At 54.1% G+C, this 40,842-nt stretch carries 38 protein-coding genes; 12 read left to right on the forward strand and 26 right to left on the reverse strand.

Features of this window, described 5'->3' with window-relative positions:
* Positions 1 to 58: 58 nt before the first annotated feature.
* From DYY88_RS23595 to chrA, 4 genes are all read right to left on the reverse strand, one after another.
* Positions 59 to 1,054, reverse strand: a complete 996-nt coding sequence (locus DYY88_RS23595; protein ID WP_052288397.1) for a GUN4 domain-containing protein — start codon at positions 1,052 to 1,054, stop codon at positions 59 to 61.
* The gene (locus DYY88_RS23600; RefSeq protein ID WP_052288396.1) at positions 1,051 to 2,004 is read right to left on the reverse strand and encodes a toll/interleukin-1 receptor domain-containing protein; all 954 of its coding nucleotides are present in this window, start codon (positions 2,002 to 2,004) and stop codon (positions 1,051 to 1,053) included. Before DYY88_RS23600 ends, DYY88_RS23595 begins: the two co-directional genes overlap by 4 nt.
* Positions 2,005 to 2,135: 131 nt before the next feature.
* On the reverse strand, positions 2,136 to 3,077 hold the full coding sequence (fcl, locus tag DYY88_RS23605; protein ID WP_039726751.1) for a GDP-L-fucose synthase: 942 nt from the start codon (positions 3,075 to 3,077) through the stop codon (positions 2,136 to 2,138).
* A gap of 288 nt (positions 3,078 to 3,365) precedes the next feature.
* Entirely contained in the window at positions 3,366 to 4,604 is a 1,239-nt protein-coding gene (gene chrA, locus DYY88_RS23610; RefSeq protein WP_084607055.1) for a chromate efflux transporter, read from the reverse strand.
* Positions 4,605 to 5,004: 400 nt separating this feature from the next.
* Here chrA and DYY88_RS23615 point away from each other — a divergent pair, with 400 nt between their 5' ends.
* A complete protein-coding gene (locus DYY88_RS23615; RefSeq protein ID WP_044151196.1) occupies positions 5,005 to 5,985 on the forward strand; it encodes a LysR family transcriptional regulator in 981 nt (326 codons plus the stop codon).
* 205 nt (positions 5,986 to 6,190) lie between these two features.
* Here the strand turns inward: DYY88_RS23615 and DYY88_RS23620 are convergent, their stop codons facing one another.
* From DYY88_RS23620 to DYY88_RS23650, 7 genes are all read right to left on the reverse strand, one after another.
* A complete protein-coding gene (locus tag DYY88_RS23620; protein ID WP_039726750.1) occupies positions 6,191 to 7,618 on the reverse strand; it encodes a Ni/Fe hydrogenase subunit alpha in 1,428 nt (475 codons plus the stop codon).
* A 186-nt stretch (positions 7,619 to 7,804) separates the two neighbouring features.
* Positions 7,805 to 8,038: a Calvin cycle protein CP12 gene (locus tag DYY88_RS23625; protein WP_039726749.1), complete on the reverse strand. Its 234-nt coding sequence runs from the start codon at positions 8,036 to 8,038 to the stop codon at positions 7,805 to 7,807.
* Positions 8,039 to 8,058: 20 nt separating this feature from the next.
* On the reverse strand, positions 8,059 to 8,613 hold the full coding sequence (locus DYY88_RS23630) for an NADH-quinone oxidoreductase subunit B family protein (RefSeq protein ID WP_039726748.1): 555 nt from the start codon (positions 8,611 to 8,613) through the stop codon (positions 8,059 to 8,061).
* Positions 8,601 to 9,317, reverse strand: a complete 717-nt coding sequence (gene hoxU, locus DYY88_RS23635) for a bidirectional hydrogenase complex protein HoxU (RefSeq protein WP_039726747.1) — start codon at positions 9,315 to 9,317, stop codon at positions 8,601 to 8,603. The genes DYY88_RS23630 and hoxU overlap by 13 nt, the downstream gene beginning before the upstream one ends.
* A gap of 23 nt (positions 9,318 to 9,340) precedes the next feature.
* Positions 9,341 to 10,978 carry a NuoF family protein gene (locus tag DYY88_RS23640; RefSeq protein WP_039726745.1) on the reverse strand — a complete coding sequence of 546 codons (1,638 nt, stop codon included), beginning with the start codon at positions 10,976 to 10,978 and terminating at the stop codon, positions 9,341 to 9,343.
* A 297-nt stretch (positions 10,979 to 11,275) separates the two neighbouring features.
* On the reverse strand, positions 11,276 to 11,821 hold the full coding sequence (gene hoxE, locus DYY88_RS23645) for a bidirectional hydrogenase complex protein HoxE (protein WP_039726744.1): 546 nt from the start codon (positions 11,819 to 11,821) through the stop codon (positions 11,276 to 11,278).
* A 295-nt stretch (positions 11,822 to 12,116) separates the two neighbouring features.
* A complete protein-coding gene (locus tag DYY88_RS23650; protein WP_039726743.1) occupies positions 12,117 to 12,935 on the reverse strand; it encodes an acyl-CoA desaturase in 819 nt (272 codons plus the stop codon).
* Between the two features lie 76 nt (positions 12,936 to 13,011).
* Here DYY88_RS23650 and DYY88_RS23655 point away from each other — a divergent pair, with 76 nt between their 5' ends.
* The gene (locus DYY88_RS23655) at positions 13,012 to 14,250 is read left to right on the forward strand and encodes a methionine gamma-lyase family protein (RefSeq protein WP_039726742.1); all 1,239 of its coding nucleotides are present in this window, start codon (positions 13,012 to 13,014) and stop codon (positions 14,248 to 14,250) included.
* 41 nt (positions 14,251 to 14,291) lie between these two features.
* Positions 14,292 to 15,140 carry a DUF5655 domain-containing protein gene (locus DYY88_RS23660; protein ID WP_207223379.1) on the forward strand — a complete coding sequence of 283 codons (849 nt, stop codon included), beginning with the start codon at positions 14,292 to 14,294 and terminating at the stop codon, positions 15,138 to 15,140.
* Positions 15,141 to 15,477: 337 nt separating this feature from the next.
* Here the strand turns inward: DYY88_RS23660 and DYY88_RS23665 are convergent, their stop codons facing one another.
* Together DYY88_RS23665 and DYY88_RS23670 are read right to left on the reverse strand one after the other, a co-directional pair.
* Positions 15,478 to 15,822 carry a type II toxin-antitoxin system PemK/MazF family toxin gene (locus DYY88_RS23665; protein WP_039726740.1) on the reverse strand — a complete coding sequence of 115 codons (345 nt, stop codon included), beginning with the start codon at positions 15,820 to 15,822 and terminating at the stop codon, positions 15,478 to 15,480.
* Positions 15,813 to 16,052, reverse strand: a complete 240-nt coding sequence (locus DYY88_RS23670; RefSeq protein WP_044151193.1) for a hypothetical protein — start codon at positions 16,050 to 16,052, stop codon at positions 15,813 to 15,815. Before DYY88_RS23670 ends, DYY88_RS23665 begins: the two co-directional genes overlap by 10 nt.
* A 50-nt stretch (positions 16,053 to 16,102) precedes the next feature.
* Here DYY88_RS23670 and DYY88_RS23675 point away from each other — a divergent pair, with 50 nt between their 5' ends.
* The 3 genes from DYY88_RS23675 to DYY88_RS23685 all read left to right on the forward strand — a co-directional run bounded on the left by DYY88_RS23675 (position 16,103) and on the right by DYY88_RS23685 (position 17,598).
* On the forward strand, positions 16,103 to 16,387 hold the full coding sequence (locus tag DYY88_RS23675) for a hypothetical protein (RefSeq protein WP_130199586.1): 285 nt from the start codon (positions 16,103 to 16,105) through the stop codon (positions 16,385 to 16,387).
* Between the two features lie 37 nt (positions 16,388 to 16,424).
* A complete protein-coding gene (trxA, locus tag DYY88_RS23680; RefSeq protein WP_039726738.1) occupies positions 16,425 to 16,748 on the forward strand; it encodes a thioredoxin in 324 nt (107 codons plus the stop codon).
* 394 nt (positions 16,749 to 17,142) lie between these two features.
* Positions 17,143 to 17,598 carry an acyl-CoA thioesterase gene (locus DYY88_RS23685; RefSeq protein WP_039726737.1) on the forward strand — a complete coding sequence of 152 codons (456 nt, stop codon included), beginning with the start codon at positions 17,143 to 17,145 and terminating at the stop codon, positions 17,596 to 17,598.
* Here DYY88_RS23685 and DYY88_RS23690 read toward each other — a convergent pair.
* A complete protein-coding gene (locus tag DYY88_RS23690) occupies positions 17,590 to 18,477 on the reverse strand; it encodes a LysR family transcriptional regulator (RefSeq protein WP_039726736.1) in 888 nt (295 codons plus the stop codon). The genes DYY88_RS23685 and DYY88_RS23690 overlap by 9 nt on opposite strands.
* A 117-nt stretch (positions 18,478 to 18,594) precedes the next feature.
* On the opposite strand from DYY88_RS23690, the gene DYY88_RS23695 reads away from it, so the two are divergent.
* Positions 18,595 to 19,083 (forward strand): hypothetical protein, encoded by a 489-nt coding sequence (locus tag DYY88_RS23695; RefSeq protein ID WP_039726735.1) that lies wholly within the window; start codon positions 18,595 to 18,597, stop codon positions 19,081 to 19,083.
* 95 nt (positions 19,084 to 19,178) lie between these two features.
* On the opposite strand, the gene DYY88_RS23700 is transcribed toward DYY88_RS23695, so the two are convergent.
* The 6 genes from DYY88_RS23700 to DYY88_RS23725 all read right to left on the reverse strand — a co-directional run bounded on the left by DYY88_RS23700 (position 19,179) and on the right by DYY88_RS23725 (position 28,103).
* Positions 19,179 to 20,525, reverse strand: coding sequence for a serine hydrolase (locus tag DYY88_RS23700; protein ID WP_039726734.1), 1,347 nt, complete (start codon positions 20,523 to 20,525; stop codon positions 19,179 to 19,181).
* 190 nt (positions 20,526 to 20,715) lie between these two features.
* Complete coding sequence (locus tag DYY88_RS23705; RefSeq protein WP_039726733.1) at positions 20,716 to 21,402, reverse strand: class I SAM-dependent methyltransferase; 687 nt, start codon at positions 21,400 to 21,402, stop codon at positions 20,716 to 20,718.
* 343 nt (positions 21,403 to 21,745) lie between these two features.
* Entirely contained in the window at positions 21,746 to 23,692 is a 1,947-nt protein-coding gene (sir, locus tag DYY88_RS23710) for a sulfite reductase, ferredoxin dependent (protein ID WP_039726731.1), read from the reverse strand.
* A 412-nt stretch (positions 23,693 to 24,104) separates the two neighbouring features.
* Complete coding sequence (locus DYY88_RS23715) at positions 24,105 to 26,267, reverse strand: polyribonucleotide nucleotidyltransferase (protein ID WP_039726730.1); 2,163 nt, start codon at positions 26,265 to 26,267, stop codon at positions 24,105 to 24,107.
* A gap of 406 nt (positions 26,268 to 26,673) precedes the next feature.
* Positions 26,674 to 27,417, reverse strand: coding sequence for a phosphoadenylyl-sulfate reductase (locus DYY88_RS23720; RefSeq protein ID WP_039726729.1), 744 nt, complete (start codon positions 27,415 to 27,417; stop codon positions 26,674 to 26,676).
* Between the two features lie 143 nt (positions 27,418 to 27,560).
* On the reverse strand, positions 27,561 to 28,103 hold the full coding sequence (locus DYY88_RS23725) for an NADPH-dependent FMN reductase (RefSeq protein WP_039726728.1): 543 nt from the start codon (positions 28,101 to 28,103) through the stop codon (positions 27,561 to 27,563).
* A gap of 406 nt (positions 28,104 to 28,509) precedes the next feature.
* Here DYY88_RS23725 and DYY88_RS23730 point away from each other — a divergent pair, with 406 nt between their 5' ends.
* Positions 28,510 to 30,096 carry an MFS transporter gene (locus DYY88_RS23730; RefSeq protein WP_039726727.1) on the forward strand — a complete coding sequence of 529 codons (1,587 nt, stop codon included), beginning with the start codon at positions 28,510 to 28,512 and terminating at the stop codon, positions 30,094 to 30,096.
* A gap of 231 nt (positions 30,097 to 30,327) precedes the next feature.
* Here DYY88_RS23730 and DYY88_RS23735 read toward each other — a convergent pair whose 3' ends face one another.
* The gene (locus tag DYY88_RS23735) at positions 30,328 to 31,350 is read right to left on the reverse strand and encodes a formamidase (protein ID WP_039726726.1); all 1,023 of its coding nucleotides are present in this window, start codon (positions 31,348 to 31,350) and stop codon (positions 30,328 to 30,330) included.
* A gap of 392 nt (positions 31,351 to 31,742) precedes the next feature.
* On the opposite strand from DYY88_RS23735, the gene DYY88_RS23740 reads away from it, so the two are divergent.
* A complete protein-coding gene (locus DYY88_RS23740) occupies positions 31,743 to 33,512 on the forward strand; it encodes a peptide ABC transporter substrate-binding protein (protein ID WP_039726725.1) in 1,770 nt (589 codons plus the stop codon).
* A 203-nt stretch (positions 33,513 to 33,715) separates the two neighbouring features.
* Here the strand turns inward: DYY88_RS23740 and DYY88_RS23745 are convergent, their stop codons facing one another.
* Positions 33,716 to 34,783 (reverse strand): tetratricopeptide repeat protein, encoded by a 1,068-nt coding sequence (locus DYY88_RS23745; RefSeq protein WP_039726724.1) that lies wholly within the window; start codon positions 34,781 to 34,783, stop codon positions 33,716 to 33,718.
* 135 nt (positions 34,784 to 34,918) lie between these two features.
* On the opposite strand from DYY88_RS23745, the gene DYY88_RS23750 reads away from it, so the two are divergent.
* The gene (locus tag DYY88_RS23750; protein ID WP_039726723.1) at positions 34,919 to 35,170 is read left to right on the forward strand and encodes a hypothetical protein; all 252 of its coding nucleotides are present in this window, start codon (positions 34,919 to 34,921) and stop codon (positions 35,168 to 35,170) included.
* Positions 35,171 to 35,346: 176 nt separating this feature from the next.
* On the opposite strand, the gene DYY88_RS23755 is transcribed toward DYY88_RS23750, so the two are convergent.
* The 4 genes from DYY88_RS23755 to DYY88_RS23770 all read right to left on the reverse strand — a co-directional run bounded on the left by DYY88_RS23755 (position 35,347) and on the right by DYY88_RS23770 (position 39,028).
* The gene (locus DYY88_RS23755) at positions 35,347 to 37,521 is read right to left on the reverse strand and encodes a caspase family protein (RefSeq protein ID WP_039726722.1); all 2,175 of its coding nucleotides are present in this window, start codon (positions 37,519 to 37,521) and stop codon (positions 35,347 to 35,349) included.
* A 134-nt stretch (positions 37,522 to 37,655) separates the two neighbouring features.
* The gene (locus DYY88_RS23760; protein WP_039726721.1) at positions 37,656 to 38,030 is read right to left on the reverse strand and encodes a hypothetical protein; all 375 of its coding nucleotides are present in this window, start codon (positions 38,028 to 38,030) and stop codon (positions 37,656 to 37,658) included.
* A 29-nt stretch (positions 38,031 to 38,059) separates the two neighbouring features.
* The gene (locus DYY88_RS24985; protein ID WP_367889324.1) at positions 38,060 to 38,305 is read right to left on the reverse strand and encodes a DUF2834 domain-containing protein; all 246 of its coding nucleotides are present in this window, start codon (positions 38,303 to 38,305) and stop codon (positions 38,060 to 38,062) included.
* Between the two features lie 333 nt (positions 38,306 to 38,638).
* A complete protein-coding gene (locus DYY88_RS23770; protein WP_039726720.1) occupies positions 38,639 to 39,028 on the reverse strand; it encodes a hypothetical protein in 390 nt (129 codons plus the stop codon).
* A 114-nt stretch (positions 39,029 to 39,142) separates the two neighbouring features.
* Here DYY88_RS23770 and queA point away from each other — a divergent pair, with 114 nt between their 5' ends.
* Positions 39,143 to 40,219: a tRNA preQ1(34) S-adenosylmethionine ribosyltransferase-isomerase QueA gene (queA, locus tag DYY88_RS23775; protein WP_039729837.1), complete on the forward strand. Its 1,077-nt coding sequence runs from the start codon at positions 39,143 to 39,145 to the stop codon at positions 40,217 to 40,219.
* Between the two features lie 321 nt (positions 40,220 to 40,540).
* On the forward strand, positions 40,541 to 40,744 hold the full coding sequence (locus DYY88_RS23780; protein ID WP_039726719.1) for an eL43 family ribosomal protein: 204 nt from the start codon (positions 40,541 to 40,543) through the stop codon (positions 40,742 to 40,744).
* Positions 40,745 to 40,842: the final 98 nt, after the last annotated feature.

Here is a 40,842-nt window from a genome sequence, read left to right on the forward strand (position 1 = left end):
GATAGAGTAAGCTTTCATCCCTGTCTCTTAGCAAATTCCAAAACATATTAAGTGTATCTCACGAGACTGGAAAAGGCTGTATGAGAGAAGATAACAGCCTAATTCCCCCATCTCCCCAACCAAACATCCATCTATGAGGGAGATGTCCATGAGGGGCCGAGTCATCAAAAATTGTCTGACTGTAGGAGATAGGCTCTCCGTTTACTCGCCATGCGGTTTGATCGCTCATTTTTTGAAAGGCCGCAATCGCAATCGTTGCATCTTGATTTTCTCCAGAATTCAATTTGCCGCCCATTTCAATCCAGATCTGCTTCTGCACACTAAAGCCAAATTTACCGCTGCTGAGATGCACCCACAACCGATCAATCGTCAGCAGATCTTCGCAAGGAAATGTTCGTACCTGGCCTCCCGTTAAATATTGACGCTCTTCGGCTGCTCTCCCCGCAGCTTTCAGCATTACCTCAAATGTTTCTTGGTCAGCTTCTTCCCATTTACCTGCCTTCAACAAGTCCCGTAGCCGCGTATAGTCAATCCACTTTTCTGAACTCAGATCATCCTCGAAATTCGTTGAGTTAGTTGTCAGCAAATTTTCGTGACTAGCCAGCAAAGCACCTGCAAATTTTGAAGACTTATTATTGGCAGCTTCTTGAACGGAAAGCGCGTCAGCCGTTTCAATAGGTAATGGGAGACATTTCCGCAGGGCATCAAAAAAGCGGGCTTCCGGCAACTTGCCGCCGATTACATCGACCGATTGTTTAGTTGCAACCTGTAGCCACTGACGACCTTCGAGGAGTAGCGGAAAAATCGGCTTGTCAAGTTCAATCGCTCGCGTTAGCTCACAATTGACCCAATGAGATCGCTTTGAGCGAGGCGACATCACTAGCAAAAATACGGCACTCTGTTCTAAATGTTCTTCGATGACATCGGGCCAATCTGTTCCGTAGTCAATGCGATCGTCAATCCAGATCGGTAAGCGGTGCGACTGTAGCGCCTGCACTAATGTACTGACATAGGCTTGGTCTTGCCGACTGTAGCTGATAAAAATAAAACTCATGATTGTGCAGCATCCAGTTTTTTCAATTGCTCGACAACAAAGAGTTGAAAATCTGACAACTGCTTCCAGGCTTCCTGAAAAGTTTTGAAGTTCGGGCTTTGAAGTGCATGGGTATTGCCGTCTGAGTATCTGGGACTAAATCCTAAAACTTCTCTTTGATGAGACAGCTGGTGCCAATCTTGTTGACTTGGCATCCAAACTGCTTTGACGCGACGAAAAACCCCAAAGTCTTCTTCTCGGGTGGCATCATCTAAAAACTCAACCACATGAGTTACTTTTGCTTGTTGATGCAAAATCATGAGATCGCCTGCTTTAGGTAAACCGACCCCATGACTACTACGTCGCCACGTCAATTCAAAAATCGGTTGTTGACCGCTTCTCACACCTTCTAATCGATAAGCCCAGATACCAGAAGGATCTTTAATATTTTTGATGTACAAGATTTTGTCATGGTCAATCTCCTGTATCAATGAGACCGTTGACTTACGTGAAAAATCCTGAGTATCCGGAAGGGAAGTGGAATCGAGATTTTGAGGTTTTACGTCAGTGATGCCCCACTCCAATAAGTCGAATGCTTTTTGGTTTTGGAGTGTCTCACCAAATTTGACGAACTGGTATTGACTTAAAAAGTATTCATCCTCTGGAATACTTTCGATTCCCGGCAACAATACCGGAATGATTCGAACACTTTTACTGACGCATCTCTGTATTAAAGCTCCCAGTTCGAGTTCTTGCCATTTGCCCAAATCTTCGCCGATAAAAATGGCTGCTGCTTTGACAGTTCCGATCGCCCTTTGAATTTCTTGCTGGAAATGTTGCCCTGGAGCAATTTCCTCTTCATCTAGCCAGGGGCGCATACCCCGACCCTTTAGCGTTTGGTAAATTTGCCGAATTAATGGCTTGTCTTTGCTACTGTGCGCAAGGAAAACGTCGAACTGCTGCTCAGTCATTGCCAAAAGCCACTCTGGTACCTACGGAGTATCGCTTGACTCAAATTTTACTTAGAAGTCTCATAAGGGTGTGAGCGATCGCTCCCTCTCTCACGCCGCCACCAGACAAAGTTCAGGTTACTTTTGTGGGCCTATCGTCGGAAAGTGTCGAGGTTTTCGAGGTACCAGGCGTAGGTTTGCTCGATGCCAGTTTTGAGGTCGGTATTGGCTTGCCAACCCAGTTCTTTAAGACGCGAGACATCCATTAGCTTGCGTGGGGTGCCGTCGGGTTTCGAGGTATCGAATACTAGTTCACCCTCAAAGCCCACCACCGCCTGAATCGTCAGAGCCAGCTCCTTGATGGAAATTTCTTCTCCAGTGCCGACGTTGATGAACTCGGGGCGATCGTAGTTGTCCATCAAAAAGAGCAGGGCATCGGCCAGGTCATCCACATACAAAAACTCCCGCAGAGGCTCTCCCGTGCCCCACACCGTCACCGTGGGCGCGTCCGTCACCGTGGCGTCATGGAACTTGCGCATCAGGGCAGGCAATACGTGAGAGTTCGCCAGGTCAAAGTTGTCGTTAATGCCGTAAAGATTGGTCGGCATGGCCGAAATAAAGTTCACACCGTACTGCCGACAGTAGTTTTCACAGAGCTTGAGGCCCGCGATTTTGGCGATCGCATACGGCTCGTTCGTGGGTTCTAAAAAGCCGGACAGCAGGGCATCTTCGCGCATCGGCTGTGGTGCCAGCTTGGGATAAATGCAAGAAGACCCCAAGAACAGTAGTTTTTGCACTTGATGACGATAGGCGCTGTGAATCACGTTGGCCTCAATCATCAAGTTGTCATAGAGAAATTCGCCGCGATATACATTATTGGCCTGAATGCCTCCAACTTTGGCGGCGGCCAGGAACACGTAATCGGGCTGCTCAGTCGCGAAAAAATCTTCGACTGCGGCCTGATTTCGCAGATCCAACTCCTTGCTCGATCGCGTCACTAAGTTGATATAGCCCCGCGACTGTAATGCCCGCACGATGGCACTACCCACCAGGCCATTATGTCCAGCGACAAAGATTTTTGCTTGAGTATCCATCATTTAGCTAGAGGAGAAAGTATCAGCGGACGAGACATCGGGGGGGACAAACACCAGCGGGGCTCAGGCCATCTATCCATTAGGCAGCATAGCCTCTTGAGCAGCATCGCCGCCCCCAACACCTGGCGAAGCCAAACAGCTAATCCGTAAATAGATGCAGAGACATCGACCCTGGGTCATCCCGGGACTAGTAGTAGAGACAGTGTGCTGCCGGAAAAAACAGCCTCACAGACAGCCCCTTTCAGAATGCCCGACTCTGGGGGCATTTATACCAGCCATCAACAATCATCAGACTGGGCTACCCAAGACGACTCCAGTCAATAGACCCAACAGTCCCCCACCGAGCACTAGTTGCCAGGTCGGCACCTTAAATCGAATGAGTGCCACTAGGGAGACAATGCCAATCAGGGCGGCGATCACCATCAGTACTGGGGATGACTGCTCGACGATCGCAGTCTGCATGAGGGGAATAGCAGCAGCCGCGATCGCCCCCAACACCGCTGGCCGCACTGCCTTGAGAAACGCCTGCACCCAAGGATTGGTCCGCAAGCGGAGCAATACCGGAGCGCCCGCCATGATGAATAAAAAGGATGGGAGAAAAATACTCACTGCTGCCACCACGGCCCCAACGAGACCCGCCACCTTATAACCAATAAACGCTGAAGTCAGCACTACCGGGCCGGGACTCAGCTGCCCGATCGCCACGCCGTCGATAAATTCGCTGCGGGTCAGCCATTGCAGTTGATCAACGACTTCAAATTCCAGCAGGGGAATGATGACCAAACCGCCGCCAAAGGTAAAGGTGCCCGTCTTGAAAAATAAGGTCACTAGCGGCCAGAAAAACTCGCCAATGCGCTCCCAGCCCCAAAAGCTCGACAACGCCAAGACATCAGTGGACACCGTAGCCAGCGGCAAGCCGCTCATTAGGGCCAGCGGCAACCACACCGGCTGAGGCGCACCCCGGCGCGGATGATACAATATCGACCCCAGCAACCCAGCCACAATGAAGGCAACCAACGGGTTAAACCGCCACACTCCGACAGCCAGGCCCACGGCAATCGCGATTGCGACTCCGGGCCAGTCACGGATCGACTTTTTGCCCAGCTTCCAGCAAAAGCCCAGAATGATAGCAATCATGACTGGGGCAATGCCAAAAAACAGCGCGTCTAGCTGCGGTAGGGCCTGCCAGCGAAAATACGCCCAAGACAGCACCACAACAATTAAAAAGGCCGGTGCAATAAACGCGATACCCGCCACCAGCGCCCCTAGCTGTCCGGCACGGATGTAACCCAGATAAATGCCCATTTGGGTCGAGGCTGGCCCCGGCAACATTTCACAAATGGCCAAACCGTCGCTAAATTGCTCCTGCGTCAACCATTGGCGGCGCACCACAGCTTCGTCATTTTGCATGGCGATATGAGCTTGTGGCCCCCCAAACCCCAGACAGCCCAAGCGACTAAAAATTTGCACCAGTTCACGCAGGCGCAGACTCAAGGGCAATGGGGGATGCGTTGGGGGGGAAGACATATGGACAATACAGGGCAAAACGTTGAGGTGGACTAGTCAAACGACTGCACTAAGTAGCGCAGTCAACCGCTAGCCGCTGAATGTCTTTGTATTGTCAACGAGAACTGCTATCTCGCAGGATGTCTAGAACACATCAGGGCGTCACTCGCTGCCAATTGGGCGATCGCCCATCCACACTGGGTCATCCTCCAGCAATGTCAACCATAGAAACCTTAAGGAAGTCCATAGTTAATTGAATCCTTGGCCATCGTTAGATAGATTGAGGACAATAGATCGACTTCAAAAGCTTTAAAGCTGGGTCCAGAAAGCTTTCCATCATAGATTGCCGACACGGCAAAGTGACAAGTTAATAGAATTTGGTCTATGATAGCCTTGGCGCACAATTGGGAGACTTAGATCTTTGTTTCACGCCACGCTACACCAACTCAAAGTTTTTGAGGCAACCGCCCGTCACGGAAGCTTTACCCGCGCTGCTGAAGAGCTGTATCTGACTCAGCCCACCGTCTCGATTCAGGTTAAGCAACTAACGAAGGCGGTCGGACTGCCTCTATTTGAGCAAATTGGGAAGCGGCTATATCTCACTCAAGCTGGGCAGCAACTCCTTGATACCTGCCAGCGCGTCTTTGAGGGGCTGGAACAATTTGAGATGGCGATCGCTGATATCAAAGGCATGAAACAGGGCCAGCTCAAGATTGCCGTTATTACCACCGCCAAATATTTTGTGCCCCGCTTACTCGGGCCGTTTTGTCAGCGCTTCCCCGGCATCGACATCTCGCTCAAGGTGACCAACCACCAAAATATCCAAGAGCGCATGGCGAATAACGAAGATGACCTCTACATCATCAGCCAAACGCCCGAACAGCCGGATCTCAAAGTGCACCCCTTCCTCGAAAATCCGTTAGTGGTAATTGCGCCGAAAAATCATCCGCTGGTGGGCAAGAAAAATATTCCGATTCAAGAACTCAGTGGCGAACAGTTCATTATGCGGGAACCGGGATCGGGTACCCGCCAGGCCGTGCAGTCCTTGTTTGACGAGCATGAAGTGGATGTGAAAGTGCGCCTAGAGCTGGGCAGCAACGAAGCGATTAAGCAAGCGATCGCGGGTGGCCTGGGCATTTCAGTACTCTCTGTTCACACCATCATTTCCGAAGGCACGACGGGCGAGTTCGCCATTTTGGATGTCGAGCACTTTCCCATCGAACGGCATTGGTATGTTGCGAGTTTGGCAGGTAAGCAACTGTCGGTGGTGGCCGACACCTTCCTCAACTATTTGCTGGAAGAAAGTCATCCGATGGCGCAAAAACTCTTACCAGACATCAAGCTCGCCACTGCCACCACGTTAGAAGAAACCGATCCTGAATTGGTGACCTCTAGCAAGTAGAGGCCCGGCACATTTGTCAGCTATTGGTCAGCAGGTAAATTCAGTGCCCGCAGCCTCTGCTCGCTATGTCTAGCGCATTGAGTCACCCAACCGCGATCGCTTCAGCAAAGGTACTTGTTCTTAGCAACCCCAATCGTTAGAGTTGGGCAGTGCCTAACCCCTACAATCCCTTGGCTATCTGGAGAGCTGATTTCAGCGGACAGCCTTAATCACGCACAACTTGACGGATGACCTCGCCCTGGGCGTTGTAGATTTGGATATCTAACGGCATTTGTCCCGCCGCGTGGGTCGAGCAAGAGAGACACGGGTCGTAACAGCGAATTCCCGCCTCTACGCGATTCAAGAAGCCTTCTTGAATCTCTTCCCCGTGGATGTAGTGCTGGGCAATTTGCTTCACAGTTTTGTTCATCGCCAGGTTGTTGTTGCCGGTGGCGATAATCAAATTCACTTTTTCGAGCAGACCGTTTTCATCCACCTTGTAATGGTGGAACAGGGTACCACGCGGCGCTTCGCTGACCCCGATCGCTTCCAACTCGTTGACCCCCGCCTCAGCCCGACAGCGATCGGACATCAGTTCAGGATCATCCATGTACTCTTCGATTTTTTCCAGGCAGGCCAGGATCTCAATGAGACGGGCGTAATGGTACAAGAACGACGAGGTGGGTATACCACCGGCATAATTGCGGAACTCCTGCAATTCGGCGTTGGCTTTCGGGGTGTCGATGTGGGTGCAGTTATTTAACCGGGCGAGTGGCCCCACCCGATACAACCCGTCGGGATACCCCAAGGCTTTGTAATAGGGAAATTTCAGATACGACCAGTCTTCCACCGCTTCGCCCACGAAGTCGGCGTAGTCGTCTTCGCTGAGGTTATCCTGCACGATGTTGCCTTCGCTGTCGGTAAAGCGGAGATGGCCGTCGTAGTGCTCCCACGCGCCGCCTTTGCCCACCAAGCTCATGAACAGCGAGGGGAATTGACCGAAGACCTGGACCTCCTCTTTCATCGGGCCGTTGATCAGCTGTTTGAAAATGTCCAGTCCTTTCTGAGCCGTTTCGAGGGATTCGGGGAGGCGCTCTAAAATCCAGGAACGACCTTCCGCAGAGAGGGGCGATCGCACCCCGCCGGGGACGGTCCACGCGGCGTGAATCTTGCGGCCCCCGAGGATTTCAATCACCTGTTGACCAAATTGCCGCAGGCGAATGCCCGCGCGGGCCAGATCGGGATCCGCCGCGATCAGGCCGAAAACATTGCGCTTCGCGGGGTCACTGTCCCAACCCAGTAAAAAGTCAGGGCTGCTGAGGTGAAAAAAGGACAGCGCATGGGATTGCGTGATTTGCCCCAAATTCAGCAGCCGCCGCAATTTGTCTGCCGCCTTCGGAATTTTAACCGCGAGAATTTTGTCGCCGGTTTTAGCGGCACAAATCAGGTGACTCACCGGGCAAATGCCGCAAATGCGGGCAGTGATGCCTGCCATTTCCGTAAAGGGACGGCCTTCGCAAAATTTTTCGAACCCGCGATACTCCACCACGTGGAAACGGGTATCGGTGACCTCGCCCGCGTCATCCAACATGACGGAGATTTTGGCGTGGCCCTCAATGCGGGTGATGGGATCGATAACGACAGTTTTAGACATGGATGATGGCCTCCCTTCGACGGTCGGTGTGGGGGAATGGGTGGGGTCGGTAAACGTAGAACAAGGCTTAAGCGATCGCGGGATCCCCCCTGCCCCCCTTCACAAGGGGGGTGGCGTAGCCGGGGGGATCGTCAGGATATACACACTCAGGCTGACGGTATATCCGCCGCCACCTCAAAGTGGAACCTAATCCTCGTAGATGCGCGCTTCGGGAGCGTCAGGATTTTCTTCGAGGTATTTATCGAAACTGGTCTTTTCGGGATTTTGATGCTGGTGGGAAACTTCCGCCTGCATTTCTTCGACAACGTCCCACGCAGCCGCGCAATCAGGCGAACTGTCGCCCTTTTCGGCGCAGATGGCTCGCGCATCGGCGCGCGCTTTCTCTAGCTTTTCGTGAAACTCTTTACTATCAACACTCATGAAATCAAGTCCTCTCGGTACTATCCAAATTTGATCATCTCACGACCAACCATTTCTGGCGTCTTACCTTGCAGCAATGGCTCCAAAGTGGCGCGAATGCGGTCAGCCGAAGGGGGACACCCCGGCATAAAGATATCAATCGGAATGACCTCATGCACAGGGAGCACCCGGTCCAACAATTCGGGCACAATGCCCGGGGCATTGGGAAAATGCGGGTTTTCGTCTGCCAGCTCAATGTAGCCGCGTTCGAGCACCGGTTCGGCGGTTTTGTTGCCCATCATGTTGCGCATGGCGGGCACGTTAGCCGTTACCGCGCAGTCCCCAAAGGAGATCAGGGTTTTGGTTTTGCGGCGAATTTCCAGGGCGAGCTCTAGATTTTCTTCGTTGGCGATCGCCCCTTCCACCAGGCAGACATCGACGCCTTCGGGATACTCCTTCAGGTCAGTACCCACGGGGCTGAACACCACGTCCACGAGCCCTGCCAGGTCGATCAAAAACTCGTCCAAATCGAGAAAGGACATATGGCAACCGGAGCAACCCGCCAGCCAAACCGTCGCAAACTTTATCTTGTCCATTGTTGCTTCTCCCGTGCTGTGGTCAGGAAGGCCATCTTGCCGCGATCGCCCTCTTTTTCGCCCGTGGTTTCGCCCTGGTGGAAAATGGCTCCCGTGGGGCAGGCATCGACGCATTTGCCGCAGGAGGTGCAGGCATCCACTTCGCCCCAGGGCTGATCGAGCCCCGCCACAATAAAGCAGTCAGGCCCGCGACTGCCGACATCCCAGACGTGCGCCCCTTCCACTTCGTCGCAGACTCGGACGCAGCGAGTACACATGATGCAGCGGTTGTGGTCGATGCCAAATTGGGAGTGAGACAGGTCGCAGCCGCGATCGGGGAAGCGGTAGCTAAAGCGAGAATGATCCATCCCCACTTCCACCGCCACATCCTGCAATTCGCAGTTGCCGTTCGCCACGCAGATGGAACAAACGTGATTCCCTTCCGCGAAAATTAGCTCCACCGTCATCCGGCGATAATTTTGCAACTTTTCGGTCTGAGTGTGAATCACCATGCCTTCGGCGGCGGCGGTGACACAGGCAGGCAATAGCTTCGGCGTGCCCTCGGCTTCGACAATGCAGAGGCGACAAGCCCCAACATCATGCACCCCTTCCATGTGGCACAGCGTCGGAATGGGAACGCCCGCTTCTTTGGCCGCATCCAAAATCGTTTTGCCCGCCTCAATGGCGATCTCTTTGCCGTCAATTGTGAGGGTATTAACTGCCATAATTCATATCTCCATTGAGTCGGCTATACAGACACCGGCTTGGCTTCGGCGGCGTGCCCATTCAGGTAGGCAGGCTGCACCAACAGCGAGGTGTACTCTTCGGGGAAATAGCGCAGAGTGCTCAGCACCGGGTTCGGGGCGGTCATGCCCAGGCCGCAGAGGCTGGTTTCCTGCACCATGTAAGAAAGCTGCTTTAACTGCTCCAGGTCGGCTTCTGTTGCCTGCCCTTTGAGAATCTTGGTCAACAGGTCGTAAAGCTGCACCGTGCCCGTGCGGCAGGGCACACACTTGCCACAGGTTTCCTCCCGGCAAAACTCCATGTAGAAGTGGGCGATTTCGACCATGCTGGTGTTTTGATCCATCACCACCATGCCGCCCGAGCCCATCATGGAGCCCACCGCTTTTAGCGAGTCGTAATCTACGGGCGTGTCGAGCAGATCTTTGGGAATGCAGCCGCCAGAGGGGCCACCCGTTTGCACCGCTTTGACTTCGCCATCGGGGACGCCGCCACCCATCTCTTCCACAATCGTGCGGAGGGTGATGCCCATTGGCACTTCGATCAGGCCGTTATTGCGGATGTTGCCCGTGAGGGCGAAGATTTTGGTGCCTTTGCTGTTCTCGGTGCCGATGCTGGCATACCATTCCGCCCCTTGCTTGATGATGTGGGCAATGTTGGCAAAGGATTCCACGTTGTTGATCAGCGTCGGACAGTCATACAGCCCGGACTGAGCGGGATACGGCGGTCGCGGCACCGGATTCCCCCGCGCCCCTTCGATGGATTGAATCAGGGCCGTTTCTTCGCCACAGACGAAGGCCCCGGCCCCGATACGAATATCGACTTTGAAATCAAAGGGGGAATCGAAGATCTGGCTACCCATCAAACCGTACTTTTTCGCCTGCTTGATGGCTTTTTGTAAGCGGGAAATGGCGAGGGGATATTCGGCCCGGACGTAGACGTAGCCGTGGTCAGCCCCGACAGCATAGCCCGCGATCGCCATCCCTTCCAGCACTAAATGGGGATCGCTCTCCAATACGCTGCGATCCATAAACGCGCCGGGGTCGCCCTCGTCGCCGTTGCAGATAATGTACTTCTGGCCTGCTGGCATTTTGGCGACGGTGGCCCACTTCAATCCGGTGGGATAGCCACCCCCACCCCGACCCCGCAGACCGCTGTCAGACACTTCCTTCACCACATCGGCGGGCGTCATGTCATGCACGACTTTGTACAGCGATTCGTAGCCCCCGACCGCGATATATTCTTCAATGCTTTCGGGGTCGATTTTGCCACTGTGCTTGCGCACCACCGGGGTTTGATAGGCAAAAAACGGATGCTCCGGATCGAGCTGCTCGGCCTCGGTGCTGCCTGCTCCTAAAGTCGTCGCCACGAGGCTCTCGGCTTCTTCGGGTTTCACCTGGGCGTACAGTTGATTGTCGGGATCAACCTGCACTAGCGGTCCTTGGCCGCAAAAGCCCATACAGCCCACGCTGACGACTTCAAGGCGATCGCCACAATCATGCTCTTTGACCGCTGCCTTGAGATTGTTATAAACCTCATTGGCGCTGGCCGCACGACAACCCGTCGAGGTGCAGCAGTGCAGTCGGATCGGGCGTTGACGCTCTTTTTCTTGTTGGGCAACTTCTCTGAGTTCGGTTATGTCCATATGCCCGTCTCCTGTATGGGTCTGGAATCAGTCAGGAATGGATGGTTGTGATGGAATGCGAGAACAAGGTATTTGGGAAAGAACCTCACCTAGCCTCTCCTTCGCAAGGAGAGGAACCGAAGTTGGGAACCTCACCTAGCCTCTCCTTGATAAGGGGAGGGACCGGATTGCGGTTGGAAGAATCTGGTTATGTCCCTATCAGGATTGGACTCAACCTCTCCTTGATAAGGAGAGGTGCCGCAGGCGGTGAGGTCATCAGCACCTTCAGCCACCCACCAATCCACCTTGCAGTGAGTCTCAAGCTCGCAATTCGTTGATTTTGGCGATCGCCCCTTCAGCTTGCTGCTTACCCGCGACTTCACCGTCATAAACAATCGCCGGAGCAATGCCACAAGCGCCAATACAGCGAGCCGACATCAGCGAAATTTTGCCATCCGCCGTAGTTTCGCCCTCTTCGATGCCGAGTTCGGCCTTCAGGGCCTCCATAATTTTGCCTGCCCCTTTGACATAGCAAGCCGTGCCCGTACAGACGACACAGTTGTGTTCGCCATTGGGCTTCAGGCTAAAGAGATGGTAAAACGTTGCCACGCCATACACACGGCTGAGGGGTAATTTCAGACCGTGCGCGACGTGTACCAGCACGTCTTCATCCAAATAGCCAAACGCCTCTTGGGCCGCGTGGAGCACTTCGATCAGCGCATCTGGTTGAAACTGATTGCGCTTCATCGTCACATCCAGACGTTTGAAGCGGAGATCGCCTTGGTCTTTCTTTTTGTCCTTAGGGACAACTCCCTCGGCTTGGGCCAGCGTTTCGGTCTTCGAGACAGCGGCAGTAGTGGGCATAGCAAACCCTCACTTGAGCATCAGCCCGGTCGGCCCAACTTCACGAGACCGACGCAGTTACCTACCGTGGTATCCGACAAGATTGATCCCCGGTCAAAGCCACAGACATTTTTAACGTTCGCGCACGGAAAAGTTACGCTTCTTAGAAAATATATTCGTCGCAGTTTAAGGAACTTTAGCTGCGGCGGTTTCGGCCAAGCAGCCATTACCGTCGGCTTACAACGGCACAAAAAAAGAGGGGCGATCGCCCCTCTCCTCGACAAAAGCTAATTGTTAGCGCATCAACGAATGTCGTTTACGACTCCACCAGCTTGACCTTGCGCGCCAATCCCAGCGCTTGCAAGACGCGAATGTGTATCCAGGTGATATCAAATTCGTACCATTTCAAACCGTGCCGTGCCGAATGCTGGTAAGCGTGGTGATTATTGTGCCAACCTTCGCCATAGGTGACCAATGCCACCCACCAGCAATTCGTCGACGTATCGTCAGTGTCATAGGTGCGGTAGCCAAACTTGTGCGTAGCGCTATTCACAAACCAGGTGCAGTGGTACACCACCACCAAGCGCACAAAAATGCCCCAAATTACGAATGGCCAGCCGCCCAATAAGTAAAGGATGACGCCCAAGGGCACCTGCATGAGCAAGAAGTATTTCTCAAAAAACTTGTAAACCGGATCATCCGCAATGTCGCGAGTGAATTTATCGATTTCCGCCTTGGCTGGCACGTCTCGCAGCAGCCATCCCATGTGGCTCCACCAAAAGCCTTTCCCGGCATCGTGGTGGTCATTAGGCTTATCAGAATAACGATGATGATGACGGTGTAGACCAATCCACACAATTGGCCCGTGCTGGCAAGCTAAGGTGCCACAAACCACAAAGAAATATTCGAGCCACTTGGGCACTTCAAAACTTTTGTGCGCAATCAGACGGTGCCACCCCAGGGTAATGCCCAGGCAACCGGTGATCCAGTGTAAGACTAGCGCCACGCCAACGGCGGCCCAAGTCGTATTTCCAGGAATAAAAGCTAATAAAGCTAGCCCATGAACGGCCACCATAAATAAGGCGGTAGGCCAATCAATAGCGGGTTTTTCTAAATTTCTTATAGCTGTGGTCATTCGCAATTTCTCAGCATTTGGACAGAAACACACAAACTCGCGAGAGAATATTCTCTGAAAGAGAATTCCTTACCCAATGAAGTTTGCAGATCAGACACTCGCACTCAACGACATACTCTCCCAACGGTTTGGGGAGATTGATCAACAGGTCAAAACCAACCTGAGTCGAGTCTTGGCAGCAATGCGACGACACCGGGTTGGCAGTCACCATTTTGCCAGTGTGTCGGGATATGGTCACAACGACTTGGGTCGTGACACCCTCGATCGCGTCTTCGCCGATGTCATGCAGGCCGAAGCTGCCGCTGTACGGGTACAGCTCGTCTCCGGCACCCACGCGATCGCGTGTGCTTTGTATGGCGTATTACGCCCCGGTGACGAACTGTTGGCCGTGGCAGGCTCACCCTATGACACTTTAGAAGAAGTGATCGGACTTCGCAGCAATCACCAAGGTTCCCTTAAGGAATTTGGTATTACCTATCGTGAATTATCGCTTACTGCGGACGGTTCCGTTGACTGGGATCACCTGGGGGAATCCGTCACTCCGAAAACCCGGATGGTCTTAATTCAGCGATCGTGCGGCTACAGCTGGCGGCGCAGCCTTGCGATCGCCGACATTGAGCGCATCGTTCAGATTGTCAAATCACAGAACCCCAATACTATTTGTTTTGTCGATAACTGCTATGGGGAATTTGTGGAAGATCGGGAACCCACATCCGTCGGTGCGGATTTGATGGCCGGATCGATGATCAAAAACCCTGGCGGCACGATCGCCACCACCGGCGGCTACCTCGCCGGACGAGAAGATTTGGTGGAAATGGCCCTCTGTCGGCTCACTGCCCCCGGCATCGGCAGCAGCGGCGGCTCCAGCCTCGACCAAAACCGCCTCTTCTTTCAAGGCTTGTTTCTCGCGCCGCAGATGGTCGGCGAAGCCATGAAAGGCAACGCCCTTATCGCCCACACCTTTGACCAGCTCGGCTATCCCGTGAATCCCCCTGCGGATGCTCGCCAGCGCGACGTGATCCAGGCCATTAAGCTGGGCTCCCCCGAAAAGCTGATCGCCTTCTGCAAGGCCATTCAGCAACACTCTCCGGTGGACTCCTACGTGGAACCCATCCCGGCGGGGATGCCCGGTTACGACAGCGAACTGGTGATGGCGGGCGGCACCTTCATCGACGGCAGCACCTCGGAACTCTCCGCCGATGGCCCCCTGCGAGAACCCTACGTGGTCTACTGCCAGGGCGGCACCCACTGGACCCATGTGGCCTTGGCGTTAGACGCAGCCGTGGCCGCGATTGGGAATGCTAAATCTGAATAAAATGTTGGTCAAGACGACAAAACGGAATCCAAGGAAATTTAATGCCTTTATTTCGGATCGATAAAGAGAACAAGCTGGAACGCATTGAAGAACATAAATTCAAGCTTGAAAAGGATATCCAGAGGTTGACCGAAGCCAATTTATTAGAGATTTTCAGTTTAGAGTTCGTCAGAACTGAGTTTGCTCTACATCAATTTAGGATTGACACCCTTGCTTTTGATCCAGAAACGAACTCATTTGTAATTATCGAATACAAACGGGATAAGAATTATAGCGTGATTGACCAGGGCTACGCATATTTATCTCTAATGCTGAACAATAAAGCAGATTTTATCCTTGAATATAATGAAAACGCAGATTCTACACTTAAGAGAAAGGATGTAGACTGGTCCCAATCAAAAGTGATTTTCCTCTCACCTTCTTTCACTAACTATCAGAAGGAGGCTATCAACTTTAAGGATTTGCCGATAGAACTTTGGGAAGTGAAGCGCTTTAAGAATAAAACTGTCTCGTATGTTCAAGTTGAAACTTCTGGAGCAAAAGAGAGTATCAATACAGTTTCCAAACAAGATCATACTATCGAAACCGTTAGCAAGGAAATCAAGGTATTCACAGAGCAAGAGCATCTAGACAACGCAGAAGATGATATCAAAGAACTTTATCTTAAATTCAGAGAATCAGTTTTCAACCTTGATGATGATATAAACATTAATCCCAGGAAGTTTTTCGTCGACTTCCAGTACAACAAAAAGAGCTTTACTGACGCAGTCATACTGAAAAGAGGGTTGAAAATCTACTTAAATTTAAAGAGTGGTGATTTAGATGATGCAACAGGAATTGCAAGAGATGTCTCCAATGTTGGGCATTGGGCAATGGCGCATATGAAATAAATCTTAAAGATGACTCTGATTTTGAATACATTCTGAGTTTGGTAAAACAGTCTTTGAACAAGAATAAAAATACTTTTTATGTCTGAGAACAAGTCTAAGAAACTCCCTGAATTAGCCTCTAGTAGAGAATTTGCTGAGTTCTTCGAAACTCACGATATTAGTGAGTGTGAGCTTGAGGAAACCCACTTCGACTATACGAAAGCAAAGCCTAATCGGTTCGTCGTGCAATCTCGTAAGGATGGAGAGCGCAAGCGCCTCGAAGAAAACACGAGGAGCGATCGCGAGACTGGGAATTGAAGGGCGATCTCATTTAGCAGAAGAGGGGAAGCGATCGCTTTTATGCAAGTTGATAAGATTCAATAATTTGCCTGTTCAACTCTTGCAAATACTGTTTGCCCAGATCGCCTAACTTTCTGACAACTAATCGTCGTTCAAGCGTAACTACCCGAGTCACCCTAACTTTTGAAGAAACTCGCAACCCTGTTTGCCGAAACTCCAGATCGTTAATTTCAAGCTTGAATTCTCCTGCTTCGAGATGGTCTAGTTGCTGCGATGTTATGGCACAGACCACAACGTCAATACCAACAGGAGCAACCCATAGAATCACGGCAGGACGCAGCTTGGTTTGACTCAGATCCGTAAAGGGAAAATTAACCAGTACTACACTACCTTTTACGACCACGTGACGGGTTCTCCATCTTCAGATGAATAGATTTCAGGTTCATCGCGCCAAAAATCAAAGCTGCCGCCTTGCTCGGCAAGATGCGCGATTTCGGAGGCAGAAGGATAGGGGATCTTGCCCAGGAGCTTATCCAGTAAAAGAGATTGCTCATCAGCTGAGAGTGACTGAATCAGCTGAATCAGCGACTCAACCAGTTGAAGGTTCGGTGAAGATGCCGTTGATTTCATCATGAGTGCTGTGGATATCTATCAACAGGTTACTCCACACATTACCCTTAGGCTTGAGAAGCATTGAGAGTTATCGAGACCAGCAGGCAGACCAGCTTGGTTACTTATTCATCGTTCATCCTCTCGGCCAGAACAACCGACCTCTAACCGGTTTTGCCATTGCCTCAAAGAAGATGACGGGAGCGATCGCGAAACTAGGAATTGAAAGGCGATCTACTCTTTTGGGTGAGATTACTTTGAAGGTGGTTGGAGGAGCGATCACCTTCCGGCTGTTTCAGCATCTCTCCAATCCCAAGCTGGCTGCGGTCTACACCCGCATTTTGGAGATTGCTTGGTGAATCGTCGTGGGAGAATGAGCCTTTATGAGGCCTTGTTATGCCCGCTGCGTATATTCAAAACGAAACTGAATTTGATGCTCTGCTCGCGTCCGAATCCCTCGTTGTCATCGATTGCACCGCGACTTGGTGTGGCCCGTGCAAATTAATTGCGCCCCTGATTGACCAACTGGCCGATGAATACAGCGATCGCGTCAAAGTTCTGAAATTAGACCTCGACACCAACAAAGAAGTGGCCAAAAGATTTGGCATTCGCAGCATCCCAGCGGTGATGTTTTTTGCCGATGGCAACCTGGCGGAAACCATGGTGGGGGCCAAAAAACACGAAGAATATCAGGAGGCAGTGGATCGGCATCTCGCTTGATGGCCGGCGCTTGCGAAAAGTCGTGACGCAGCCGCAAGGGACGAGTACGGCAACAGTGGATGCGGCTTTGTCCGTGAGCGAGTCAGGGGCATTTTGGTGGTGGCATGGGGTTGGGTGCGATCGCAAACAACAACGATTCGTAGCCCTACGATGAATCGACTTCTACACGAGAATCTTTCAGCTCCCCTTGCTCCAATCATTGTTGAAATCTATCCCGATTCTCAGCCTGTCACCCCCCTCTGGTTGACTTTTTAGCCATCCCCCAAAGGTATAGCAGTCCGCAGTAAGGTACCAACAGGCAAGGGGCTTAAGCCCCTTGTTCCGCAGCATGGGGATGTACGGAGCTATCTACGCGGCGCTATATATTTATCCACGATAAAGATATTGATGATTGATGAAAGCGAAAGAGAGTGCGCCAGAGCAGGCGTTTGAATATCAGGTCAGAGTACAGCCCCATCACACCGACTACGGGGGCGTCGTGTGGCACGGCAACTATATTGCGTGGCTAGAGACTGCCCGAGTGGAATGCCTGCGATCGCACGACATTAACTTTGCCGATTGGGTAAATTGCGGAGTCGATTTGCCCGTGGTGGATTTATCCATTCAGTATCGGCAACCCTTGATCTTGGGGGCGATCGCCCTGATCAAGTGTTGGCTGTTGCCCAGCCAGAATGTACGGCTCATCTGGCAATACCAGATTCTCAATGCCGCCACTCAGGAACTGTGCGCCACGGCCCAGGTCACCCTCGTCCCGATTCAGCAACAACCGCGCAAAATTTTGCGCCGCTTACCTGAACCCATGCAGTCCGATCTCGCCCGGTTGATGGCGCCGTCAGCCCCGTCAGGATGATAAGGCCGAGTTTGGCGAGTGGCTCGTGCGGAGCATGTTGATAAATACCTCGACGGCGGGGGCATGGGGCGTTTGGGCCAGGGTGGCGACCCCGATCACCCGTTCCAAGGGCTCCGGCAGCGATCGCACCTGCACCCCAGCGGGAATGGGCAGCGCCGCGAGTCGAGGCAAAATCGCCGCCCCTAATCCCTGAGCCACCATGCTGACAATGGTGGAATCTTCTTTGATCACATAGGCGACCTTGAGCTCTTGGCCCCAGCGCTGCCAGTGATCCCGCACAACGTTCGTGCATTCCGCATAGTTGTACAAGACGAAATTATAATCGGCCAGGTCGTGCCAGGTCAGGTGGGGGGACAAGTGCTTCATCCCCGCAGGCAACAGGGCCACATACTCATCACGGGCCACTTCCCACACGGCAAACTCTTCGGAACGGGGCAAGGGCACCAGCCCCATATCGACCTGCCCTTCTCGTAGCGCTTGCTCGACGCCGGCTGGTTCCAACTCGGTCAGACTAATTTCCACCCGGGGAAACTGCGATCGAAACTGGGCCAAAATCGGGGGCAGCAGATGGGTTGCCGCACTCCGAAAGGACGCAATGCGTAGCCGCCCCGCGTACAACCCTTTTTCTAGATTCACCTCGTACTCGATCTGCTCCCGCAGGTCCAGCATTTTGTGGGAGTGATACAAGACCCGCTCACCCACCTGGGTTAACTTGGCCCCAAATCGCCCTCGCTTGAGCAGGGGCACACCCAACTCTTCCTCTAAGGACGCGATCGCCCGACTCACCGCCGCCTGAGACGTATCGAGCGCCAGGGCGGCATGGGAAAAAGTTCCTTCGCGGGCGATCGCCGCTAACACAGCCAACTGATGAATGTTCATAACAACAATCTATTCGGCTAGCGAATAGATGAAACTCGCAGAGAGTTTTGATCTCCCTTGGGAGTAGAGGTTAGCGTGACGGGCAAGCTGAAATCATGTCGAATTTGACAGGTTGCCATGTTTGAACTCATCTCCTTCCACCGCTTTCGTGACACTCCCAGCGTGCAGTTTTTTGATATCACGGTCGCCGATTCCAACGCCCGCGATTTAGTCTTTCACGACGGGCCTGCTACCAGCCCCAACAATTCGGCCCAGGGAGGCTGGCAGTTTTATCTGCACCCCAACCAAGAAGACAACTTACTTGCCGTTTCTGGGGGCCGCACCTTTTACCTGGTTAACTTTGCCTGGGAATATCCCTTCCACGAAGTGCGACTTGATGCCAACCGCCACATTTTGCGCTTACCCCCCGGCACTTTTCACCGTTCGGTTTCAGACCCCAAGGGTTCCCTCGTCATCAACCAGGCCGTGCGCACCGCCCAAGCGACTGTCCAAAGCGAATTCCGCGTTTACAACAGCGACACCATCCCCCGGCTGCGGCGTTTGCTCAACTCGGGGCTACAACCCATGCGCCACGGCTTTATCGAAGACTGGCCTATGGCGGCGTAGACGAAGTCAGCAGGAAGCGTGAGTGAGGGGACGGGTCTCTGAGGCTGCCGTTAAGGTTATGTTTTCCCTTCGAAAGAGACCCGTCCCCTGTGGAGTTATCGCGTCACAGGGACGAGATGCCCTTCATCCAGCACATGCTGAATGACATCACCCATGACCTGCCGCAACATATGTTGGTTGCCGCTGTTGTCAATCGTCACTGTCAACACATAGCGCTCATCGTCGATCTTCAGCGCAGTCGAGCTGCCGATGACGTTCGAGTTTTGGCCGGTCTTTTCGCCAATCCACGCGACGCGCTTATTGCGCAGCTTGCTAATGGCGGTGTAACCAAAGTCCCAGTCATACTGGCCGACCATGGCATCCAAAATTTCGTCTGACCCTGACCCTTCGAAGGTATAGACCTGGCGCATCATTTCGGTGATTTCATTGGTGGTCATTACGTTGCGACCCACAGACCGATTTTTCGTTGGGGAGATGCGGTTGCCGGTTAGCTTAGTGCGAATCTTGGTTTGCTCATAGCCCAGCTCTTGCAGAGCCTGATCCATATATTCCCACCCCAAATAATCCAGCAGTTGGTTCGTGGCGATGTTGTTGCTTTCTTTGATCATTCGCACCATCACTTCGCGGATGGGATACGTCTCAGTCACGAAGATCTTGGCGCCCCGAGCATTTTCCGTAAAGTTGTGCGCGTCGATATACATCGGCTCGTCGATATCGATGCCTTCGTCGGTCAATTTTTTCATCAAGACGACGGCCACAGGCAGCTTGATCAGACTGGCGGGACTCGCGGGTGGTTGATCCCCTTTGTAGTCCAAGCAGGTGCCGTCTAGATGGCAGAGGGTAATGCGAATGGCGTGGGGCCGCCCCGTGGACTCGGCAATCTCGGCTAAAAAGGCTGACTGTAGCTCACGAATATCTTCTTTAACCGGCTCTAGAATCGCTTGATACGTCTCGCGGCGAGCGGCGGCCACCTCAGCCACACTCGAGGATTCCGGAATTTGGTCGAGTTGGCGCAGGGCCGCTTCCCACAAGTATTCCTGCTGCTGTAGCTCGGCCAGGGTTTCTTCGCCATCGGCGCGTCCGGCATCTCGGGTGGCAATGCCCTGCACCGCCAGCTCTTTAGAACGGGCGAGATTGGCATCGGCGATCGCCTCTTGCTCTAGTCGCCGCCGGGTCAAGCGCACTGCCTGGGTATCGGTAAACTGAGCAGCTAAATCAACGGATGCTGCGGCTTCCGGCACTAAAGCTTCATCAGCATCAGCCGCACTGTCAGTCTCGCTATCGGTTGATGACGGTTGCAGTCCTGGTGATGAGATCGTTGGGTACAGGGTGCCTACCGCGATCGCCACCGCCAAACCCGACACCAAGCCAGCCCCAAACAAAGCCGGTCCGCTCCAGCCTCGCCCTGCAAACCGATTTTTTAGACTATCTCCTAACACCACGGCTTCTCACTCCTTACGGACACACACCACCACCGCTCGCTAAATTATCGCTCTTGTGAGGCGCATAAATGTCCTGTGGAATACGAATTATGCAGAAAGCCCTTTGGGGCTGATCACGAAGCAACGCTGTCAGCTGGCTAGCCAATGCCACCGCTCTCCCGCCAAGAACCCGGTTAGCAAGCTGATACAGCTATTCAGGCGAGGTCGCTGACTCGGATACCAGCGGTTCCAGGCGCTCAGCAATCACTGCGTAAAAGGGATCGCTGCTGCCCAATCCCAGCATTTGCAACATCACGGGCACTGTCGAGGCTTGGGCAATCACTTCTGGCGTACCGAAACCGGGCACCGATTGAAAATACTGCTTCACTAAATGCACTCGCTGAGCTTCGGTGCCATCGCGCCAGGCCGCGATCGCTTTTTGGTAAAACATGCGATTCGAGAAGCTGACGATCGTAATGCCACCGGGTTTCAAAATTCGATACATCTCAGCAAACACCGCTTCGGGATATTGCAAGTACTGCACCGAGACGGTGTTGAGCACAGCATCAAAGGACTGATCTTCGAGAGGCAACTGATCGTTCTCGTTCAGATTTTGCACAAAGTAATGATTTAGCTGAGGATTCTTGGCCAGTTCCTCACCATTGAGACCGTGGCCTTCGACCCACTCAAAGTCCATGTCATCAGGTAGATGGGAGATCCAGCTGCTCATCATGTCAAAGATGCGCATGCCCGGCTTGAGGCGATCGCGATACAGATCGGTCAGCTGCTGAATAAAGCCATCATCTACGTGAGTGACGAAGCGGGGATATTCGTAAAACAGCGAGTCGCTGGTGGGATCAAGTTTGGTGCGCTGGTGGGATTCGAGCAGGGCTTTCATAAATTAGCAGGCAAGATGAATGCAATGTTTCTTAATCTTCTCAAATCTGCGAGTTTTTGGCAGGGCAGGGGAGAAAGGGGGCAGAAGGGTAGGGGAGCGGGGGAGAAAGGGGGCAATAAAAATCCTCTAAAGCAAGCGCTGTGGGAAGGGCTCGCTCTAGAGGATGGACTTCTTGGATAAAACGATGGGCTGGGTATGCTTGGCCTGCGAAGGGAAGCGTTCGAGAGTACAGTACCGATCCCTAACTGCGCGACTCATTCATCCAGCCACCCAGCCACCCAGCCACCCAGCCACCCAGCTACCGAGCCACCCAGGTAACGGGAGGTTCGAGGTTGGCCGATCCTTAAGCCCCATTTTCGGCCAGGTATTTGGCGACGTAGTCGGCGATCGCATCCGCCGTGATTTGCGACATGGGGCGACCTTCCTTTTCGACCGCGACTTTCAGCAACTCGTAGGTATCGCTGTAGACACCGATGCGGTGACGCTGATCTTTTTTGCGCGGCTGGTACGTGGCGGGGTCGTAGCCAGCGGAGAACTTGCGCAGGGCGTCGAAGGAGACGCGATCGCAAAAGTCACCAAAGCTTTCGCCCACGCGCCGTTGGTCGCGGAAATAAACAAACAGAGGCTCTAGGAAGAATTCCAATTCATCGACAGGGAGCCGCTCGGTATAGGCGCGGGCCAGACGGGTTTGATTGGGCGAGCCACCCAGCCAGATTTGATAGCTCTCGGGCGCACTGCCAACAAACCCAAGTTCCGCCATGTAAGGACGCGCACAGCCATTGGGGCACCCCGTCATGCGCACGACAAAGTGCTCGTCGGGCAAGCCCAGTTTGGTCAGCAACGCGCGCACGCGACCCAAAATGTCCGGAATCACCCGCTCTGACTCGGTCACCGCCAGGCCGCACATGGGCAAAGCGGGGCAGGCCATCGCCTCGCGCACCATCTGATCTACTTGATCGGGACGAGTGACGCCGTGCTCATCTAACAGCGTTTGAATGGCGGCTTTGTCGCCGGGCTCAATGTCATAGAGCACAATGTTTTGGTTCGCCGTGATGCGCATCGGTACCTGGTAGCGCTCGACAATGGTGCGGAGGGCGCTGCGTAGGTTGAGGCTGCCGTTGTCGTAAATTCGGCCATTGTCGATGTTGACGCCGACAAACCACTTGCCGTCGCCCTGTTCGTACCAGCCAAGGTAATCTTCAAATTTCCAGGCGGGCAGCTTTTTGAAGGGCTTGAGCGGTTTGCCAAAGTAGCTTTCGACTTGCTCGCGGAATTTTTCGACGCCCCAGTCGTGGAGCAGATACTTCATCCGGGCATGACGCCGCTGGAAGCGATCGCCATAATCGCGTTGGGTCGCCACGATCGCCTTCACCGCGTCAAAAATATCGGCTTTGTCAACGTAGCCAATTTCGTCAGCAATGCGGGCAAAGGTTTCTTCTTTGTTGTGGGTGCGGCCCATGCCACCGCCCGCGAGGATATTGAAGCCTTGCAGGGCTCCGGCTTTGTTCGTAATGACGACTAAGGTCACATCCTGAGTGTAGGCATCGACGGAGTTGTCACCCGGCACCGTTACCGCCATTTTGAACTTGCGGGGCATGTAGTGGGTGCCGTAAATCGGCTCAGCGCTGTCGGCAAAGACGGTGCCGTTGTAATTTTGCTGCCGCGCGGCGACCACGTCGGGGTGCTCCTCGACCGTGACGGCTTTTTCACCATCCAGCCAGATCTCGTAATAGGCCTCGGTTTGGGGACGCAGCAGGTCGGCAATTTTGTCCGCGTACTCTTGAGCAATCAGATACTCCGGCTTGTCTCTGAAAATAGCGGGGGGGGCCATGATGTTGCGGTTGAGGTCACCACACGCGCCCAGGGTCGAGCCGAGGTTTTGAATGATGGTCGCGACAGTGGCCTGCAAGTTGGACTTGAGAATGCCGTGGAGTTGAATGCCCTGGCGGGTCGTGGCCCGCAAATGACCGTAGCCGTAGCGATCGCTCAACTCATCCAACGCCAGGTAGAGCTGTGGGGGAATGAAGCCACCAGGATTCCGCGTCCGCAGCATCATCCGGTAGTCCTTTTCCTGACCTTTGACCCGGTTATCCCGATTGTCTTGCTGGTAAGACCCGTGAAATTTGAGGATCTGCACCGCCGCATCGGTGAAATGATTGGTGTCTTGGCGCAATTCCGTCGCGAGGGGTTCGCGCAAAAAGTTGCTGCGCTCTTTGATGCCTTCGAGCTTCGAAACTTTGTGGTCAACAGCAGATTGCAGAGATTGGGGGTTGATCGGAGTCTGAACCATAGGGCGCTGAGAGTGAAATAAGTAAAATCCATTTCCCTGGAATAGCCGAGAGCAGCAACCCGGCGCGATGCTCGGCCCAGGAATATACGGTAACCCGGTCGGGATTTGGGTGAATAGTCACAATCTTAGCACTGGATCCCTGGAAAACATCACCCCCATCACTAGGGAGTTGCTCATTTTCTTCACCCCGAAGACAGGCTATCAAATAGCTGTATGGCTTGGCCGACAAGCTGTTGGGTACATTCTCGCTCACCCCCCGGCGACGCTACGGCCTGCCACGCTACAAATCTTGACAGTTGCGCATCAACAAATTTGGTTGAGCGCAAGCCAGCTAAAGACAACAAAAAGGAGGTGCGATCGCACCTCCTTTTTGCCCATCACCGTCGCCCCCAGGCGACCCTCTTGCAGCTTATTAGCTAGCGGGAGCCTCGGCCCCTGCGGCAGCCCGAGCGGCAGCCGCTTCATCCGGATGGATATTCAGCCGCGTTAAGTTGACGCGCCCCCGGTTGTCGATTTCGCGGATTTTCACCACGACTTCGTCACCCACAGACACCTCATCTTCGACTTTGTTGACGCGATAGTCAGCCAACTGCGAGATGTGAATCATGCCATCGGAGCCGGGCAGAAACTCCACAAACGCGCCGATGGGAATGATGCGCACCACCTTACCGAGGAACACGTCACCCACCGAGGGCTTGAAGACGATCGCTTCGATCATGGCCTTGGCTTCTTCCGCCTTCTTGCCATCCAGCGACGAAACGGTCACCGTGCCATCGTCTTCGATATCGACCTTAGCGCCAGTCTGTTCCGTGATGCCCTTGATCTTCTTGCCGCCCGGGCCGATGACCATACCGATCATCTCCGGATCAATCTTGAAGCTGAGCAGTCGGGGCGCAAAGGGGGAGAGTTTTTCCCGAGGAGCCGCGATCGCTTGCAACATGGATTGCAGAATATGCAGCCGGGCACCCTTGGCCTGACGAATCGCCTGGGCGATCACTTCCACGGGTAAGCCCGTGATTTTCATGTCCATTTGTAAGGCGGTGATGCCGGTATCCGTGCCCGCCACCTTAAAGTCCATGTCACCGAGGAAATCTTCGATGCCCTGAATGTCAGTCAAAATTCGGACTTCGTCGCCCTCTTTGATCAACCCCATGGCGGCCCCGCTCACGGGCTTGGTGATAGGCACCCCGGCATCCATCAAACTCAGGGTCGAGCCGCAGACGGACCCCATCGAGGTGGAACCGTCGGACGACAACACTTCCGACACCACGCGAATGACATAGGGGAAGTCTTCTTTCGGCGGCAGCACCGGAACGAGGGCGCGCTCGGCCAATGCCCCGTGACCGATTTCCCGCCGACCGGGCGATCGCATCGGGCGCGTTTCGCCCACGGAGTAAGGGGGGAAGTTGTAATGGTGCAGATACCGCTTGTCGTCATCGGGATGCAGATCATCCATGATTTGCGCATCGCCAGAGGTACCCAAGGTAACGACCGACAGCACCTGAGTCAGCCCGCGCTGAAATAGCCCAGTGCCATGCACTCGGGAAGGCAACAAACCGACCTGCGAGCTAAGCTTACGGACTTCATCCAACTTACGTCCATCGATGCGAACGCCCTCTTCAACAATCTGCTTGCGCATCAGCTTTTTGGTGATGCCTTTGTAGGTATTGCCGAGGGCTTTGGGATTCTCCTCAACTGCTTGCCGTACCGGATCATCCTCGGGCTTGGCGGCAATCTCTTCGGCAATCTCTGCCTTAATGGCGTCGAGTTTTTCATCGCGTTCAGGCTTCGGCAAATCAAACTGCTTGAGGATGCCTTTGATGGGCTCAGTCGCCCGCTCTGTCAAAAACTGCTCCAGCGTTGGATCCGTTTCCGGCGGCGTCGCAGTCACGCGCTCAATGCCCAGTTCCGCCATCAATTCGTTCTGCGCTTTGATCAAATCTTGCACGACTTCATAACCAAAGTCGATCGCTTCGATCACATCCTGTTCAGGCAGTTGGTTGGCTCCTGCCTCGACCATGATCACCCCGTCGGGCGAACCGGCCACGATCAGATCAAGGTCGCCCTTTTCGATTTCTTCATACGTGGGGTTAATGATGAAATCGTCGCCGATCAGACCAACCCGCACCGTTGCCATGGGGCCGTTAAAGGGAATTTGAGCCAGTAGAGTGGCGATGGAGGCTCCAGTTGCCGCCAGCACGTCCGGAGGTACTTGCTCATCCATCGAGAGGGTGCTGGCCACAATCTGAATGTCATCCCGCATCCAGCTCGGAAAGAGGGGCCGCATGGGGCGATCGATCAATCGACTCACCAGGGTGGCCCGCTCGGGCGGTCGGCCTTCCCGCCGTAAAAAACCACCGGGGATACGCCCTGCGGCATACAGTCTTTCTTCGTAATCAACGAGTAATGGGAGGAAATCAATCCCTTCACGACCGGATGAACGAGTGGCGGTCACAAGGACTGAAGTTTCGCCAGACTCGATCAACACGGAGCCCCCCGCTTGGGGCGCTAGCAAACCTACTTTAAGTCGGATATCCCGTCCATCAAAGGATATTGACTTGTCAACTTCTTGCATGGATTACTTTATCCTTTCGTTTTTTTGTTTCTCTTTTGTGTCGCCCTCAATCGTAACACTGTAATTGGCAAGCGTTTTTTTCCTTAAGAGACTGTTGCAGGCAGGGCAGAATTGCGATTTATTGAAGCACTGGAAATCTCGCTGTAGAAACTGCTCAAGCTTTCAAAAAAGCTAGTGAAATCAGGATTTTCAGCGTTTTTGCGAATGCTCATTGGGCGGCCACTAAGCCGATCAGAAAGCCCTCCACCCAGGCCCAAAGACAGTCTCCAAGCACAGCGCCAACCAGCTTTATGAGAATAAGCTCTAGCCCTGAACGACTGCCATCACCGTCGTTTTTAGCCACGAGATTTTTGGATTTAATTAATGTTTGAGGGGGGTTAAGGACGGCACCGCGATCGCAAATGGCTTACAGATAACTAGAGTCGAGACTTTCCGCTTCGCCGGGAGTTTGGGGTAAGTGCAGCCCGCACTCTTGTTTCATGCCGCGAAATCGGGTGTCGCGATCGCTCTCATCCTCAGCCATGAGCGGACGGCTGGAATGCCAATCCCCAACTGAGACGTAGCCCTTGTCAAATAAGGGATGATACGGCAAATCATAAGCCTGGAGGTATTTATAAATATCTCTGGCATGCCAATTCAAAATGGGCGAAATTTTATAGATATCACCTTGTTGCGTAACCACATCCAGCGTTTTGCGATGATCTGTTTGATCGGCTCGCAGCCCCGCCAGCCAAGCAGTGGCCCCCAACTCGCGCAACGCCCGCTGCATCGGTTCTACTTTGCGCATGTAGTCATATTTATTAAAGGCTTCGACCTCTTGACTCGCCCAAAGTTTGCCGTACAGGGCTTCCATGCGAGCCGGACTAATGGGGGACTGATAGACCTGCAAATTGAGCTGCAGCCGCTGGGTAAGGGCCTCAGCAAATTGATAAGTCTCAACTGGCAAGTACCCCGTATCGACCCACACCACCGGAATTTGGGGCACCACCTGCGTGACCAAATGCAGCATCACCGCTGACTGAATGCCAAAACTGGTACTCAGAATTAGCCCCGGGCCAAAGGTTGCCTGAGCCCAGGTCACAATTTGAGTGGCATCTTTGTGATGGAGGTCAGTCTCTAGCGCTTGGTTGGCTTGCTTGAGATCAATCATGCTGTCGGGAAGTGGAGATTAGCCGCCGATGCTTTGGCAAGTGTACGACGGATTGGCTAAGTTGGTGGGCTTAGCACTGTCGTTCACCGACATCTCTACCACAGGGTAGACCATGGTCGGGGCGGCGAGGCTCTGATGCCACCTCAGGCTGATGGCCGCAGCTTTTGCGTGTGGCTGACCAAGCTCTCGACTAACCCATCCAGTCGCTCAGCCAATTTGGCATCGACCAATTTGCCCTGTTCATCAAACGCCTGCCACGCTTGCCCGATCGCAACCTGTTCGGGAATCACCCAGGCATGTACCCAACGGGCAATTTTGCGCAAATCGTTCAGCGCGTTGCTGTTGGCCTGTCCGCCCAAGACGCTGATTGGGGCAACCACCTTACCCTCTAAATGCTCAAAGCTCATCAGGTCGAGGGCATTTTTCAAGACGCCGCTCACGCTACCGTGATATTCCGGCGTCGCCAAAATCAAGCCGTCAGCGTCCTTCACCGTTTCCTGCAAGCGGGCGACATCCGGATAGTCGCCGTAATCACCTCCATTGCAGAAGGGCAGCGTCATCTCGCGCAAATCGAGCACGGTGACCTCAGCGCCTAACTCCTGGGCTTTGCGAGTGGCGATCGCGAGCGCCTGATGGCTGTGAGATTCGGGACGTAAACTGCCCGCAATGCCAACCAACTTCACCATTGGGGTTCTCCTAATACTGCAAATCAATCAAACAATAAGACGGACTCGTTATGAGTATGAGATAACTATAGCATTTTATTCCCCCGGCGATTGCAAACGATCACAGGGCGCGATCGCTGCGTTGCAAGGAGCCGGCGATCGGACAGCACACCGGGCAGCCGCTAGATTTCCGAGGGCTCGCTCATTGGCATCTTGTTAACTCGAGGCGGTGTTCTGTGGGTCAAGCCTTAAGATACTGAGGCGAGTCCCAACGATTGGACTCGGCGAATGCAGAACAGGTGCGGCGGGTCCTCTGGTCAGCGATGACAGTCGGCGCGGTACCCGTTGACGCGGTGAGAGGCCATTGTGACGCCCACAGCGGTATTGCAAAGCCCAGTCTAGTTGTCGAGTAGAGGGTGACAAAGCGATGAAAAAGTGGATGCTGCTGGTGCTGCTGTCGATGTCGATGTTTGTGGTGGTCATCGACACGACCATCATGAATGTGTCGATCTCGGCTCTGGTGGCCGATCTCAACACCACAGTGGTAGGCATTCAGTCGGCGATTTCGCTATACGCGCTGGTGATGGCGGCGTTCATGCTTGTTGGCAGCACCTTAGCCGATCGCTTTGGCAAACGGCTGATCTTTTTGACCGGCATGGTGATTTTTGGGGTGGGAACGTTCACCGCCTCACTGAGTCAAACCCTGGGCATGCTGGTGATCGGCTGGTCCGTTTTAGAAGGCTTGGGCTCAGCGCTGATGGTGCCCAATTTGCAAAATTTGCTGCGCGATCGCTACACCGGCAAAGATCTCGCTTTTGCTTACGGCATTATCAGTGCGGTGAGTGCCGTGGGCGCGGCCCTCGGGCCTATCATGGGCGGCTATTTGACCACGTTTCACAGTTGGCGCTGGGCTTTTCGTCTAGAAGTGATCGTGGTGATTGCCGTCTTAGTGCTGAGTCGCAGCATTCCGGGCGATCGCCCCCAAAATCCCCCCCGCTTTGACATCCTAGGGGCGCTGCTATCCATTTTTGGTTTCTCCACCGTCGTGCTTAGCATTCTCATGGCTCAACCCTACGGGGTCTGGCTGGCGAAGCAACCCCTGACGATCGGCTCCCTCGCGATCGCGCCCTTTGGTCTCTCCATCGTGCCCTTCATGTTTGGCGGGGGGGTATTGCTGCTGCTGCTTTTGCTGCTCTGGGAACGGCATCTTGAGCGCCACGGTCAAGTGGGCCTGTTCAAGCCGTCGTTGTTTCAGGTGCCGGGTTTAGTGTCGGGGTTTGCAGTGCGCTTTTCGCACATGGGCCTGATGGCGTCGTTCTTTTTCATTGTGCCGTTGCTGCTCCAACTCACGTTTGAATTCACCGCGATGCAAACGGGCATTGCCCTATTGCCGCTGTCGATTTCGATTCTGATTTTTGCGATCGCGGGGGCCAGGTTATCCGGTCGCTTTCGCGCCAAGCGCATCATCCAGGTCGGCTACATTTTGGCCATTCTGGGCTTGCTGCAACTGCTGTTCACAGTGCAGCTTGATGCGACGCCCAACCAACTCGCTAATGCCATCATCTTTGGCATCGGTTCGGGGCTCATTGCCTCCCAAATTTTGAACCTAATTCTCTCTTCGGTGGAAGAAGCCGACACCACCGCTACCGCCGGACTCAATTCGACCTTTGAGCAATTGGGTAACTCCGTCGGCGTCGCCTTAGTGGGGGCCGTGATGCTGAGCACCTTGCTGATCGGGCTACAACGCAACATCACCAGCGACAGCGAGATCCCCGCCGATTTGAAGCCCGACATCGTGGCAGGCTTAGAAAGCCGCATCCAACTGGTCTCTGATACCCAAGTTCAACAGGCGCTAGAGCAGACCACCCTGTCGCCTGAAATCAGCGATCGCATCGAGTTGGCCTATCGCACCGAACGCCTGCGGGCATTCCGGGGCGGCATGGTGTTTCTTGTGTTCATCGCGCTGTTAGGACTAGTCCTGACCCCTGGCTTGCCCGATCTCAAACTGGGCTAAACCCACTGGTTAAAACTGGGCAGGCAAATAACATTCCAGACTCAAACTGTAAAAAAGCGAATGGGCAAGGTCAAACCGTAGCCAAAACCTTGATTGCAAGCGCATCTCCAAAGCAGCACACCTCAAAGCAGCGATCCCCAGTGCCATCACGACACCATCCTGCCTCGGGTTGAGAAAATTGGGTCGCTGCAGGAGTAGAGTTTGCTTAAAGATGTGCTGCAAAGCGATCGCTCAAACCTGGCTGGGTAGCGTCGGCATCTCTTCGCCCTGATAGTCTCGCGTAGGAGCGTCAAAGCCGCAGGAGGTGCCGTCGGTATGAACCACGTCCTCTTCCCAAGGCAAGCGGTAGTTGCCATCCACCATGTCTTTCATGTAGGTGTAGGGGCAGTCTTGGGCACCGCCTTTCACTGCGACGTACCCCCGATGACCAAACTGGTAAATATTGTTCTCCACGCCCCAATATTTGCGGGCTTCGCGCACCAAGTCGGGACGCACTTCGGCGGTGATGATTTCATCGGGGCGGTGGCTGCCCATTACCAACGGTTCGCCGTCGAAGTTGACGATCATGCCCTCGCCCATCGAGTCGAAGGTGCCGTCGGTGCCGCACATACAGACAGAGGCCGTCACCATGAGGTTGCTGAAGGCGTTGGCCTGATTGGTGACGCGCCAGGAATGACGAATCGGGGCGGTGTAGCCCGCCGTGCGGATCATGATTTCGGCCCCTTTGTAGGCACATTCCCGGGCCATTTCGGGGAACATGCCGTCGTGGCAGATGATTAGCGCCAGAGTGCTGCCGTTCGGCCCTTCACAGACCGGAATGCCAATGTTGCCGGGTTCCCACGGTTCCACGGGCACCCAGGGGTGGAGCTTACGGTAGTAGAGCTTGAGTTCCCCCTGGTCGTCGATGATCAGGCCGCTGTTGTAAGGGTTGCCCTTCGGGTTGAATTCCATGATGGAAAAGCAGCCCCAGATGGCGTTGTCGATGCAGGCTTGGCGAAAGGCGGCAACTTCTGGGCCATCGAGGCGACACATGATGTCGGGGTTAGTGTCCATCGAGAGCCCATGCAGCGAGTATTCGGGAAAGACCACCAAATCCATCGTCGGCATGTTGCGGCGGGCCTTGGCGACCATGTCAACGATGCGTTGGGTTTGGGCGGCGAGGTCATCCGGCGTTACCACATTGGGCAACTGCGCCTGCACCATGCCCAGCACGACCCCGTTGGGGGTTTTATTCAGTCCACCAAGTCCACTCATGGCAATCTTTAGCAAATATTAGGAACATGGCTACTGTGCCACTGGCGGGAACTCGATTTTGTGGCGATCGCTGCAACCCTGCTCAAATTTAGGCATTCATATACTTGCCTAACCACATGCTCGCCCTCACCCTAAATCCCTCTCCCAAAACTGGGAGAGGGACTTGTCCGGCCCCCCTTCTCCCAAAACTGGGAGAAGGGGCTGGGGGATGAGGGGAGTGGTTCGCCAAGTATGTCATCATCCAGATTTAGACGTCAGGCACGCACTCAAAAACACTGACACCCAAGCGGGATATCCTACAACCCAGTTACCCGCCTTAGAAATCAGCACACCCCGCAATTGAGTCAGCGATCGCTAGGATAGGATCGCAATTCGTAACTGTGGATACATCAATGACCGAGCAGCGTCGATATCTAGCGGGGATGACAGTGGGCTGTGTGCTGCTGGGGGCGACGATCGCGGGCGGTTGCAGCCAGTCACCGATCGCCGACACGGGAGAGCAAGCTGAGACGGCCTCGGTAGCGCAGCGCGATCGCAATACCTTACGCCTGTTGTATAGCCGCGTGCCGGTGACGCTAAATCCACATCTGGCGACGGGCATTCAAGATTTTGAAGCGGGGCGCATCGTTCTCGAACCTCTGGCAACTGCCAATAAGCGGGGGGAATTGGTGCCGATTTTGGCGGCAGAAATTCCCTCAGAAGAGAATGAGGGCGTCGCGGCAGATGGGCGATCGGTGACCTGGCAACTCCAGCCCGACGTCGTGTGGTCTGATGGCGAACCGTTGACCGCTGAGGATGTCGTTTTCACCTTTGAGTTTGTCAGCAATCCTCAAGTGAGAGCCGCGACCGCCCAATATTATGAGGGCGTGGAATCGGTCGAGGCGCTGGACGAACAGACGGTCAAAATCAATTTCACCGATGTCACCGCCGCCTGGCAAATTCCCTTTACGGGGCAAACTGGCGTCATTTTGCCCAAACACATTTTCGAGTCAGCCAATGGCGCGGAGGCCCGAGATGCCGAAGCGAATCTGGCCCCCATTGGCACCGGCCCGTATCAGGTCAGCGACTCGCAACCCGGCAGCATTTCCTTTGTCCCCAATCCGAACTATCGCGGCGAGACTCCCGCCTTCAAGCGGGTGGAATTTGTGGGTGGCCTGGCCCCCTACGCGGCAGCGCGAGAAGTCTTGAGCACGGGCGAAGCCGACTTTGCCCACAACTTGCAAGTCGAGGTCGAGCTGCTCAAAGACCTGCAGCAGGATGGGCAAGGTGTCGTGGACACTGTCTTTGGTGGCCTGGTAGAGCGGATTATGCTCAACCCCACCGATCCTTTTGCCGAGACGGAGGCGGGCGAGCGCTCCAGTCTGCAAGCGCCGCATCCCTTTTTGAGCGATGTGCGAGTGCGGCAAGCGATCGCCTACGCCATCGATCGCGACACCATTGCCGAAGAGCTGTACGGGTTTACGGGTCGCCCCACCGCTCAATTGTTAGTTGCACCCCGGCCCTTTGCCAGTCCGGGCACCGTGCCCTACGAATATGACCCAGAGCGGGCGGCGGAGCTGCTGGACGCGGCGGGTTGGACGGATACCGACGGGGATGGCGTGCGCGATCGCGATGGCCAAGCCATGGAAGTGGTCTTTCAGACGTCGGTAAATCCGGTGCGCCAAAAGACTCAAACCCTGGTCGCTGAAAGTTTGGAAGAGCTCGGCATCGACGTGGATATCAAACGGGTGCGGGTGGATGATTTCTTCTCGGGTGACCCAGAGCAGACCAACAGCATCAACCATTTCTACGCAGATATGCAGGCGTATACGACCGGCAACGATCATCCCGATCCCACCATTTATCTGGGTTGGTGGACCTGCGACCAAATTGCGACCCAGGCGAATCAATGGCAAAAACCGAATAACGCCCGCTACTGCAATCCCGAGTACGACGCCCTGTTCGCCACGGCCAAGCAAGAACTCACCCTCGAAAAGCGGGCCGCTCTCTTTCAAGAGTTGGATGCACTACTGGCGGAAGATGTGGCGGTGATTCCCATTGTGCATCGGGCGATCGCCAACGGCGTGAGCAAAACGCTGACCGGAGTCGACCCCACCCCCTGGGACGCTAGCACCTGGAACATCGGCGACTGGCAACGCCAAACCCCTGAGTCAGGGAGTTGAAGGCAGTCGATAGGGGGTGGGTATGTCACCGCCGATTGTTGGGGTTTGGCAGTGCCAAACCCGTACAGATACTCTGATGTTTTGGGAGCTGATATCAGCACGTAGCCCTCATATCAATTCTCTAAGTCGCGACTACACAGACTGCCCCCGGGCTCCCTCGCTCATACATCCAGACCTGTCGCGCTATCAACGAGAATTGAATTTTAGCTGGCATTTGCAGCTGGTAAAAAGTGCTGCTTCAGGCCCTGCAAAATGGGGTCACGTTGTGCCTTGAGCAAGTAAGTTTGGGTGTCGAGCGAAAGCGCCCGCCGCAAATGCTCGGCAGCCCAGTCATCGCGACCGAGGGCCGCATAGCAACTCGCCTGATGAAAGAACGCTAGGGGATGACTCGGCGACAGCGCCAAGGCTTTATCAAACGCCGCGATCGCCGCCTCCGGTTCTGACAGATGGCGCAAGACCAGCCCCAACGCCAGCCAGGCATCCGGTTTATCAGCCCGCCGCATCAGCACTTCGCGAAAGACTTCGTGGGCTTCGGGCAAGCGCCGTAACCGAGTGAGTACAATCCCTCGGTGAAACCAGAAATCGACATTGCCGGGGTCGAGGTCACAAGCCTGCTCTAAGTAATACAGAGCCTCATTGTGATCGCCGCGCTGGTCTAGCAAATAGGCATAACACTGAAATAAACGCTCGTTTTGGAAGCCTTTGGTAATCCAGGGTTGTAGATAGGCGAGGGCTTGACTCTTTTGCTGATTATCAATCAGGGCATAAGCAAGCGAAATATGAATTTCGGGACTATTGGGTTCGTTGGCGATCGCGGTTTTGAATAATTCGATCGCTTGGCTCAGTTGTCCCAACTGATATGCGGCTAACCCCTTGCCGTACCATAAGCGCGCATCCGTCGGCGCTAACGCGAGAGCGTGGTCGTAGCTTTCGATCGCCCGCACATATTCCTTTTGGCGATAGAGCACTTTGCCACGCCGTCGCCACACATTGGCATAGTTGGGGGCCAAATCGAGCGCCCGGTCATAGGCGTAAACCGCATCAGCCAGTTGTCCGGTCGCCGCTAACGTACTGGCATAGTTACACCAAACTCGAGGATTATCCGAATCTAAGGTGAGCGCCTGCTGAAAACTCATAATAGCTTCGGGATAGCGCTGTAGCTGCGCCAGACAAAAGCTACGCTGTTGCCAAAGCTCGGCGGTGCTATGGCCCTGCTCAAGCTCAGCATCACATTCTATGAGCCATTGCTCAAGATTAGCGGTTGACTTCATATTTTAGGCTTCAGTAGGACTAGGTTGGGTAGAAACTGACTGGGACGACCAGGCCGCCTCGTCACTCACTCAGAGTTCGTCAGTTCTGTACAGAGGTCATCGTCAGTCTGCATTCAACCCCGATGGCTGAACCAAATGACAGTTAAAGACCTGTTAAGGCCATCCGGTAAACAACAAGCGCCATCCGTACAAGCAGATATGCCCTTCAACGAGAATAGACGACTTTTATTTTGCCGTGCTGAGATGCCTCCAGCGGTGGATGCGATCGCCCTTAATCATCTCTTCTTGAACAGCGTTGCCAAGACCGGACGTTCAGAGATGAATCTAGTCCGTGAAAACACTGAAATATGGGGGATTGGGGCTCCAGAGCAGCTTGCAAAAACTTGATGGAATGTTCATCGGATCTTCATACCCAAACTGGCATAAGAGCGCTGCGGGACGCGATCAACAGCCAGCCAGACACCGTTCCAACGCCTCAGCGACCCAACCACCCAGGGACTCAACTAACCAGCCACTGTCCTCAACCAGAATGTGGCATGCACCCCCATCTCCGAGCGCTCTGACTAAATAGTGTCAAAGGTGATGGAGAGCGCCGCCAGTTCCGACACATTGATCGATCGCGTAGTGGCCGTGCCCGTGCCCCGCGTGTCGTCACTGATATCGGCCAACAAACCATCAATCACGTCGTTGGGATCTTCAATGCCCACGGGGCCGCGCGACACGCCTACGTTGTCCGCGATCGCCTGCAAACCTTGCAGCGCATTATTCAACGGATTGGTGCTGGCGACGACTAACACCTCGGTTGTGCCAATCGGCGGTTGCGCCACCAATCGAAAGCTGTCACTGGATTTCGGCAATTGCAACGTCGTTCTCGCCGGGAGTAGCGTCGCCGAGATCGAAGCCGTCCACTGATTCGGAAAAATCACCGACATAATGCCTTCGGCATCAATCACCAATACACTCACATACAAGTCTTGATCTTCTTGATTTTGAATTTCAAACCGCAGCCCCTGACCCACCTCAATTTGCGGCACCGTCGGACGGGGCTCAGGCGGCGTATTGGCACCGCGCACGGCCACCACTTTACCGAGAACTTGGTTGCCGATTTCATCAAACATCGCCACGTTGAGGTTGAGACGAGAGGTGCCCGGATTCAACGCCAGCTTGACCGTGCGCGCCGCCAGCAACAATCGCAGTTTAGGGCGCAATCGTTCAATGGCGGCGGTCACCGACTCTCCCGCATTGCCATAGGCGTTGGGCACCAGGTCTAAGCCTTGAGAAAACAAGCCGATCGCCCCCTCCACCGGGAGATTGGGCTGACCCGCCAGTTCTTGACGATAGGCGGCGGTCATCCGCCCCAAAATATAGTGCACTTCTTCGCCGCCTAAAGGCCGGGCCTCTACCCCGGGAATCGCCTCCAACGCGGTGCGGGCACGGGTCGCGTCTGCCCCCAACGACTCATCCAAACCAATTCGTAATTTGACATCGGTGGGAATGCCGCGCACCTGTTCTTGCAGCAGTGAGCCGGAAGGCAAATTGTCCGCATCGACCAGTCGTCCGCGCCCGGTCAAACCGTTGCGGGTCGTGAGCTGCACCAGTCCTCGCGTTTGGCCGCGCGCATCCACCCCAGAGAGCACTGCCCCCGCGTCAAAGGCTTCCAAACTGTTGGGGTCGACCCCGCCGAGCCACATTTCAACTTCCCCCCCCGCAATGTTGGTGACCACGGCTTCAGCCGGGGTAGCGATTTTGGGGACGAAATATAGCGGCTGACGGTCAAAGTTGCTGCCAGGCTGCGTCTCGAACTGGGGTTCTTGGTTGCTAAAGGAGAGCTCGGTGGTGGTGCGGGCAACGTTAGCGATCGCTCCAGTCAGGGGCGATTCGCCCGTTTGTTGCCACAGGTATTGGGTGAGCACAAAGGTAAATGCCCCAGCATAAAAGTCGCTAAAGGGCGCATCTGCAGCATATTGCTCGCGGCGGGTCGAGGCGATCGCCGCCCCTTTGGCAATCCCCTGCCGCCGTCGCTGGATAAAGTCTTCAGGACTCAGGTTGAGGCGCGATAGCCAGTCCGCCTGGTAAGCCAACTCCGTGTCACTCATCGAGAGACCGCTGCCCCCCGCCCGCGATCGAATGGTCAGATTGCCCCGCTTCGCACCGCCGGAATGGCAACTGTCTAACACTACCGTGTAATTTTCGGTGGGCATGGCACTACCGAGTAAAAACATCGTGTGCCCCGTGATGTCATCCACCGGCCCACCCGCGCGGGGAAACTCGGCGGGGAGAAAACTATCCACCGGCACGAGGGTGCTGTTCAGACCATCTTCGAAGTCTTGGTCGGGGTCGAGCACGCGAGAACCGTGGCCCGAAAAGTGAAACACAACCACATCGCCGGGTCGCGCCTGCTTGATGAGGTGTTCTTCAAACGCGGTGAGCATGCCCTCACGGGTGGCCTGTTGATCGGTCAGCTTGACAATATCGCGCGGGTTAAAACCAAACCGATGCACCAGCAGATAATATTGCAGCTCAACATCATTCACACAGCCGTTCAATGGCGCAAAGCGGCTATCGCTGGGGTAATCGTTAATGCCGACGAGCAAGGCTAGTTTGCGCGGGGTTGACTGTGCCCAGACACGGCCATAGCGATCGCCCTGACGCATCACGTCCATTTGCGACCAGCCGAGCGCCGCTAAGGTCGCCCCTGTCGCCTGCAAAAAATGACGCCGCGAAAATCCCCGTGACATCTTGCCTTCCTCCCATTTGGGCGTAACCGACAACGAAAAAGTTGACTGCTTAAAGCCTACAGTCGTTCCCCTGGGCAATCCTGAAAGGGCTAACGATATTTACAACCGTAGGAGCGCGATCGCCCGCCTCTGGATCAGGGACATTGCAGCAAGCGGGCATCGGGATACTGGGCCGTCAACTCGTTTTGCCGCCCAGGACTCAACTGACCGTAGGTATTGAGATTGCGAAAGGCTTCGGGCGACAGCGGTTCACTCACCTCTTCACCCAGGTCACTGAAGAGAATGACGGACTCTAGATTGATTTGCCCGCGCTGATCTTGCTGATAAAGGTCTTGATAGGTGTCGGCCACCACGGCCCAGTCCGAGGGTTCACAATAGCTGCGATCGACCAGCAAGACGACATCGGGCGCAGCCAAGACGACTCGAATGGCGATCGCGGCGATCGCAAACGCCGCCCAGCCCAATCCCACAATTTTGATTAGCGCCTGATTGAGTTGATTCGATCGCATCTGTTCTGTCCCGTTGACCTAGTCTTATTCTACGCAGTGACTTCGGCCTCGAGATGCAATTCACGGAGGAGCAAAAATAGCGGTAAGCCCAAGGAAACACCGACGGTTAGCGTACCGACTAGCGGTAACCACAACATCTGCATGGTCAAACGTTGCCCCTCGTAAACAATCAAGCTGATGAGGGCGATCTCGCAGACCCTAAGGAATGGGAATTTGATTAAGTGTGAACAGCCGTCTCGGCTGTTCAAGTGCAGGCAAGATGCCTGGCCCGACAAAACTTGGATTTTATAAAATCCTAATTCCTAAGACATCTAGCCAGGCAAACGTACTAATTGAATTAGCCGCAGCTTCAGCGATGAGCTGGAATAAATCTCAACCGTAAGTGGACACCCAGGGTACAAACTGACTCAACGGTAAAACCGTACCTACTACGCATAGGAGTCCATAAAAATATTTCATCATCACGAATGAGAGAAAACAGCAAGCTCATGTTGTCAGATGTATAGTCTGAAATGAGTAACGTTGAAGCACAAAAAAATGTCCCACTTTCACAAAGAAAGCAGGACATTGGGGAAGAGAGACAAACCGACTGCCACGTCAAAAATCTGTTAAGCCAGAGTCTCCGGACAATAACCCAAACCCATTACAAACTGATTGCGGAAGGCTTCAATTTCTTCACGTTCAGGCTTGCCATGGGAAACAACGGCAACTTGATAGCGGCGCATGACATCAACAGGAGATTGTCCCGTTTCGAGGGCCCATAACGCCATGCGGAGACGAATGTTGGGCTCGTGGGGAATACCCAGTTCATTCAAATAAGCGCGAAAATCTTCAGCCGTAGCCTCTTCGATGACGTCGTGCATTCTGACTTTAATAACCCAACCGTCAATCTGATGAATTACGGTAATCCAGGAAAGAGGCAGCTCGGTCTTTTGCAGCAGGTGTTCGACAACTCGAAGGGTTAAGCTTGCGTTAGCGAGGTGATAGATGTAATCCATCTGAAATACCCTCCGGTGGGTGCGTACATTTATATCTTCGTGATTTTCTGTCGCTTTAGACACTGGGAAACTCCGCGCATTACCATGGGGGTTCTACCCAATTCAGCGAAATCCATGGGTATTCCCGATAATTCCGACTTCCAACTCTCGGCTTACAATTACGAACTGCCGCCCGATCGCATTGCTCAAAACCCGGTCGAGCCCCGCGATCACGCTCGCTTGTTAACTATCACCTCGGCTCGCGGGCACGAGCATCGGCATGTGTACGACCTGCCGTCACTGCTCCAACCGGGAGATTTGCTGGTGCTCAACGACACCAAAGTCTTGCCAGCGCGACTGTTTGGCCAAAAAGTCGGGGGCGCAGCGGTGGAAATCTTGTTGCTAGAAGAGCGGGCATCGCTGGAATGGCTCGCTTTGGTCAAGCCAGGAAAGCGTCTCAAACCAGGCGCTCAAATTCACTTTGGTGAAAACCTGGATCAGCCCGCGTTAATTGCCGACGTGGTCGCCTCTGATCCCGAAACGAATGGCCGGATCCTAAAATTTACGATCCCTGGTCCAGAGTCGTTCTATGAGGTGTGCGATCGCCTCGGCAAGATGCCCCTACCCCCTTACATCACGGAATCGACGGCTCCTGACGATCGCTACCAGACCATCTATGCGGAAAAACTCGGCGCGGTAGCTGCCCCCACAGCGGGTCTCCACTTCACGCCAGAACTATTTGCGCAACTGGATGACCGAGGGATCGATCGCACCTTCATCACGCTCCATGTCGGGGTCGGCACCTTTCGCCCCGTCGAGGCAGCCACCATCACCGACCACACCATGCACGCAGAATGGCTCGATGTTCCGGCCGCCACAGTGGAGAAGATTCGCCAGACCAAGGCCAACGGGGGGCGCGTGATTGCCGTCGGCACCACGGTTACCCGCGCTTTAGAGGGGGCAGCCCAATCGGGCGAATTACAACCTTTGCAGGGCAAAACCAATCTGTTCATCTATCCCGGTTATCAGTGGCAGGTGTTGGATGGGCTGATGACCAACTTCCACCTACCAGAGTCAAGTCTGATGATGTTGGTGAGTGCCATGATCGGTCGTCAGCGATTGTTGGATCTCTATGCCGAAGCCGTTCGGCAGGACTATCGCTTCTATTCTTTTGGCGATGCGATGCTGATCTTGCCAACGGCGCGGAGATAACGGGGGCGGCAATCGGCCAGGCAGCAGCCCTTTTTGAGGACATTTCTTGATGGGCCTCAACACTTTGACATGAAAAGGTTGAGGCCATTAACGGCGCAGCGAATAATAGAGATATCAGGAACGGCGTCATCTACAGGTGAGGCCCGCTGCGAAGGCTGGTATTCGTCACAAAGCTAGCCAAGGTTAAATCACTTGCCCTGCTTGCTAGACCAGCGATCGCTGACACCCAGCATGTTGATTCCAATATCGTCTGTGGGTCAGGCCAATCGAGCCGTGGGCGACACCTGAGGAGAGTTATTGCAGAGCTTGCGGGAGGTTGCCATGCCTGCAGATACCGGCTTTGAATGTCCTCGCTGTAAACGCAAAGAGTTGGTGCGCTTACACGGTGACAGCGATATTTTTGAATGTCTCTACTGCGGTTATAAGAAAGACTTGAGCCGCGAGCTTTTGCCGCGCGGTATGAGTTGGTTTTTCGCCAGCTTACTGGGCATTTTGTTTACGCTGGTGATGGTGATGGGGGGCTAGCCCCCTTCAGAGGATGTTTGAGAATTCATCCGAGGTATCAAATTAGGCTAAGCGTCGCACCATAATCCGAATCATAGCGAGGTAGATGAATGCCTCAC

The sequence above is a fragment of the Leptolyngbya iicbica LK genome, assembly GCF_004212215.1.
Lineage (GTDB): Bacteria > Cyanobacteriota > Cyanobacteriia > Phormidesmidales > Phormidesmidaceae > Halomicronema > Halomicronema iicbica.

Bases quoted from the DNA above. Each gene is read 5' to 3' on its own strand.
- DYY88_RS23695 (WP_039726735.1), top strand. From the start codon at position 18,595: ATGTTTGAACTCATCTCCTTCCACCGCTTTCGTGACACTCCCAGCGTG.
- DYY88_RS23600 (WP_052288396.1), bottom strand. From the start codon at position 2,004: ATGACTGAGCAGCAGTTCGACGTTTTCCTTGCGCACAGTAGCAAAGAC.
- DYY88_RS23655 (WP_039726742.1), top strand. From the start codon at position 13,012: ATGAAGTTTGCAGATCAGACACTCGCACTCAACGACATACTCTCCCAA.
- DYY88_RS23715 (WP_039726730.1), bottom strand. From the start codon at position 26,267: ATGCAAGAAGTTGACAAGTCAATATCCTTTGATGGACGGGATATCCGA.
- sir (WP_039726731.1), bottom strand. From the start codon at position 23,692: ATGGTTCAGACTCCGATCAACCCCCAATCTCTGCAATCTGCTGTTGAC.
- DYY88_RS23760 (WP_039726721.1), bottom strand. From the start codon at position 38,030: ATGCGATCGAATCAACTCAATCAGGCGCTAATCAAAATTGTGGGATTG.
- DYY88_RS23770 (WP_039726720.1), bottom strand. From the start codon at position 39,028: ATGGATTACATCTATCACCTCGCTAACGCAAGCTTAACCCTTCGAGTT.
- DYY88_RS23750 (WP_039726723.1), top strand. From the start codon at position 34,919: ATGACAGTTAAAGACCTGTTAAGGCCATCCGGTAAACAACAAGCGCCA.
- fcl (WP_039726751.1), bottom strand. From the start codon at position 3,077: ATGGATACTCAAGCAAAAATCTTTGTCGCTGGACATAATGGCCTGGTG.
- DYY88_RS23730 (WP_039726727.1), top strand. From the start codon at position 28,510: ATGAAAAAGTGGATGCTGCTGGTGCTGCTGTCGATGTCGATGTTTGTG.
- DYY88_RS23650 (WP_039726743.1), bottom strand. From the start codon at position 12,935: ATGACCACAGCTATAAGAAATTTAGAAAAACCCGCTATTGATTGGCCT.
- DYY88_RS23720 (WP_039726729.1), bottom strand. From the start codon at position 27,417: ATGATTGATCTCAAGCAAGCCAACCAAGCGCTAGAGACTGACCTCCAT.
- DYY88_RS23670 (WP_044151193.1), bottom strand. From the start codon at position 16,052: ATGATGAAATCAACGGCATCTTCACCGAACCTTCAACTGGTTGAGTCG.
- DYY88_RS23595 (WP_052288397.1), bottom strand. From the start codon at position 1,054: ATGAGTTTTATTTTTATCAGCTACAGTCGGCAAGACCAAGCCTATGTC.
- DYY88_RS23660 (WP_207223379.1), top strand. From the start codon at position 14,292: ATGCCTTTATTTCGGATCGATAAAGAGAACAAGCTGGAACGCATTGAA.
- DYY88_RS23640 (WP_039726745.1), bottom strand. From the start codon at position 10,978: ATGGACATAACCGAACTCAGAGAAGTTGCCCAACAAGAAAAAGAGCGT.
- DYY88_RS23755 (WP_039726722.1), bottom strand. From the start codon at position 37,521: ATGTCACGGGGATTTTCGCGGCGTCATTTTTTGCAGGCGACAGGGGCG.
- DYY88_RS23690 (WP_039726736.1), bottom strand. From the start codon at position 18,477: ATGAACATTCATCAGTTGGCTGTGTTAGCGGCGATCGCCCGCGAAGGA.
- hoxU (WP_039726747.1), bottom strand. From the start codon at position 9,317: ATGGCAGTTAATACCCTCACAATTGACGGCAAAGAGATCGCCATTGAG.
- DYY88_RS23620 (WP_039726750.1), bottom strand. From the start codon at position 7,618: ATGTCTAAAACTGTCGTTATCGATCCCATCACCCGCATTGAGGGCCAC.
- queA (WP_039729837.1), top strand. From the start codon at position 39,143: ATGGGTATTCCCGATAATTCCGACTTCCAACTCTCGGCTTACAATTAC.
- chrA (WP_084607055.1), bottom strand. From the start codon at position 4,604: ATGTCTTCCCCCCCAACGCATCCCCCATTGCCCTTGAGTCTGCGCCTG.
- DYY88_RS23745 (WP_039726724.1), bottom strand. From the start codon at position 34,783: ATGAAGTCAACCGCTAATCTTGAGCAATGGCTCATAGAATGTGATGCT.
- DYY88_RS23780 (WP_039726719.1), top strand. From the start codon at position 40,541: ATGCCTGCAGATACCGGCTTTGAATGTCCTCGCTGTAAACGCAAAGAG.
- DYY88_RS23735 (WP_039726726.1), bottom strand. From the start codon at position 31,350: ATGAGTGGACTTGGTGGACTGAATAAAACCCCCAACGGGGTCGTGCTG.
- trxA (WP_039726738.1), top strand. From the start codon at position 16,425: ATGCCCGCTGCGTATATTCAAAACGAAACTGAATTTGATGCTCTGCTC.
- hoxE (WP_039726744.1), bottom strand. From the start codon at position 11,821: ATGCCCACTACTGCCGCTGTCTCGAAGACCGAAACGCTGGCCCAAGCC.
- DYY88_RS23705 (WP_039726733.1), bottom strand. From the start codon at position 21,402: ATGAAAGCCCTGCTCGAATCCCACCAGCGCACCAAACTTGATCCCACC.
- DYY88_RS23630 (WP_039726748.1), bottom strand. From the start codon at position 8,613: ATGGACAAGATAAAGTTTGCGACGGTTTGGCTGGCGGGTTGCTCCGGT.
- DYY88_RS23625 (WP_039726749.1), bottom strand. From the start codon at position 8,038: ATGAGTGTTGATAGTAAAGAGTTTCACGAAAAGCTAGAGAAAGCGCGC.
- DYY88_RS23740 (WP_039726725.1), top strand. From the start codon at position 31,743: ATGACCGAGCAGCGTCGATATCTAGCGGGGATGACAGTGGGCTGTGTG.
- DYY88_RS23685 (WP_039726737.1), top strand. From the start codon at position 17,143: ATGAAAGCGAAAGAGAGTGCGCCAGAGCAGGCGTTTGAATATCAGGTC.
- DYY88_RS23725 (WP_039726728.1), bottom strand. From the start codon at position 28,103: ATGGTGAAGTTGGTTGGCATTGCGGGCAGTTTACGTCCCGAATCTCAC.